This is a genomic window from Coprococcus sp. OM06-34AC, assembly GCF_003462545.1.
GTDB lineage: Bacteria > Bacillota > Clostridia > Lachnospirales > Lachnospiraceae > Coprococcus > Coprococcus aceti.
The window spans coordinates 1-57671 of sequence record NZ_QTZF01000004.1; the positions used below are offsets into that span (position 1 = coordinate 1).

At 43.2% G+C, this 57671-nt stretch carries 45 protein-coding genes, 3 pseudogenes and 1 CRISPR repeat array (1 of these 49 running past the window's edge); of the genes and pseudogenes, 44 read left to right on the forward strand and 4 right to left on the reverse strand.

Annotated elements, in window-relative coordinates; translation table 11 throughout:
• The first annotated feature begins 57 nt into the window (after positions 1–57).
• Both DXB91_RS07760 and DXB91_RS07765 read left to right on the forward strand, forming a co-directional pair.
• Positions 58–564: a hypothetical protein gene (locus DXB91_RS07760; RefSeq protein ID WP_117874300.1), complete on the forward strand. Its 507-nt coding sequence runs from the start codon at positions 58–60 to the stop codon at positions 562–564.
• Between the two features lie 130 nt (positions 565–694).
• Positions 695–2104 carry an ATP-binding protein gene (locus tag DXB91_RS07765; RefSeq protein ID WP_021943450.1) on the forward strand — a complete coding sequence of 470 codons (1410 nt, stop codon included), beginning with the start codon at positions 695–697 and terminating at the stop codon, positions 2102–2104.
• Positions 2105–2236: 132 nt separating this feature from the next.
• Here DXB91_RS07765 and DXB91_RS07770 read toward each other — a convergent pair.
• Positions 2237–2473: pseudogene (locus DXB91_RS07770) on the reverse strand (tyrosine-type recombinase/integrase); the annotation flags it as partial.
• 26 nt (positions 2474–2499) lie between these two features.
• Between DXB91_RS07770 and DXB91_RS07775 the strand changes: the two are divergent.
• From DXB91_RS07775 to DXB91_RS07955, 36 genes and pseudogenes are all read left to right on the forward strand, one after another.
• Positions 2500–2802: pseudogene (locus tag DXB91_RS07775) on the forward strand (nucleotidyl transferase AbiEii/AbiGii toxin family protein); the annotation flags it as partial.
• Positions 2803–3917: 1115 nt separating this feature from the next.
• Positions 3918–4202, forward strand: a complete 285-nt coding sequence (locus tag DXB91_RS07785; RefSeq protein ID WP_117549128.1) for a hypothetical protein — start codon at positions 3918–3920, stop codon at positions 4200–4202.
• A gap of 440 nt (positions 4203–4642) precedes the next feature.
• Positions 4643–4966 carry a hypothetical protein gene (locus tag DXB91_RS07790; protein ID WP_117549127.1) on the forward strand — a complete coding sequence of 108 codons (324 nt, stop codon included), beginning with the start codon at positions 4643–4645 and terminating at the stop codon, positions 4964–4966.
• 130 nt (positions 4967–5096) lie between these two features.
• Complete coding sequence (locus DXB91_RS07795) at positions 5097–5882, forward strand: GH25 family lysozyme (protein ID WP_118017409.1); 786 nt, start codon at positions 5097–5099, stop codon at positions 5880–5882.
• Between the two features lie 177 nt (positions 5883–6059).
• Positions 6060–6758 (forward strand): zinc metallopeptidase, encoded by a 699-nt coding sequence (locus DXB91_RS07800; protein ID WP_015533113.1) that lies wholly within the window; start codon positions 6060–6062, stop codon positions 6756–6758.
• Positions 6759–6946: 188 nt separating this feature from the next.
• Positions 6947–15250, forward strand: coding sequence for a leucine-rich repeat protein (locus tag DXB91_RS07805; RefSeq protein WP_147343977.1), 8304 nt, complete (start codon positions 6947–6949; stop codon positions 15248–15250).
• 156 nt (positions 15251–15406) lie between these two features.
• Positions 15407–17548 carry an ATP-dependent helicase gene (locus DXB91_RS07810; protein WP_199414259.1) on the forward strand — a complete coding sequence of 714 codons (2142 nt, stop codon included), beginning with the start codon at positions 15407–15409 and terminating at the stop codon, positions 17546–17548.
• Positions 17549–17906: 358 nt separating this feature from the next.
• Positions 17907–20048, forward strand: a complete 2142-nt coding sequence (gene cas3 / locus DXB91_RS07815; protein WP_117549460.1) for a CRISPR-associated helicase Cas3' — start codon at positions 17907–17909, stop codon at positions 20046–20048.
• 38 nt (positions 20049–20086) lie between these two features.
• Positions 20087–20749, forward strand: a complete 663-nt coding sequence (gene cas5c, locus DXB91_RS07820; protein ID WP_055144837.1) for a type I-C CRISPR-associated protein Cas5c — start codon at positions 20087–20089, stop codon at positions 20747–20749.
• Positions 20746–22491 (forward strand): type I-C CRISPR-associated protein Cas8c/Csd1, encoded by a 1746-nt coding sequence (gene cas8c, locus DXB91_RS07825; protein WP_118017416.1) that lies wholly within the window; start codon positions 20746–20748, stop codon positions 22489–22491. The genes cas5c and cas8c overlap by 4 nt, the downstream gene beginning before the upstream one ends.
• Positions 22492–23403, forward strand: a complete 912-nt coding sequence (gene cas7c, locus DXB91_RS07830) for a type I-C CRISPR-associated protein Cas7/Csd2 (protein WP_118017418.1) — start codon at positions 22492–22494, stop codon at positions 23401–23403.
• On the forward strand, positions 23403–24068 hold the full coding sequence (cas4, locus tag DXB91_RS07835) for a CRISPR-associated protein Cas4 (protein ID WP_118017420.1): 666 nt from the start codon (positions 23403–23405) through the stop codon (positions 24066–24068). Before cas7c ends, cas4 begins: the two co-directional genes overlap by 1 nt.
• Positions 24065–25096 carry a type I-C CRISPR-associated endonuclease Cas1c gene (cas1c, locus tag DXB91_RS07840; protein ID WP_118017422.1) on the forward strand — a complete coding sequence of 344 codons (1032 nt, stop codon included), beginning with the start codon at positions 24065–24067 and terminating at the stop codon, positions 25094–25096. The genes cas4 and cas1c overlap by 4 nt, the downstream gene beginning before the upstream one ends.
• Positions 25097–25106: 10 nt before the next feature.
• Complete coding sequence (cas2, locus tag DXB91_RS07845; protein ID WP_044998422.1) at positions 25107–25397, forward strand: CRISPR-associated endonuclease Cas2; 291 nt, start codon at positions 25107–25109, stop codon at positions 25395–25397.
• Positions 25398–25572: 175 nt separating this feature from the next.
• Positions 25573–29769: a CRISPR direct-repeat array (repeat unit 32 nt; unit sequence GTCGCTCCGTTCGTCGGAGCGTGGATTGAAAT).
• Positions 29770–29791: 22 nt separating this feature from the next.
• Entirely contained in the window at positions 29792–30052 is a 261-nt protein-coding gene (locus tag DXB91_RS07850; RefSeq protein ID WP_117549118.1) for a hypothetical protein, read from the forward strand.
• Positions 30053–30089: 37 nt separating this feature from the next.
• Entirely contained in the window at positions 30090–30512 is a 423-nt protein-coding gene (locus DXB91_RS07855; RefSeq protein ID WP_117549117.1) for an ADP-ribosylglycohydrolase family protein, read from the forward strand.
• 140 nt (positions 30513–30652) lie between these two features.
• A complete protein-coding gene (locus DXB91_RS07860; protein ID WP_117549116.1) occupies positions 30653–30859 on the forward strand; it encodes a YdbC family protein in 207 nt (68 codons plus the stop codon).
• 26 nt (positions 30860–30885) lie between these two features.
• The gene (locus DXB91_RS07865; RefSeq protein WP_118017424.1) at positions 30886–31335 is read left to right on the forward strand and encodes a YaiI/YqxD family protein; all 450 of its coding nucleotides are present in this window, start codon (positions 30886–30888) and stop codon (positions 31333–31335) included.
• Positions 31336–31400: 65 nt separating this feature from the next.
• Positions 31401–32594, forward strand: a complete 1194-nt coding sequence (locus DXB91_RS07870; protein WP_118017426.1) for a class I SAM-dependent methyltransferase — start codon at positions 31401–31403, stop codon at positions 32592–32594.
• Between the two features lie 20 nt (positions 32595–32614).
• Positions 32615–33025: a peptide deformylase gene (locus DXB91_RS07875; protein ID WP_015534796.1), complete on the forward strand. Its 411-nt coding sequence runs from the start codon at positions 32615–32617 to the stop codon at positions 33023–33025.
• 8 nt (positions 33026–33033) lie between these two features.
• A complete protein-coding gene (locus DXB91_RS07880) occupies positions 33034–33816 on the forward strand; it encodes an AlkZ-related protein (protein WP_118017428.1) in 783 nt (260 codons plus the stop codon).
• A 150-nt stretch (positions 33817–33966) separates the two neighbouring features.
• On the forward strand, positions 33967–35247 hold the full coding sequence (locus DXB91_RS07885; protein ID WP_118017430.1) for an L-aspartate oxidase: 1281 nt from the start codon (positions 33967–33969) through the stop codon (positions 35245–35247).
• A gap of 2 nt (positions 35248–35249) precedes the next feature.
• Complete coding sequence (nadC, locus tag DXB91_RS07890) at positions 35250–36104, forward strand: carboxylating nicotinate-nucleotide diphosphorylase (protein ID WP_004853885.1); 855 nt, start codon at positions 35250–35252, stop codon at positions 36102–36104.
• Between the two features lies 1 nt (position 36105).
• The gene (locus DXB91_RS07895; RefSeq protein ID WP_118017432.1) at positions 36106–36630 is read left to right on the forward strand and encodes a transcription repressor NadR; all 525 of its coding nucleotides are present in this window, start codon (positions 36106–36108) and stop codon (positions 36628–36630) included.
• A 25-nt stretch (positions 36631–36655) separates the two neighbouring features.
• Positions 36656–37570, forward strand: coding sequence for a quinolinate synthase NadA (gene nadA / locus DXB91_RS07900; RefSeq protein ID WP_118017434.1), 915 nt, complete (start codon positions 36656–36658; stop codon positions 37568–37570).
• A gap of 21 nt (positions 37571–37591) precedes the next feature.
• A pseudogene (locus DXB91_RS07905) lies at positions 37592–37801 on the forward strand (beta-galactosidase); the annotation flags it as partial.
• 135 nt (positions 37802–37936) lie between these two features.
• The gene (locus DXB91_RS07910; RefSeq protein ID WP_117549108.1) at positions 37937–38809 is read left to right on the forward strand and encodes an aldose 1-epimerase family protein; all 873 of its coding nucleotides are present in this window, start codon (positions 37937–37939) and stop codon (positions 38807–38809) included.
• A gap of 234 nt (positions 38810–39043) precedes the next feature.
• Complete coding sequence (locus DXB91_RS07915) at positions 39044–39364, forward strand: PadR family transcriptional regulator (RefSeq protein WP_117549107.1); 321 nt, start codon at positions 39044–39046, stop codon at positions 39362–39364.
• A complete protein-coding gene (locus DXB91_RS07920; protein ID WP_118017436.1) occupies positions 39357–39950 on the forward strand; it encodes a DUF1700 domain-containing protein in 594 nt (197 codons plus the stop codon). Before DXB91_RS07915 ends, DXB91_RS07920 begins: the two co-directional genes overlap by 8 nt.
• A 2-nt stretch (positions 39951–39952) precedes the next feature.
• Entirely contained in the window at positions 39953–40897 is a 945-nt protein-coding gene (locus DXB91_RS07925; protein ID WP_118017438.1) for a DUF4097 family beta strand repeat-containing protein, read from the forward strand.
• A 208-nt stretch (positions 40898–41105) separates the two neighbouring features.
• On the forward strand, positions 41106–42284 hold the full coding sequence (locus tag DXB91_RS07930; protein WP_118017440.1) for a PrsW family intramembrane metalloprotease: 1179 nt from the start codon (positions 41106–41108) through the stop codon (positions 42282–42284).
• A 33-nt stretch (positions 42285–42317) separates the two neighbouring features.
• Positions 42318–43607, forward strand: a complete 1290-nt coding sequence (locus DXB91_RS07935) for a dihydroorotase (RefSeq protein WP_118017442.1) — start codon at positions 42318–42320, stop codon at positions 43605–43607.
• A gap of 51 nt (positions 43608–43658) precedes the next feature.
• Positions 43659–43952 carry an acylphosphatase gene (locus tag DXB91_RS07940; protein ID WP_118017444.1) on the forward strand — a complete coding sequence of 98 codons (294 nt, stop codon included), beginning with the start codon at positions 43659–43661 and terminating at the stop codon, positions 43950–43952.
• Positions 43953–43981: 29 nt separating this feature from the next.
• Complete coding sequence (locus DXB91_RS07945) at positions 43982–44914, forward strand: GTP-binding protein (RefSeq protein WP_015534783.1); 933 nt, start codon at positions 43982–43984, stop codon at positions 44912–44914.
• 28 nt (positions 44915–44942) lie between these two features.
• Positions 44943–46763: a hypothetical protein gene (locus DXB91_RS07950; protein WP_118017446.1), complete on the forward strand. Its 1821-nt coding sequence runs from the start codon at positions 44943–44945 to the stop codon at positions 46761–46763.
• A 38-nt stretch (positions 46764–46801) separates the two neighbouring features.
• Positions 46802–48643, forward strand: coding sequence for a DUF4153 domain-containing protein (locus tag DXB91_RS07955; RefSeq protein ID WP_147343978.1), 1842 nt, complete (start codon positions 46802–46804; stop codon positions 48641–48643).
• 90 nt (positions 48644–48733) lie between these two features.
• On the opposite strand, the gene DXB91_RS07960 is transcribed toward DXB91_RS07955, so the two are convergent.
• Together DXB91_RS07960 and DXB91_RS07965 are read right to left on the reverse strand one after the other, a co-directional pair.
• Positions 48734–49351 carry a TerD family protein gene (locus tag DXB91_RS07960; protein WP_117874281.1) on the reverse strand — a complete coding sequence of 206 codons (618 nt, stop codon included), beginning with the start codon at positions 49349–49351 and terminating at the stop codon, positions 48734–48736.
• Positions 49352–49368: 17 nt separating this feature from the next.
• Positions 49369–50814, reverse strand: a complete 1446-nt coding sequence (locus tag DXB91_RS07965; protein WP_118017450.1) for a sodium:proton antiporter — start codon at positions 50812–50814, stop codon at positions 49369–49371.
• Between the two features lie 215 nt (positions 50815–51029).
• On the opposite strand from DXB91_RS07965, the gene DXB91_RS07970 reads away from it, so the two are divergent.
• Together DXB91_RS07970 and DXB91_RS07975 are read left to right on the forward strand one after the other, a co-directional pair.
• Positions 51030–52859: a GGDEF domain-containing phosphodiesterase gene (locus DXB91_RS07970; RefSeq protein ID WP_117874279.1), complete on the forward strand. Its 1830-nt coding sequence runs from the start codon at positions 51030–51032 to the stop codon at positions 52857–52859.
• Between the two features lie 341 nt (positions 52860–53200).
• Positions 53201–53791: an NADH peroxidase gene (locus DXB91_RS07975; protein WP_055224152.1), complete on the forward strand. Its 591-nt coding sequence runs from the start codon at positions 53201–53203 to the stop codon at positions 53789–53791.
• Between the two features lie 127 nt (positions 53792–53918).
• Here DXB91_RS07975 and DXB91_RS07980 read toward each other — a convergent pair whose 3' ends face one another.
• Complete coding sequence (locus tag DXB91_RS07980) at positions 53919–54878, reverse strand: DUF6709 family protein (protein WP_117874278.1); 960 nt, start codon at positions 54876–54878, stop codon at positions 53919–53921.
• A gap of 161 nt (positions 54879–55039) precedes the next feature.
• On the opposite strand from DXB91_RS07980, the gene DXB91_RS07985 reads away from it, so the two are divergent.
• The 4 genes from DXB91_RS07985 to DXB91_RS08000 all read left to right on the forward strand — a co-directional run.
• Entirely contained in the window at positions 55040–55591 is a 552-nt protein-coding gene (locus DXB91_RS07985) for a VanZ family protein (RefSeq protein WP_055273512.1), read from the forward strand.
• Positions 55592–55691: 100 nt separating this feature from the next.
• Positions 55692–56555 (forward strand): chorismate mutase, encoded by an 864-nt coding sequence (locus DXB91_RS07990; RefSeq protein ID WP_117549095.1) that lies wholly within the window; start codon positions 55692–55694, stop codon positions 56553–56555.
• A gap of 30 nt (positions 56556–56585) precedes the next feature.
• Positions 56586–57512, forward strand: a complete 927-nt coding sequence (gene pyrF, locus DXB91_RS07995; RefSeq protein ID WP_015534777.1) for an orotidine-5'-phosphate decarboxylase — start codon at positions 56586–56588, stop codon at positions 57510–57512.
• Between the two features lie 74 nt (positions 57513–57586).
• A protein-coding gene (locus DXB91_RS08000; RefSeq protein ID WP_117874277.1) for a dihydroorotate dehydrogenase electron transfer subunit crosses the window boundary here: on the forward strand, positions 57587–57671 show its beginning. The gene runs 680 nt beyond the window's last position; 85 of the gene's 765 nt are visible here — the first part of the coding sequence; the start codon lies at positions 57587–57589; its stop codon lies off the right edge, out of view.

Here is a 57671-nt window from a genome sequence, read left to right on the forward strand (position 1 = left end):
ATATTAAAATGAAAGGAATGAATGATTATTAGCTTCTAAATAATCATACAAGAGATTATGTTTTTTTGGAAAGACAAAGAAAAAAATAAACCAACTATAATTGAGCATCCTGTATTAGGAACTTTGATTAAAAAAACAGATTGGTACACAAAGAAGAGTTTTATCATTACATTATGGGATAAAACTTTTGACTTGTATCTGTGTATATACTCAAATCAAAAAGATGCTGTAATTTCATTTGAACAAGAAAAAGCAATCAGATATTATCTTGATAATCAGATTCAAATCGAACGAGATATTAAAAAAATGCTGTTGAATTTTTTTCACACTTCAGATTGTTCTTTGATTGAAAAGAGTATACAAATTGAAGGATTGAATTTTACAAGGAATGGAGCTATTAGCATTGGTTTAATAGCTGATTTTTCTGATGAGTTTATTGAAAAACATATTGGAGAAGATGTTATTTTTACAGATTCTTTTGGGATGTCAGTTTATCCGATTAAGGCAGTGCTTCCAAATGAGAAAGTATATTACAACTTCAATAATAAATACGAAGGAGATTAGAATATGCATGGCATTTCTGGCACATATATCTATGAAATGTTATAATAATATTTGGGATTCTGGAGATGTATAAGGTATTGGCAAATGAATAATGAGATGAAACGAGATTTTTGATATTGGAGGTAGTAATATGGCAGAGGAGACACTGTTTTCCGGCGAATCAAAAAATATTGAATATAAGGTTGCAGTACCGGATAAAAGCGAAAAATATATGAAAACTGTTGTAGCTTTTGCCAATGGTAGGGGAGGAAAAATTGTTTTCGGAATAGAGGACAAGACCTTAGAAGTTGTGGGAATGGATGAAGATAGTATCTATAAGACAATGGATGACATTACCAATGCTATTTCAGATTCTTGCGAACCTGTAATCAGGCCGGATGTGGCGATGCAGACAATTAAGGATAAGACAGTGATTGTGATAGAGATATTTCCGGGGGCAGAGCGTCCATACTATATAAAATCACAAGGTGTGTTTGATGGTACTTATGTGCGTGTTGCAGGTACGACTAGGCATGTTGAGGATTACATGTTAAGAGAGTTGATGCTGGAGGGGAAGAACCGTTATTTTGACAGTGAAATATGTCAGAATATGGATATATCAGACAGTGAGATTGAGGAGCTTTGCAAGAGCTTGAAGGAGACAGCTATGCGAAATACATGGCAGGATAGTGAAAAAGCGAAGATTAAGGATGTCACCAGAAATATACTGATTTCATGGGGCGTTCTGAAGGAGGAATGCGGAAAGGTATATCCGACCAATGCATATGCACTTTTGACCGGACGGATGGTGGGGCAGCCGGTTATTCAGTGCGGTGTGTTCAAGGGAACCAATCGGGCGCATTTTGTTGACCGGAGAGAGTTTGAGGGTTCCATTCAGGAACAAATGGATGCTGCATACCAGTATGTTCTTGAAAAAATTAACATGGGAATGACAATAAAGGGAATGTACAGACAAGATGTATATGAACTTCCTACAGACAGCATAAGAGAGTTGATTGCAAATGCAGTGGCTCATCGTAGTTATCTTGAGCCGGGGAATATACAAGTGGCATTGTATGATGACAGGCTAGAGATTACTTCGCCGGGCATGCTGCTGAATAATGTTACGATCGAAAAAATGATAGAAGGTTACTCAAGACCGAGAAATCCTGCAATCGCAAGAGCCTTTGCGTACATGAAAATTATTGAAAAATGGGGAACCGGAATACCGAGGTTATTCGCAGCCTGTGAGGAGTATGGATTACCTAAGCCGGAGCTGATTGATTTTGATGGTGATTTCAGAGTTAATATGTATCGTAAAAGAGATACTAATACAAAAACAGGTGATCAAACATGCCAACAGGTGAATGATGGGGTGAATGATGAGGTGAACAAACTGCTGAATTATTTAAAACTGCATCCTGATTATACGGTTACTCAATTCGCAGAACATTTTGAGGTAAGCAGAAAAACAATAGCAGCGAGATTGAAAAAACTGAAGGATAAAGGATATATTGAAAGAGTTGGATCTTCGAGAAAAGGTTATTGGAAAGTAAATTGATTTTATCAAATGGACAACTCCGAACAACCCCAATTATTCCATTCGGACAAAAAGGTGAACAATTAAGGTGAACGATCAGGGAAAATGATTAAGGTGTATGATAGGGTGAATAATTAAAGCAACCATTGCGGATTACCGCTTGGCTTTTCTTGTGGAGTGAGCATAGACATTCATTGTGGTACTGACATCTGAGTGCCCTAACAGTTCCTGCACATCCTTTGGTGCTGCTCCGTTTGCCAGAAGGTTACTTGTGTAGGTGTGACGCAACTGGTGAAAGTGAAAGCCTTCAAATCCATCCAGCTTCTGTGCAATCTTCCTGCAAACAATTCCTAATGTACTTGGCAGTTCCAGACTTCCATTCGGTCTTAAGACCATATTTGGAGGTGCTACTTTAGATGATAACAACAGCAAGGCAATTAAAAGATCTGATTCGGAATCTGTCAAAGAAAAAATCTGCTGATGCGCAAATTTTGATGCGGAATTATATGATGGAACGATTTTTGAAACGAATTTCTTTATCAGAGTATAAAGACAAATTTATATTAAAAGATGGAATGCTGGTGGCAGCAATGGTTGGTCTGGATGCCAGAGCTACTATGGATTTGGATGCAACCATAAAAGATGCTAACGTTAGTTTAACAGATGTGGAGACAATTATATCAAATATTATAGCAAGAATAGCAGAGATTTATGAAAAAGAAAAAGATATTAATAGAAGTTTGGAGTGGTGTAGGAAGGCATTCAGAAATTCTGTTAATAACAAAGAGTTACAAGAGGAAATTGAGGAAAAGATAGAGAAGCTAAGTAAATTAGCATAATGAAATTGTTGTATAAGTGACTTGCTTGCATTTGGTCATATTAGATGCTATAGTGGGAAAAATTCATCATTGTAGACTGGATAGTATCACATTTATTATAGAAGGAAAATTGTTTAGCCTTGCTGTAGCTATTGAACGAAAAGCCACACCGAAAGCCACACATGCTTGATTTATCTTGAATTTACTAGGTGCATTGATTCTGTAGAGGAAGCAGCTAACGCTGGCAAGTTCTAAATAAAAACCTAGTATTTAAACGGTTTAGAGGGCTTTTAGAGAGATCTAAAGGCTCTCTATTTTTTTGATTTTTAAATTCTTTGAAGGTTGAAATCAATTTTGATGAATACAAATTTGGCATGCTTGTATATTATGATGATGACAGCCATACATATGAAATATTGCTTTTATATTCAGCATTAGTTGGAAAACGGGAGTTGCTAAGGGATTTTACAGCAACTCTTTTGTTTTATTTTGTCAAGACTAGTTTTATATTTATTCGGTATTATAATTGCCTTACATATCAAATGGAAGGGGTGATTAAAATGGATAGAACTATAGTAGTAGAATATTTTGATGGCGAGAAGAAAGTAAAAAAAGTTATAATTTTAAAATAATCTCGCGAAAAATTGCCTTATACGCGCATTTGTGAAAATCTATTGACTTATGGTTGATTTAGGGCTAAAGTGTGGCTACCAATCGGAAGAAAAAACAGTAGGCAGTAATATAGATTGACACATATAATATTTGACAGCACATTTAAAAAGATACTTACGCACTCCAGAAAATATAGCATCGTTGAAAAGCCTTATAAAAACAGATATAATGGGTAGCATAGATAAGAACATTGAACTTGGAAATATAACACTTGAGGATGGACACAGCTTTATGGCAACTCGGAAAGAGGTTGAATTAATATCCCGATTTCAGAGAAAAGGCCTATATCAATGAATTCTGAGAATTATATATAAGACATTTGAAATAAACAAGGAGGGCATGAGATGGGCATTTATTTTAATCCAAGTAATGACAGTTTTACGAAGGACAAGAATAGTGGATTGTATCTTGATAAGACAGGTCTGCTTGAATATCTGAACAGAGTTATATGTACAAATGCTAATTGTACCAGTGTCAGTCATGCCAGACGATTTGGTAAGTCCCATGCGGCATTTGATCTTGCACTTCAGAATTTTATTTTTGACAAACGTCAAAAATATTGTATAATATACTTAACAAGACAGCCGAGCGATAGATACGTCCTATCCGTCCGGCAAAAACCATTTTAAGATGAAACACCTCATAGCTTAGTCGGCTGAGGTGTTTTTCTTATTTTCTATGATTCAGAATTGTCACAATAAGTATCGCAACGGTTAATATAACCATGAATTCCTCATATGTACTCATAAGGCACCACTCCCTTCCAAGACTCGAACGGATATGGTGTAACACCCCTCGGCTGCCCGGTTAAATACATTATTCTATTTTCATACAGAAGTAATTTTGATATATATACATTTTGGAGATCCCCATATAACGTAAAACACCCCGCATTAATGCGAGGTTTAATTTAAAAAGAATTACAAATTGTATGTATAAAATTGTAATTACAGTATAAGTTATATCAAAATTATAGTCAATGTAATGTAAGAACATAATAATATTTTATAACCACATACCACCTTCCGGAATACATTAAACTATATCATGGACAAGGAGGTGAATACGCATGGACAGATTCGCAGTATATCTTGTAGTTGTTGCGGTTCTTTGCACTTTGATATCGGTAATAACGGAATTTACGAAAGAGGTAGGAGTGCTGAAGAAGATCCCCACCTCTTTTCAGGTTTTGATCACCAGTGTCATTGTGTGTGAGGTGGGACTTTTTGTTGGACTATCATTTTATCACATAGCATTTGTGTGGTATTATCCTGTGGCTGCGTTTTTCGGGGCATTTGTCATTGCGATTATATGTACCCGGGGATGGGACTACCTGATATCGATATTCAAGCGGTTTTACAAGGGCGGAGATAAGGAAAGGTGGCATGAATAAGGGTGTTATGACAGTGACACATGTAATACGAGACAGATAAGTATAAGTTCGGAATAATGATCCTAAGATTGTCTCCTGATTCAATGTCTGGAATATTATATACAGACAAAAGAATTCAGGAGACAATTTTATGACTTCTAATAAGGTTCCATTAAAGGGCTACATGGATGGTATAGATATATCAGCGTGGCAGGATACTATAGATATAACCAAGGTGCCTTGTGACTTTGTGATAGTGAAAGCTACGGAGGGCACGGACTACAAGAACAGGTATTTTGCAAAGCACTGTGACCAGGCGATGAAAGCGGGAAAACTCCTGGGGGCATTCCATTATGCAAATGGTGGCGATCCCCACAGTGAGGCTGAGTATTTCATAGCATACAGTAAGAAATATGTGGGCAAGGCGATACTTGTCCTTGACTGGGAGGGGCAGAATAATCCGCAGTTTGGCAGAAGTGACAGGGCATGGTGCAAAGAGTGGTGTGATCATGTGTACAGTAAGACCGGTGTTAAGCCTCTGATCTATATCCAGAAGAGCGCCATGGACAATGTAAAGGGCCTGGGATACAGGCTGTGGGTTGCACAGTATCCTGATTACGAGCGGACGGGATATCAGGAGCATCCATGGAATGAATGTCAATACGAATGTGATATCAGACAGTACACATCCGTTGGAAGACTTCCGGGTTACGATGGCAATCTCGATCTTAACAAGTCATATATAGATAAGACGACATGGAAAAAATATGCCGCAAAAAAGACTGGCAGTTCACAGAAGAAATCGATAGATGTGATAGCCAGAGAGGTCATAGCCGGCGACTGGGGAAATGGCGATGACAGAAAGAACAGGCTGAAGAAGGCAGGGTATGATCATGTCAAGGTGCAGAATAAGGTAAATGAGATGCTTGGCAGATAGCTGCAGGTAAATGACATAAGAAAAATGGCAGGAAAACGAAGTATAAAATTAGTTCCTGCAAAAATGAAATTTATATGAAGTATCATCCACACCTGTTGACGAAACGCAATATATACTATAGGATAGTGGAAAACAAAAGCCCCCGTCAGGGATACATGAAAGGAAAAGGTGATATATATGCCATATTATGGATTTTATTTTGACCCAACATATCTGTTGGTTCTCATAGGCGTGGTGCTCTGCATGATAGCGTCGGCAAGAGTCAAGACCACATACAAGAAGTATGAGAAGGTGGGATCGCGGTCAGGCTACACAGCGGACCAGGTCGCATACATGATACTCAGGAATGCGGGGATAACGGATGTGTCAATACATCACATCTCAGGAGATCTGACTGATAATTACAATCCTAAGGAGCATACGCTCAATCTGTCGGACAGCGTGTATGGTTCCAGATCCATCGCAGCGATAGGCGTGGCAGCCCATGAGTGCGGACATGCCATACAGCATGCAAATGCATATGCACCGCTCACCATAAGGTCAGCAATCATTCCAGCGGCAAATATAGGCTCAGCCATATCATGGCCGCTCATACTTATAGGACTTCTCATTCCGAGGGTTGATTACCTTATAACACTCGGAATCATATTGTTCTCACTGGTTGTTGTCCTACAGTTTGTGACACTTCCGGTGGAGTTCAATGCATCGAGAAGAGCCATGGCGATACTGGAGGGCAGCGGATATCTCTATCCGGATGAACTCAAGGGTGCAAGAAGTGTACTCACAGCGGCAGCTATGACATATGTGGCAGCTATGGTATCAGCATCACTTCAGTTGCTCAGACTTGTATTATTGTTTGGCAACAGGAGAAGATAGCGGAATTATAACAGAAAATATAAAAATGCATAAAAAAGTCTTGTGAATTTGTTGATAGTATTTGCAACTTTGCTATGGTAAAATGGTTAAAGTGGCAAAAATCTACATATTTGCAAGACTTTTTCTGCTATAGTGCACAATTATAGCGGGGATGGTCTGCGAAACAATTAATTAAGGGAGGGTAATTGATGAGAAAGAGAAGGCTACGAGGAGGTATAACGGCCTTGTCGGTGCTTGCTGCTATTGGCATGGCATCGGGAATAACGGCATTTGCGGCGGATGACACACAGTCTGAAGCTGCGAATACGGGAAAGGGGCTGGAGTATGTATATGAGTCGTCAGGCTCTACACCATCAGGTGTCACGCTCAACGGCAATTCGGTAATCATAAAGCAGTCGCCGAATTCCACTGACAGCGAGCAGTTATTAAATATTTACAATGACAAAGACAGGGATGGAATCCTTGATGAGGGCGAGGAAGCTTTCGCATTGGATGGAAGCACGGACATACAATATGGCAATATATATGGAATCTATCATGGTAATGGCAGTTCGCCGATCTCCATAACCATAGACGGTGCTGAACTGCCTGTTGTATATGGAGCATTTGAGAGCACTGTTGAGACTCCGGAGAACATGACTGCGGTAACTATCAGTGTGAAGGGCGACGCGGCAGTTGAAAGTCTGTATGGACTTTTCAGGACATATTGTACTGGTGGTGTACTGATAGACACGGAGAAGTCAGTTAAGATAAAGACGCTCTATGGTCTCAGCACATCGACCATAGATGGAGACATCACGGAGAATATCAATTATAGCTGTGACGGCAACACATTTGTCACACTGGCTACAGATGGATATTACACAGGAAAGGCATACACTATAAATGGCGATGCAGTGTTCAATATGAAAGGAGCCAGCGCCAATTCAGTGTATCTCGTGCAGAATGGAGCTGTGCTCAGTAAGACACTGACGGCCAAGGTGACTGACTCCAAGGTAGACAGCCTGAACGGAGTTTCCCAGGGGGCAAAGGTTGATGGTGACGTGAGCCTTACATTTGACGGAATATCAGCCATAAAGGATGGAAGAAGTGCCAGTTTATATGGTGCGTCAAGTGCGACTATCCTTGGAAATCTGGACCTTAAGCTGAAAAGCCAGTCTGGATCAGAGATGTCTGTGTATGGCACCAATAATACAAATATAAAGGGAAATGTAAATGTCAGCATTGATGGCTCAGGAGCAAAGTTCAACACCATATATGGAATGTATGGCGGTATGCTGGGTGGAAGGGCTGATATAGATATAAAGAACTGCGCTGCCGGTTACACAACATGTGGCATGAATTCGGTTTCGTTCAGTCAGACTCAGCCGGAGGAAGAAGGAACATATACGTATACTGTGAACATGGAGAATATCACTGGTGCCAGCGGCAGGGTATATGGAATTTCAAATTGTTCCGGTATCACTTCTGCCAGCGTTGTAATGAAGGCTGTGGCAACAACAGATACATTAAATGGCATGTATCTGAGCACAGGTGTAAAAGGTGATATAAAGGCAGAGCTTTACAACTGTAATGCAGCCTATGTAAAAGCTCTGGAGCTGTCAAATGTGACGGTAAATGGTTCTGTAGATGCCATAGTTTCGGGCTGCAGCATTACGAGATCTTTGAATGTAGAGCAGGGCGGAAGCATCAGTAAGGATCTTAACATAAGCGTCAGCAACGTTATCAGCAGTTCAGCACGGTTTGTATACGGCGGTAGCTGTCTGGGGAATATGACGGTCAATGTGGATGGCATGAATGATGAATCCATAGTAGACGAAAATGGTGATCCGCTTGTGAACTCGTATGAATACGCGGGCAGCGACATGTTTACCATGATGGGCAACTTTGCACTGGCAGGGGAACTCAAGGCGGATATAGCAAAGATACATTTTGCAAAATGTGGACTCGCCGGAGGTGATTACAGTTGCGGAAATATCGGAACAAAGGTTGACATAACGTTGTCAGACAGCAGTATAAATGGACTGGCGGGAAATAATATTTTCTATCTGGCAAATGAGAGCTATTCCGGTTCAACCGAGAATACAGTTCCTGTTGATATAAAGATCAACAACACAGATTTTACAAATGCAGACGGAATAAGCTTCCAGATGTATATAGGTAATAACAAGGATGCAAAAGTTACATTTGATGACAAGTGCAGTATGCCGGAGAAGTATTATATGGCTCCAAGCATGAATACCACCGGCTCATCTGTCATAACATATGGACAGAATATATATTATGGCGGACAGAATCTTGTGATAGACAAGGATGTAACTGCTGACAATATTTACTTTGGTAACTTCACAGAGAACGGAAGCCAGGGCAATGCCGTGATCGTTATCAACAAGGGGGTAACGGTAACTGCAAATGAGGGTATATATGCAGCAGGCGGTTCAAACATACTCCACAGTGGAATCCTCAAGGGAACATTTAAGGCGACTGATGGGTATCTGCCAAATATATTCTCAAAGGGGGGCGTAATAGAGGACTCGGCTGTAGGGGATGTTGCAAATGTAAATTATTCATTGGATGTTGTGTCCAACGAGAAGGCCGCAACGTACACCATGACAGGCAAGACGTCACAGTATATTGATCCTGATGGTACATATGTCAAGGGCGGCGCAGATGTCAAGATAACACCGACCGTGAACAAGGGATATATTCTTGACAAGGTGACCTTCAGAGGTCAGAGCGACACAGCGGAAAATTCAGCGGTTGAAGCAAATGGCGTGTACACGTTCAGCATGCCGAACGAGCCTTGTACAGTGACGATCGCAACGACAGGAAAGCAGATCGTGGTATCCAAGACAACTGTTGATCCATCGGCACTGCTTGGAAAAGAATACACAGCAACTTCACCTCTCTATGACATGGCAGATCTTGTCATATCAAACGACGCAAGAGAGGGCGAGGTCACATACGAGATCGACGAGACAAATGGACTTCCTGAGGGACTCTCATTGATCGATGGCAAGGTTGTCGGAACGGCAAGCAAGCTTTATGAAGATGGAAAGAATGTCATAGTACATGTGACAGGAAGAAATGGTTCAAAGGCACAGCTCTCACTGAATGTGATCGTCTCAAATGAGGAGAAGAAGCAGGACAACCAGGATGGCCGAATCGTAGTTGACGAGGATGAGAAGACTATATGTCTCAACGGAACATCAGTGGTCATCCAGGCAAAGGACGACACAGAGACAGAGATATACGTGGACGACAATCAGGATGGACAGGCAGATGGCAAGACACCTCTGTACACCGGAGATCTGTCGGAGTACACGATAACAGGTGTCGAGGACAACGCCATAAGACGAAATATCAGGATCACCATGACGGGGGGAAATGTAAAAGCAATATACGGTGCAAAGGACTCAGAGCTTTCATATAAAGGCGGCGATGCGGTGAGTATAAATATCCGTGGTGGTAAGGCAGCAACTATGTATGTTCTGTCGAATTCAACCGTGGATGGAACCATAGCATATGAGATCGCAGAGAACACTGTAGATAAGGGCGGATTTGCAGCGGATACAACATCAAAATATACCGGTGCATTCATGAGAAACAGCAAGGATATCGTAACTATCAGAGGATCCTACGTTGTGAATAAGAAGCTCACGGCAATGGCTCTGATAATCTATGACAGTGCGGCAGTTGATGTAAATGCTCCTGTTGAGGTAACGGATTATGTGTCACTGAACGAGAGATCATCCGCAGTATTTAACGATACGCTGACCGCTGACAGGCTTGGTTATTCAAAGTATGCCAAGGCAGTTGTGAATGGAGATACGAAGCTTGCGGCTCTCAATATGACACAGTATGACACGACACTTACAATAGGCGAGGATGCGCTGTTTGATGTGGGCAAGGTCAACATGACATCAGGCTGGGCAAGAGTATATCAGAAGGGTACGCTCAAGTGTCCTTCAGACCAGTTCAGCAACACAGGTGTGTGGGTGGCAGCAGGAAAATTTGCAGATGATATAGATGCCAGCGGCTGGACAGGAGTGTATTACAGCTATGCAGGCGGCTCAACAAACATGGACAACACATCAGCAAAATTGGCTGCACAGTCATATGTAGTTGAATATGAGAATGTCAAATATGTTGCCTGCAAACAGACGATCACAGTTGGCTATACCGATGTGCCGGGTTACACAGCCTATGTGTCGGCAAATGGCGGCGAGCCGGTACAGGGAAGCAACGGAAGTGCAAAGGTGACAGGCCCGGATTCATCTATGTCTATTGTAGTGGATTATGTGGCAGACCAGATAGACATCAGTAAGGAATACGCAGATCCGATTCTGGCGGCGGAGACCAAGTACACAGCGGATTCACCAGCGTACGATCTCACGATCCTCAAGGTTACAGGAGATACCACAAAGGATTATGGAACTGACATGCAGTACAGACTGAAGAGCGGTTCGACACTTCCATCAGGACTTGTGCTTGAGTCGGGTAAGATAACAGGAACAGCCAAGAATGCAGGTGAAAGCACAGTAGTATTTGTCATAACAGGACGAAATGGAACATCGGTTGATTTCCCAGTGGTATTCAAGGTACTGCCGGCAGGCACGGAGATACCTGATATCAACAAGCTTGGTGTATCTGTGAACACAGAGGATAAGACCATTGATCTCGGTGGAAATTCAGCAGTGATAATAGTTGATCCGTCGGATAGCAGCAAGAGCTCAGTATATCTGGATGCTGATCATAATGGAGTGGCAGACGACAACAGACCACTCAGAATAGACCAAGAGGTTACATATGATCTGTCAGGCTACAGCATATCAGGCTATACGGACACAGCAAATAAATACACCGGTGACATATCGGTGACACTCAGAAGCGGAAATGTCGGCAATATATGTGCTGCGGGTTCAACTGACAGCAAGGCAGACCGAGTGACGATAGATGGAAATGTAACCATGACGATCATGAGCGGTTATGTGTCAGGCACTGTAGCTGCGGCAGGAAACGCTGATGTCAAGACAGTGACCTTCGCGGCAGAGGACGGAAGAGCAGGAAGCGTGGTATACGGTGCGTACAATACAAATGCGGAGAAGGTAGACTTCACATTTGCAAAGTCTGCACAGATGTACACACCGAAATCAACCAAGTCTGAGAATATGTATGTTACATCGGGTGGATCAGTATCCGGTGATGTGGATATAAGAGTTGGTATAACTGATCATTACAATACATTTATATACGGTGCGGATTACATGAACAAGCGCTCCTACTTCAACGGAGTGTCGGGAACAGCCGTATCCGGAAATGTGAACTGTGTGGTTGATGGAAGATGGTGCGCTGAGAAGTGCAACAACTTTGTCCAGCAGTCAGATGTGAAGGGAGATCTGTATGCCGAGATAAAGTCAGGAGAACTCAGAAAAAATGACGTCAACAATGAGCATAGCAAGGCATTGGTATTTAACTATGGTCACAGCATTGGAAATATATACGTCAAGGCAGGAACAGAGGGCGCTGTCACAGGTGACTTTGTACTTGCGGCAGGCGGTAAGGTCGGCAGGGTAGAGTATGTAGACGAGAATGAAAAGTCCACAGCTACTGTAAAGGGCACCGCTGACAATTACCAGGTTGAGAGTCTGGGTTCACTGTATATGTCTCTCGCCGGCAAATTAACTATAGGCGGAGACTACACACTTGACAGAGATGAGGAGGTAAAACAGCTTGAGATCCTCAAGGATTCAAAGCTGACCATCGCCGAGGGCGCAGTTCTTACAAATACATCGACAGCGACAGTTACCGGTGATGTTGAGAACCTTGGCACATGGAATGTGGACGGCGCTCTGACTATGACAGGATCACTGGTCAACAGAGGTGCATGGAATCTGAAAGGAAATGTTCAGGCTTCAGCAACAGTAGATAACTACGGGGATATCACAGCAGCAAATAGTGAGAGGATCACCTTGAATACAAATGCAAAGCTCATCAACAGAGCTGATGCACAGTTTACATTTGGCAACCTCACAAACAGTGCAATGATCGTAAACTATGGTAATATGAAGCAGCTTGCATATACGTCAAGTCTTGGAAGCGGAAGCATACTCACCACAGTAATCCCGGATATGGTGTACGCACTGAAAAATTACAGCGTCATTTTCTACAAGCTTGATGTGGATTATCCTGCATATTGCTTCAAGGATGGCGATGCAAAGATAGAGAAGAGTTCATCGGCAACAAGATGTCAGAAGAAGTCAGGTGTTGACGGTGACGATGCACTCTATATACAGGGTGGCAAGTCGTTCTACATCACAATAGACGGTGAGCCGATAGATGGAATGGCGGTGGATTCAGTTGTATTTGGACCGGATGACACAGCCATGACTACAAGTAACAACCGTCTCTGGAGCGGCGTCATGACATATGAGCCGGCAACAGTTACGGTAAATATGGCAAAGCAGGAGGCCGTAAATATAACTCTCGCAAAGACAGAAGATACAGTTAAGGCGCAGGTTGGAAAGACAACCACAAAGGATGAGCCATTATATGATCTGACAGCCATAGAGATCCAGAATGATGAAGCTGTGGACAACGGATATGTGTCATACTCCCTTGCAAAGGGACAGACACTTCCGGCAGGACTTGTGATATACGATGGAAAGGTATATGGAACGCCGAAGACTGCAAGTGCTGAGGCACAGACAGTCAAGTTCACGGTGAGAGGACAGAATCAGACAGTGGCTGAGTTCACACTGATCATATCCAGCGTGGAGAAGGGAATACCTTCATTTACTGCCGGAAAGGCGGGCGACGCATATGCCGGCAAGACCCTTGCGGATGTGGAGCTTCCAACATCGGCAGCAGGAAAGTACATGTGGGCAGATGGAACACAGCAGGTAGGAAAGGCCGGAACAAGCGAGACCTACGATGCATACTTTGTTCCAGACGACACAGCAAACTATGACTGGAGCAAGATCGATGCAGCAGAGGGAACATATGAGGAACTGGAAGACGGAAGTGTGAGAATTGCAGTGAAGCTTTCAGTGTATGTGAGAAAGCAGGATCCTGTATTTACAGTTCCGGAGAATGTCACAGCTACATACGGAGACACTGTTGGCAAGATACTCCTGCCTGAGACAGCAGGTGGAATGTTCATCTGGGAGAATGCAGATGAATCTGTAGGAGAGGTTGGAACAAAGACTTTCCTTGCAACATTTGTACCTGAAGATGAGGATGTATACGAGAGAGCAGAGCATGTGGAGATAACTGTTCAGATTCTTCCTGCAAATGCAGTATTTACTCAGGCGATAGATTCACTGAGTGCTAAGGAGAATATGACTCTTGCAGACATAGAGCTTCCAGAGCGCGAGGATGGAGTATACACATGGTATACAGACAGAACGACAAAGGTTGAGGATGGCAATACATACAAGCTTTGTTTCAAGCCTGCGGACACAGCAAATTATGACTGGACATCAGTTACAGGATGGAACAGGGCTTACAATGGAGTTGTATTCAATGTAAAGATCACCATCGAGAAAGAGCCGGAGCAGCATGTACACGATTACAGCAATAAGTACAAGAGCGACAGCAGATCTCACTGGTATCAGTGCTCATGTGGAGAGAAGTCAGGCCTGGCAAATCACACATGGGACAAGGGCGCGATAACGACCAAGCCTACAGACACAGCGGCAGGTAAGAAGACATTTACCTGTACCAAGTGTGGATACAAGCGTTATGAGTCAGTAGCTGCCCTTGGAATAGACATAGGAAATTCCAAGAACAATGTGGTCGTAAGCGGTATAGAAAAGAATGGATATACATACACAGGATCATCTATCACTGTTAAATCGCTTGCGCTGAGGAGAGGCAAAACAACACTGAAGAATGGTGTGGATTACACCGTACAGTATAAGAATAATAAGAATATCGGTACAGCGACAGTAAAGATCACAGGTAAGGGTAATTACAGAGGCTCCGTCAGCAAGACATTTGCTATCAAGGCTGGCAAGGGCAAGATATACAAAGTTTCGCAGAAGGGCGTGCCTGGCTATCTGAAATACAAGGTGACAAATGCTGCTTCAAATGGCAAGGGAACAGTGACACTTGTTGGAAGTACAAGCAAGAAGAACGACAAGAAGTTCAAGTCACTCACGGTTGCATCCAGTGTCAAGATCGGTGGAGTGAACTTCAATGTTACGGCTGTAGGAGCGAAAGCATTTACAGGACGCAAATATCTCACCACGGTTGTGATCGGAGGAAACGTTAAGACCATAGGCGGTGCAGCATTCAGCAAGTGTGGAAAGCTTGGAAAAGTTACCATAAAGTCTACAAGGATAACGACTATCGGTAAGAAAGCTTTCCAGGGTGTCAAGAGCAATGTGAAGATATATCTTCCTAAGAAGAAATATGACGCATATGCAAAGAAGCTCAAGGCGAAGGGAATGAACACTCCTAAGAAAGCGGTATACAAAAAGTCAAAATAAATGAAATGCGTTGATGTGTTGGCGGGACAGTCACAGATGATGTGGCTGTCCTGTTTTTTATGTGAAGATCGTTCTGGTGTAAAACCATGAGTGTAGTGACAGGAAAGATATAATCTGCTATACTGAACATATGTTTGTGAATATATGGAGGACTGTATGGATAATTTTATAGATGAACTGAATGAACAGCAAAAGGAGGCAGTGACCACCACAGAAGGGTATGTGCGCATAATTGCGGGAGCGGGAACCGGCAAGACAAAGGCGCTCACATACAGGTATGCGTATCTGGTGGACGAGCTTGGAATATCCACATCGAATATACTGTGTGTCACATTTACAAATAAAGCGGCGAGGGAGATGAGCAAACGTATCAGACAGATGATCGGGGACAGTGATATGGGATACATCTGCACATTTCACGGCTTCTGTGTGAAGCTTCTGAGGGAGGATATCCATGCCATCAATTATCCCCAGAACTTTGTGGTGATGGACAACGAGGACACGGAGGATATACTCAAAACGGTGTACGAGAATGCCCATATACAGTCGAGAACATATACATTTGACATGGCGAGGGATCACATATCGGCTATGAAGAACGAGATGCAGCATATCACATATCTGGCGGACATAAGCAACGACAGACTGCTGGCGGATTATGAGAAGGCTTCAGACATACCTGAAAAAGTATTTCTGGGATACCTGTACGAACAGAAGAAGGTGTATGGACTTGACTATGATGATCTCATAACCATTGCGCTCCACATCCTCAGAACCGATGCGGAGAAATGCCGCAAATGGCAGGAACGCATGATGTATGTCATGGTGGACGAGTTTCAGGATGTCAGCGGCAACCAGTATGCGCTGGCGGAGATACTCAGCGGTTATCACAGGAATCTGTTCATCGTGGGCGATCCGGATCAGACCATATATACGTGGCGCGGGGCAAGGATAGAGTACATATTGGAATTCGACAAGAACCATGAGAACACGCAGACCATATTCCTCAACACGAATTACCGTTCAACTCCTGACATACTGGCGGTGTCCAACTCTCTGATCGAGAAGAACAAGAACAGACTGCCCCACAGGCTTGTGGCTGTGAAGCCGTCAGAGGCGCGCCCTCTGTACGTACATTCCAGGACCACCGGGGATGAAGCCCAGTGGGTGACAAATGAGATAAAAAGACTGGTTGAGGCGGGCACAAAGTACAGTGACATAGCCGTTTTGTACAGATCACATTTCGTATCGAGAAGCATAGAGGAAGCATTTATCAAGACAAAAATTCCATATATCCTCTACAGCGGAACGGAGTTCTACAAACGTAAGGAGATAAAGGATGTGCTGGCATATCTCAGGATGGTGGCATACGCGGATGATCTGTCATTTCGCAGGGTGATAAATGAACCAAAGCGGAACTTTGGCAAAAAGAGAATGTCGATGCTGAAGTCGTACTGTGAGACTCACAGATGCTCACTGTACAGCGGTCTTCAGGATCTTCTGGAGGAGAAGACTGTTAAGTCGACAGGTGCTTCAGCCTTTGTCGATATCATAGAAAATTTCAGGAAGACATACAAGGAGAAAAGTCTGTCTGATCTTGTGACGGAGCTCATGGCAGCCACGGGCTACGAGGCGATGCTCAGACAGGCGGGCGAACAGGAAAGGCTGGACAACCTGGCAGAGCTGAAGCAGTCGATAGACGAATATGAGAAGACCTCCGGTGAGGAGAATACGCTGGAGGAATATCTGCAGAGCATAGCTCTCTACACGAACAATGACAGGGAGAAGGACAAGGATTCTGTGACGATGATGACCATACACACCGCAAAGGGCCTGGAGTTCCCATATGTGTTCGTGTGTGGGATGAATGAGGGGATATTCCCAAGTAAGCACGTGGATACAGAGGAACGCCTGGAGGAAGAAAGACGAATGGCGTATGTGGCATTTACCAGAGCGGAGAAGGCTCTGTATATCAGCGATGCCGAGGGTTTGAACTATGATGAGTCTTTCCGGTATCCATCCAGATTCATCTTCAATATAGACCGTGATGCCATAGACTACGTGAACGAGCTCCCGCAGCGCCTTGTCGACGACACCAAGAGCTACATAGCCGCAAATGAGAGCCGCTATATGCCGCTGGACACCGAGCTAAAGCCCGGAGACAGGGTGAGACACAAGGTGTTCGGCGAGGGCACGATAACCGGTATCAGGGGAGATATAGGGTGCTATGTGGTTAAGTTTGACAAGATGGCAACGGAGAGAAATCTGAAGATAGGGATAGCACTTGAAAGAGTGTGAGGATGGGAGGTATGCATAGAATTGCATATATTTACATACCTGATTTGGTGGAGCAAATACCGGCAATGGGCGATTGATGATCGTTAGTTGCCGGTGTTTTTATGTGGGGAGTGTGTGTTAAAAAGACTGTTTTGTGTGGAGAAAATCGGACATATAATGATGTAAAATTTGAAGAAAAATCGGAGAAATAAAAGAGGAATAACTATGTGGTAAATATGTAATTATTAAAAGGATAACTGTGTAATGATAAATAATAAAACTATACATAGAAAAACGAATGGAGTATAATTATAAACATAATATTTGTAATGCTATTTTGATATGAATTAAAAATGGTGGAAAAATAATGAGCGATAATTTGAAATATATAGCACACAAGGATAATTATAGGGAACAAAGCATAAAGGATCATTTGTATGGAACTGCGGATAAAGCTGCAAAGTTTGCTGGTAAGTTTGGAAAATCAGATTGGGGATATTGTTGCGGATTATTGCATGATATTGGTAAATATTCAGAGCAGTTTCAAAAAAAGATAATTAATGACGCAGATGATAAAGTCGATCATTCCACAGCAGGTGCGAAAATTTGTATGGAATTGGGTGGGTATTATCAGTTGCTAAGTTATTGTATTGCAGGGCATCATGCGGGGTTGCCAGATTATGGAAATACAGTTATCCATTCAAGTTTAAGGTATAGATGTGAGAAGAAAAAGATATATGATTATAGTTCGTATAAATATGAAATAGAAATTCCTGAATTGAAAACAGATCCAATTATATTACAGAACCTTTCAGATGCAGATTTTCCATTAAGTGTTTTTCTCAGAATGATATATTCGTGTTTGGTTGATGCTGATTTCCTGGATACAGAATATTTTATGAAAAACGGGGATGTTAATAGAAACTCAGGGGAAAATGTAGAGATATTACTGAATAAACTGGAGAATCATATTAGTGAGTGGTTGAAAAATGATAATACAAAATCAATAAATGGACGCAGAACAGAAATATTAAAACATTGTTTAAATGAAGGACGGAATAAAAAAGGCTATTTTAGACTAACAGTTCCAACCGGGGGAGGAAAGACTATTGCATCACTTGCATTTGCATTAAAACATGCAGTAGAAAATGATATGGATCGTGTAATATATGTAATTCCATATACCAGTATTATAGAGCAGAATGCGCAAGTGTTTAGGGATATTCTTGGAGAACAGAACGTTTTGGAAAATCATTGTAATGTAGATTATGATGGACGAGAAGATTTTGAGCCGATGCAATTGGCTAGTGAAAACTGGGATAAACCTATTGTAGTTACAACGAATGTTCAGTTTTTTGAGTCGTTATTCTCAAATAAATCTTCAAAATGCAGGAAATTACATAATATAGCAAATAGTGTCATTATATTTGATGAGGCTCAGATGTTGCCTACTGATTACTTGAAGCCTTGTATTTATATGATTAGTGAATTAGTAAATAGATATAGATCAAGTATAGTACTATGCACAGCGACACAGCCAGCGTTAGGTTCATTATTTCCAGAAAACACACAATTTATGGAACTATGTCCAAGGTTGCAGGAACAATTTGAATACTTTAAGAGAGTTAAATACAATAACATCGGAACAATATCGAGAGACAAATTGTCAAGTATGCTAAAAGATGAAGATTGCGCTTTGTGTATCGTAAATACGAAGAGAATGGCTCAAGATATTTATATGGAACTATGTGGAATAGGAGTGTTTCATCTATCAACAAATATGTACCCATTGCATAGAAAAATTGTTTTGAAAAAAATAAGAAAGTGTTTGCAGAATGGAGAAAAATGTGTCGTAGTATCAACAAGTTTAGTCGAGGCAGGGGTGGATTTAGACTTTAAGCATGTGTATCGTCAGATTGCAGGAATAGATTCTATTATACAAGCTGCAGGTAGATGTAATAGAGAGGGAAAAAGAAATCAAGCTGAGAGTATAGTTAATATTTTTGATATTGAGAATTGCAGGATTCCGTTAAATCAAAAACAACAGATTGAGGTTGCTAAGTCTGTATTATGTGATTATGAAATAGTAGATAGTCCAGAGTGTATATCAGAATATTTTAAGAGATTGTACCATTTCAGGGGAGATGGTCTTGATAAGAAGAGAATTTTAGGTGAATTTGTTCATCCTGAGTATAATTATGCAAAGGTTGGAAAAGAGTTTAAAATAATTGAGCAGGATATGGCAACAATTTTTGTCGGTAATACAGATGAGGCAAAAGAGTTGATGGATGAGATAAAGCTAAAAGGCATATCAAAAGAAAGAATGCGAAAAGCAGGACAGTTTTGTGTTCAGGTTTATTGTGGTGAAAAATCAGAATTTCAAAAATTGTATGATGCAGGAATAATACGCCTCGTTTCAGATGATATGCGAGATTTTTATGAATTGACATCAATGGAATATTATTCAGAAGAATATGGTATAGGTTGCTTGGTAGATGAAGGGGAGGCGATTTTTTTATAAATGGAAGGCAAAATAGTTAAAAAAATGGAGGTGAAAACATGGGAAAAGGTGTAAAAGTAAAGGTTTGGGGAGATTATGCATTGTTTTCCAGACCTGAGATGAAAGTTGAGAGGTGTTCATATGATGTGATAACACCATCGGCTGCAAGAGGGATATTGGAAGCAATATATTGGCATCCCGGAATGAAATGGGTAATAGACAAGATATATGTTAAGAATCCAATAAGATTTACGAGCGTAAGACGAAATGAAGTAAAGAGTAAAATATCTGCAAATAATGTATTGCAAGCATACAATGGGGCAGATAAGCCTTTATACATTAGCACAAAGGAGGATATAGTGCAAAGAGCTTCTTTGATCTTAAGAGATGTGTGTTATGTGATAGAGGCACATTTTGAGATTACAGAAAATGCAAATGATTCTGATAATCCGGGTAAATTTAAAGATATTATAATGAGACGATTAAAAAGAGGCGAATGCTATCATATGCCATATTTTGGATGTAGGGAATTTCCAGTCAATTTTAGCATCTGTGATGAGGAGGAAGTACACACCATATATGACGAGGTTCCAGAGAAAGATTTAGGGTTTATGTTATACGATCTTGATTATAGCGATAGAAACAATATACAGCCTATGTTTTATAGGGCTATCATGAAGAGAGGAGTATTAGATTTGAGGGATTGTGAGGTGATCAGATGATATTACAGTCTCTAATGCAATATTACGAGAGTTTGGTAGAAAAAGGAAAAGTTCCACGTATGGGGTGGTGTCATGCAAAAGTATCGTGTGCTATAGAACTGAATGAAGATGGACAAGTAAAAGCTATTATTCCGTTAAAAGTATCCGAAATGTTTGGAAAAAAAGAAGTACTGGTTCCACAACAGATGAATGTTCCGCAGATGGTGGTAAGGTCTTCAGGTATATCGGCGAATTTTTTGTGCGACAATTCAAAATATATGTTGGGAATAGACAGTACAGGTACAAGTCAAAGGATAAAAGAATGTTTTATGGCTGCGAGGGATAAACATTGTAGCATATTGCAGGATTCAAATGGAAGAATGGCAAAAGCAATTATCAGGTATTTTGAACAATGGAATCCTGATAATGCAGATGTTAATCCGGTTATTAAAGCACATTGGGAAGATTTGACCGATGGTGGAAACTTGATATTTTGTATGAAAAATGAGTATGCTCAGGAAGACGAAGAGATAAAAAAGATATGGCATATATATCAAGAGTATAATTCAGGCTTAGTCGATGGTATATGCCTTGTAACTGGGGAAAAGGCAGAAATATCAAGGATTCATAGAGGCATAAAAGGCGTACCAGGAGCACAGTCCAGTGGCGCGGCTTTGGTTTCATTTAATGCTCCAGCTTTTGAATCCTATGGAAAGGAACAGAGTTATAATGCGCCAGTAGGCAAGAAGGCTGAATTTGCATATACAACAGCGCTAAATTATCTTCTTTCTGAAAAAAAATACACTTTTCAATTGGGAGACTCAATGGTTATATACTGGGCTGAATCGGCTCAAACCCAGTATCAGGACATATTTAAAAGCTTTTTTAACTCTAGTATAGATAATCAAAAGGAATTGGAAAAAGTTTTTACAAATTTGAAGAATGGACTAGCAGTGGATATAGATGATGTAAGGATTGATTTAAATCAAAGATTTTATATTTTATGTCTTGCACCTAATGCAGCGAGATTGTCTATTCGTTTTTACTACCAGAATTCATTTGGTAATATATTGGAGAATTTATCAAGGCATTATGAAAGAATGTCAATAGTTAAACCAGAATGGGGAAAAGATTATCTGAGTATTCAAGAGATGTTGATGGAAACAGTCAACAAGAAATCAAAAGATAAAAAACCTGTATCAAATATGGCAACGTTGGTATTAAGGGATATATTGGTGGATGACAGGTATCCAACAAGTCTATATACCGGAGTGTTGACAAGAATACGAGCAGAGCAAGGGGGTATAACTTATGGAAGGGCAGCTATTGTAAAAGCGTATTTAATAAAAAATTATAATATGAAGGAGGGAGAAAAGTACATGGGATTGAATGAAAATTGTAATGAACAGGCATATGTACTTGGAAGGTTGTTCGCGGTACTTGAATTGATTCAAAAGGATGCAAATCCAGGAATTAATTCAACTATCAAAGATCGATATTTTAATTCAGCATGTGCAACACCAGCGTCAGTTTTTCCAATTTTGATTAAGTTAAAAAATAGTCATTTGAAGAAAATTGAAAGAGGTTCAACAGGATTAAAAATTCAGTATGAGAAAACGATAACAGAGTTAATGGGAAAATTAAACATGGCTGAAACTCAGATAGGATTTCCAAGACGATTATCTCTTGAAGAACAGGGAAAATTCATGCTTGGATATTACCATCAGGTTCAGAAAAGGTACGAAAAAAAGGAGGATAAATAAATGGGTGATGTAATAAAAAACAGATATGAATTTGTAGTGTTATTTGATGTTGAGAATGGAAATCCAAATGGAGATCCTGATGCTGGCAATATGCCAAGAATTGATCCTGAGAGTGGATTGGGTTTGGTTACAGATGTTTGTATAAAACGGAAAATACGTAATTATGTTGAAATTGTTAAGGAAGATGAAAAGGGATATGGAATATATATAAAAGAGGATGTGCCATTAAATAAGAGTGACAGAAATGCTTGTAAAAGTTTAGGGGTTGAGGAGACTGAAGACAAAAAACTTACGGAAGAAATAAAGAAATTAAAAAAGTCAGATCCAGATGTTGATAGAAAATTGAGAGATTATATGTGCGAGAATTTTTATGATATTAGGACATTTGGAGCAGTTATGACTACGTTTGTTAAAGCCTCATTGAATTGCGGACAGGTCAGGGGACCGGTACAGTTAGGATTTGCTAGGAGCATAGATCCAATTATCAGTCAGGAAGTTACAATTACCAGAGTTGCAATTACAACTGAAAAGGATGCTGAAAACAAGAGTACAGAGATGGGAAGAAAAAGTATTGTACCATATGGGTTATATCGTTTGGAGGGATATATATCAGCAAATCTTGCAAGAAAGGTAACGGGATTTTCAGAAGAGGATCTTGATTTACTATGGGATGCACTTATCAATATGTTTGAAAATGATCATTCTGCCGCTAGAGGCAAGATGGCTGTGCGTGAGTTGATAGTATTTAAGCACAGTAAAGAACTTGGTGATTGTCCAGCATATAAGTTGTTTGATTCTGTTGAAGTTAAGAAGATGGATGGTATTGAATATCCAAGAAGATATCAGGATTATATTGTAGAGATACATAATGATAATATTCCAGACTCAGTAGAGGTAAAAAGGATGGTTTAATGGAGTACGCAGAAGAAGAGTATTTGATGATATCTGGTATACAGCATTTTAAGTTTTGCAGACGCCAATGGGCACTCATACATATAGAGCAGCAGTGGTCTGAAAATTATCATACTGCAGTAGGTGAGCTTATGCATGAGAAAGCTCATGATCCATATATTACGGAGAAGAGAAAAGATGTACTTATAGTGAGAGCACTTCCAATTGCATCCAGGAAACTGGGTGCAGTAGGGGAGTGTGATATTGTTGAGTTCCATAAGTGTGATGATGGAGTTTCTCTACGTGGGCATCGTGGATTATATAGCATATATCCAATTGAGTATAAAAAAGGAAAGCCCAAGGTGTCGGAGGAGGATAAACTTCAATTAGTAGTACAGACAATGGCCCTAGAGGAGATGTTTTCTACACAAATAGAAGAGGGCGCAATATATTATGGAGAAACAAGAAGAAGAGAAGTTGTGCAGGTTTCTCAGGAGCTAAGAGGTATGGCAACTAAAATGTTTGAAGAGATGCATGATTATTTTAAGAGAGGGTATACTCCCAAGGTAAAACAAAGCAAATCATGTAATTCTTGCTCATTGAAAGACATTTGTTTGCCAAGATTAAATAAAGCTGGATCAGTAAAAAATTATATATCACAGATGTTAGGAGATAATGTTGAATGAAAAAATTATTAAATACACTTTATGTAACATCTGAAAATGGTTATTTGGGGTTAGAAGGAGAAACTGTTGTAGTATATCAAGATAGCCTAGAGATTGGCCGATTGCCTTTGCATAATTTGGATGGGATAGTTGTGTTTGGGTATAAAGGAACAAGTCCGGCACTTATGGGCGCATGTGCAGATCGGAATATTTCATTATGTTATGTAACTCCTCAAGGAAAATTTCTAGCTCGTATAACGGGAAAAGTAAAGGGAAATGTTATTTTGCGGAGACAACAATATGATAGCTCATTAGATGCAGAAAAAAGCCTAGAGATTTCCAAAAGTTGTATATTGGGTAAAGTATATAATGCACGATGGGTTTTGGAGAGGGCTATTAGGGATCATGCGATGCAGATAGATGCGGAACGGGTGAAACGCGCATCATTACATTTAAAAAATTCCTTGGAATTAATAAGAGGTGCTAAGTCAAAGGATGAATTAAGAGGATATGAGGGAGAGGCGGCAAGTATTTATTTTGGGGTGTTCAATGAGCTTATATTGCAACAAAAAAGAGATTTTGTGTTTCAAGTAAGAAATAAACGACCTCCTCAAGATAATATAAATGCTATGCTGTCATTTGTTTATACATTATTGACCAATCAGATTGCGTCGGCCTTGGAAGTTGTAGGGTTAGATCCGTATATAGGGTATTTACATACGGATAGGCCTGGCAGGGCTTCATTGGCGTTAGATTTAATTGAAGAATTTAGAGCGGTTTATGCAGATAGGTTTGTTCTGTCACTTATAAATAAAAGGATAATAACAGGAAAGGATTTTTCTAAAAAAGAAAATGGGGCAGTATTACTAAGTGATAATGCAAGAAAAAAGGTATTGGTGGAGTGGCAAAATAAAAAGAAAGAAGTAATTACACATCCATATTTGAAGGAAAAGGTTGAGTGGGGAATAGTGCCATATGTTCAGACAATGCTTTTGGCAAGATATCTCCGAGGGGATATTGATGGATACCCTGTTTTTTTGTGGAAATGAGGTGATAAGAATGTTATTATTGATAACCTATGATGTTAATACGGAAACATCTGCAGGAAAAAATAGATTGAGAAAGGTTGCAAAACAATGTGAAAATTATGGCCGACGAGTACAGAATTCAGTTTTCGAATGTATAGTGGACCAAGCACAGAGCGTTAAATTGAAAGCCTTGTTGTCTGAAATAATTGATGATACAGTGGACAGTCTCAGGTTTTATTATTTGGGAAGTAAATATCAAACTAAAGTTGATCATATAGGATGTGATAAGGGGATAGATGTTGATCAGCCATTAATTTTTTGATGTTGTGCGTAATGATAGTGAACATAGAATTACAAGGTCATTCGCACCATGAAAAATATACAGCTGAGAAGCGTATCTATCTATATATGCATAAGAAACAGATTTAATTGTAAAAAACAATAATATTATTAAGCGGTTTTGTATAGTTTTTTAAATTTTTTTGTGCAAAATTGCTGTCGCTCCGTTCGTCGGAGCGTGGATTGAAATTCTTAAACCTCCGGGGAGAGGCAAGGCGCAAAAAGTCGCTCCGTTCGTCGGAGCGTGGATTGAAATTTTTAATCTCTTTGCGTCCATTTCTTATACCTCGTCGCTCCGTTCGTCGGAGCGTGGATTGAAATAGTTAATAATGGCGGTTTCATGTATGCCAAGGCGTCGCTCCGTTCGTCGGAGCGTGGATTGAAATTGTTGTGGTTGTGGATTGTACCCCATGAGTGCCGCGTCGCTCCGTTCGTCGGAGCGTGGATTGAAATCTGGGCGTTATCAATGAGATACTTGGCGGGTACTCGTCGCTCCGTTCGTCGGAGCGTGGATTGAAATTCCAACCTCCGACTCAATTATCGGCTGAATCTCAGTCGCTCCGTTCGTCGGAGCGTGGATTGAAATTTACAATGCTGGTAGTTGAGCAAAAGATGGAAACTGTCGCTCCGTTCGTCGGAGCGTGGATTGAAATAATCAGAAGCGGAATAGGAGAGAATATGGAAAAAGTCGCTCCGTTCGTCGGAGCGTGGATTGAAATGCGTTGGAGATTGATGATGAGGAGGTGAAAGAGAGTCGCTCCGTTCGTCGGAGCGTGGATTGAAATTCTTCACAATATACGCTATGTGGGCTTTGTAGTCAACGTCGCTCCGTTCGTCGGAGCGTGGATTGAAATTAGCATTTGATAAGTGGCTAAAGTGTGGAGGTCAGTCGCTCCGTTCGTCGGAGCGTGGATTGAAATAAACTCTGAACAGTGCGTTTTTTTCTTGTACGGCGTCGCTCCGTTCGTCGGAGCGTGGATTGAAATAAAATGGGCGAAAGAAAACAATGAGTACGAAATGTCGCTCCGTTCGTCGGAGCGTGGATTGAAATTTTTAGGATAAAGGAGGTATAAGAAATGGATGCGTCGCTCCGTTCGTCGGAGCGTGGATTGAAATTCCCACAAGCGTATATTGATGCAGTATCAAAAGGTCGCTCCGTTCGTCGGAGCGTGGATTGAAATAACCAGTGTCTTAGCATCGTTATCCCACTTAATCGTCGCTCCGTTCGTCGGAGCGTGGATTGAAATAATGAATAGTGCAAGACGATCAAGTACGGAAAGAGTCGCTCCGTTCGTCGGAGCGTGGATTGAAATATCTATACAGTATGCCGCCAACATTGTGTCCCAATAGTCGCTCCGTTCGTCGGAGCGTGGATTGAAATTGTCTTGATTTCTTGTACTGTCACATCGTGTTGTTGTCGCTCCGTTCGTCGGAGCGTGGATTGAAATTTCTCCAAGATGGTTGGATTGCAGTCAAGCAGGGTCGCTCCGTTCGTCGGAGCGTGGATTGAAATGTGGATCCTGAACGATCACACTGTAAACACAGCCGTCGCTCCGTTCGTCGGAGCGTGGATTGAAATCATTGCAGGTGGATGAAGAAACAGCCGCAAAGGGGTCGCTCCGTTCGTCGGAGCGTGGATTGAAATGAGCCTTGGCGGGGGAGCTTGCGCCACTGTGTAGTCGCTCCGTTCGTCGGAGCGTGGATTGAAATCTTATTCCCCAGATGGCTATTATTAAGCCAATTATCGTCGCTCCGTTCGTCGGAGCGTGGATTGAAATTCGAAGCTTACCGCGTCATACTCACGCACGGAGGTCGCTCCGTTCGTCGGAGCGTGGATTGAAATACGCGGATGAATGCGGCAGTGAGGGCATGTGTCAGTGTCGCTCCGTTCGTCGGAGCGTGGATTGAAATATAGTTATATTTATATAGATATTTATATATTTTGTCGCTCCGTTCGTCGGAGCGTGGATTGAAATATTATGTTAAGTATTTAACACCTGTCATAGAAAAGTCGCTCCGTTCGTCGGAGCGTGGATTGAAATCAACGTAATCCTTCTGGCATCCGCAATTCAAAGTTGTCGCTCCGTTCGTCGGAGCGTGGATTGAAATACAAAACCTATTCCAAGTAATATTCCACCAACAAGTCGCTCCGTTCGTCGGAGCGTGGATTGAAATTATAAGGACAGAAGAGACTATACATACCATAAAAGTCGCTCCGTTCGTCGGAGCGTGGATTGAAATACGCTTATTGATACAAGGAGGACAAGATGGATAGTCGCTCCGTTCGTCGGAGCGTGGATTGAAATATTGATGCGCAGGAGATGACAGTTGTCAATTCTGTCGCTCCGTTCGTCGGAGCGTGGATTGAAATTACAAGGACAGAAGAGATTATACATACCATAAGAGGTCGCTCCGTTCGTCGGAGCGTGGATTGAAATCAGATACCGAGATATTACGATGGCATAGACCTTTGTCGCTCCGTTCGTCGGAGCGTGGATTGAAATAGTTAATATCCGATATACAGTTCTTACAATGTTGTCGCTCCGTTCGTCGGAGCGTGGATTGAAATCTAGTGGGAGTTATACGGTAGGTGGTAATACTCCTGTCGCTCCGTTCGTCGGAGCGTGGATTGAAATATATGGCAGGATAAAACATATACATGGTTTTGCAGTCGCTCCGTTCGTCGGAGCGTGGATTGAAATGTACGTTATTTTGTCTCCCTGTTCGGCAGTTTCAGTCGCTCCGTTCGTCGGAGCGTGGATTGAAATTGCTATAGCTGTCGACTTGATAAGGGAGCTTATGTCGCTCCGTTCGTCGGAGCGTGGATTGAAATACAAGTGCCATTGTCAGCCTACGACGTTAGCGCGTCGCTCCGTTCGTCGGAGCGTGGATTGAAATGATGAAGTAGGTGCGATTTGGAACAGCCGAAACTATGTCGCTCCGTTCGTCGGAGCGTGGATTGAAATGATATTAACGTAATGCTTGTAAGTATCGTAATTCATCGTCGCTCCGTTCGTCGGAGCGTGGATTGAAATTTCCGCTCATTCACTATCACTCCTACTTAAACGGTCGCTCCGTTCGTCGGAGCGTGGATTGAAATCGCTAAGAACTTATCCCAATCTTTTATTGATTTAGTCGCTCCGTTCGTCGGAGCGTGGATTGAAATACTGTATGCTTCAAGAAGCTTGATAGTGAGGGTAACGTCGCTCCGTTCGTCGGAGCGTGGATTGAAATAATGCCTATGCCTAACTTGTTATTTGCATCTGCTGTCGCTCCGTTCGTCGGAGCGTGGATTGAAATCTGGATGAAGCACTTAAGGATGGCAACATGGATGACGTCGCTCCGTTCGTCGGAGCGTGGATTGAAATGTCCAGAATAAAGACTATCAGGCTTATGATACCGTCGCTCCGTTCGTCGGAGCGTGGATTGAAATGTCAAGATACTGGTATTTATCAGCTACATTCCTGGTCGCTCCGTTCGTCGGAGCGTGGATTGAAATTGTCTTGTGGACGACATAAGAGGCGAATATGAGAGTCGCTCCGTTCGTCGGAGCGTGGATTGAAATTGTATGCCGTGCCTAGCGGTGTAGGTGCGCCCCGTCGCTCCGTTCGTCGGAGCGTGGATTGAAATGCCCATGCGTCCACATCAGTCAGCGGAATATCCGTCGCTCCGTTCGTCGGAGCGTGGATTGAAATAACAGATATCACAGGCGAGAACTTCCTCGATGTGGTCGCTCCGTTCGTCGGAGCGTGGATTGAAATTATGTTCGTATGCGACAACATGGAACATGATATGGTCGCTCCGTTCGTCGGAGCGTGGATTGAAATATGTATAAATAGCCTTTCTGTTGCTTTTGTTTGGTCGCTCCGTTCGTCGGAGCGTGGATTGAAATCTCAGCCTTTGAAACGAAGAATACCTCCTTGTCCGTCGCTCCGTTCGTCGGAGCGTGGATTGAAATTTATCATGATAATCTCCTTTGATAATTTAAAATCGTCGCTCCGTTCGTCGGAGCGTGGATTGAAATCCAGCTATATGCATTTGAGTTGATAATATCAACGAGTCGCTCCGTTCGTCGGAGCGTGGATTGAAATCACAGGACTGCTTGTGTGCCTGTCTCAAACTCTGGTCGCTCCGTTCGTCGGAGCGTGGATTGAAATCGTTCAACAACACCAAGGCAGGCACAAAGGAAGGTCGCTCCGTTCGTCGGAGCGTGGATTGAAATAAAGGTACGTGTTCATTTTGACATAGTAGATAAAGTCGCTCCGTTCGTCGGAGCGTGGATTGAAATACAAGTAGTCGGATATAAAAACCTTGAAGAAATTAGTCGATCCGTTCGTCGGAGCATGGATTGAAATCCAAATATTCGGGAGGTAGATTATGGCAGCACGCCTTGCCATTCGGGAAAAGCAGTTAGAGACTTGGATTGCAAATATTAAGGACTGCAGGAACAGCGGTATGAAAACAAAGGGCTGGCTTGCTGAAAATAACATATCAAAAGATCAGTATTACTACTGGTTCAAGCAGCAGAGACTGGCAGTGTGCATGCAGTCCTCTGGTTTTCAACCAGAATTGCCTGTTAAATCGGAGAAAACACAGATAGTCAAATTGGAATGCACTGATTATCAGTTTACAATGTAAATTTATAGAATGATGATATATTAAGGGAGAAAGAGATATGAATGATAAGACAAATGCTTTAAAATCCGCCATCTACGGCCTCGCCGTAGGTGATGCGTTGGGCGTTCCATATGAATTTAAATTCAGGGGCGCATTTGAATGTACAGATATGATAGGCTACGGTACGCACAATCAGCCGGAGGGAACCTGGTCGGATGATACCAATATGGCGCTTGCCACTTGCGCCAGTATCAAAGCGTGTGGCAGAGTTGATGTGGATGACATCAGAGACAGATTCCGCAGATGGCTAAAAGAAGGAGTATATACACCGTTTGGAGAAGTATTTGACTGCGGCAATACGTGCGCTGCCGCGATCAGATCTGGAAGAGGTTGTGATGACGAAGGCATACCGGCTGAGTGGCTGTCGAAGATGAAGTCAATGGACATGATAGAACGAGAATTGTTTTCTCTGTCCAAATAATTACAATCCCGCCCCCCTGATGATATAGTATCATTGAAAAGCCTCATAAAAACAGATATAATGATAGACAACGGCCCATCACATCAAACAAAGAGTTGTGACGGGCTTTATCTTTAAAGGATAAAGGAGATACATAAAAAATGGCAGATTTTAAATACGAAATAGTGGAGCACATAGGAGTGATCTCGGAAAGTGCAAAGGGATGGACTAAGGAACTTAATAAGATATCGTGGAACGGTGGCACACCGAAGTATGATATCAGAGAGTGGGCACCGGAGCATGAGAAGATGGGTAAGGGTGTGACACTTACAGAAGAGGAGGCGTCTAAATTAAAGGCGTTGCTGTAGAGACAGCACGAGAAAGGACTAGGTCAATGAAGATATTTGTTGATGCTGACGCGTGTCCGGTGGTTGATATAGTTGAAGACATAGCAACAAAATACAACATCCCCGTAACGCTTCTCTGCGATACAAACCATGTCCTCACATCTGATTACAGTGAGGTTATCGTGGTTGGGGCCGGGGCGGATGCTGTGGATTACAAGCTGATAAGCATTTGTCACAGGGGCGACATAGTGGTTACGCAGGATTATGGTGTGGCGGCGATGGCGCTTGGCAAAGGTGCGTATGCAATTCATCAGTCGGGCAAATGGTATACGGATGAGAATATCGATCAGATGCTTATGGAGAGACACCTGAACAAGAAGGCGCGGAGGGCGTCAAGCCGGAATCATATCAAAGGGCCGAGGAAGAGGACAGAAGAGGATGACCAGAGATTTGCGGAGTCATTTGAGAAGCTGCTGCGGAAGGCAAATAATCTGTAGATACATATGAAGGTGGAGGGGATTCGAACTCTCACCACACATGAACCGGAAGAGGTCAGATTTTAATGGATGATAAAAATACAAACAGAACAATAGAATACTACAACAAATATGCTGATAGATATTCCGAGGTAACCAGAAATGCTGATATGTCGGACATTTACAAGCGATTTGAGGAACATCTCAAGCCGGGCAGCAGGATTCTTGATCTTGGCTGCGGCAGTGGCCGTGACAGCAAATATTTTCTGGACAAGGGATATGATGTCGTATCTCTGGATGCGTCTGAGGCTATGTGCAGGAAAACTCAGGAGCTGACGGGAAAAGAGGCTGTACATATGCGCATTGAGAACATGAATTACGAGAATGAATTTGATGCTGTGTGGGCATGTGCCTCGATGCTCCATGTTGACAAGGGTGATATGATCAAGATCTTTGCGAAGGTTATGAAAGCACTTAAGATTGATGGTGTATTTTATGCTTCGTGGAAGTATGGAAAAGGTGAGCAGACGCGGGATGATGGAAGAACATTTGCCAATTATACCGAGACAAAGGTTTGTGATATGGTGTATTCGGTTTCAGGCGCGGTTCTTGAGGATGTATGGACGAGTCAGGATGTGAGAACTGACAGGATAGGTCAGGGACATTTGTGGGTAAATGTTCTGGTGAAGAAGACCAGAGTTGTCATAACTGAGAAGGAATTTCTGAACATTTTCTGGAAGCAATACCAGATCATTGAGAAGGATGTCAGGATCAGTTCGGAGTATGTGGACATTCACAAGAGCAACTTCCCGACATTTTCAAGCAGATACATAAATATGTTTCTGAACATCTGCAGCAATATTGATTCTCTGATTGAGATATATTGCAAGATGGTAGAGGAGGACGATTACAGGAAGAAGTACAATATACATGACAGGCTTACTCCTGTGCTTAGGAAATTCCCGGCTATTAGGCTTGACGCAGTGAGGACGATAGACACATTTGAAGATATCGAGTTGAAGCCGTTCAGCGCATTTGTGGATGGCAGGATCGCGGATTGGTGGAATGACTATAACCTGGTAAAACATGTCAGAAGCGAGAAGAATGAGAAGACGGGAAAGTACAATTTCCAGAGCGCAAATCAGAAGAATGTGCTGACTGCCCTGGCTGCGTATTTTATCGTGTGCAACCGCATATACGAGGAGATATGCGAGATCTCGGCGACGCCGAAGAAGCTGCTCAAGTCGAAATTATTCCTGTACGTGAAGAATGGTGAGTAGATAAGGAAAGGTAATAGACCATGGTAAAACAGATAGTAAGAGATCAGATGTTTCTCAGCCAGAAGTCATCTCCGATGACGACTATGGATGCGGGGATCATAGCAGATATGCAGGACACATTAGCGGCAAATCAGGCGAGGTGCGTCGGCATGGCGGGCAACATGATCGGATATAAGAAGAGGATAATCATCGTCAGTATGGGATTTGCCAATGTTGTCATGCTGAATCCGGTACTCCTGTCAAAGTCGGGGGCTTACGAGACAGAGGAGGGATGTCTGTCTCTGGACGGCACGAGAAAGGTGACAAGGTATAGAGACATAGAAGTAGAGTTTCAGGATGCATCATTTGCAAAAAAGCGTATGAAGTTCAACGGATATATAGCCCAGATAGTGCTCCATGAGATGGATCACCTTGAGGGGCGAATAATTTAGGAGAGTTTATGGAATCAAAAGACGGAACATGGATCATGTATGGAGTTTCGGAGGATGATCCGGAGTGCCTGCACACGGTGGACGAACTTATCGAATATATAGAGGAAGTGGGATTCCTGCCTCTTTTCCGCAATGAGATACCTGGATTTTCGGTGGAAGAGCGAACCACGGAGAAGTATTGGTGGAGTGAAGACCCGCAGAGGGATCCTTGGGTGTGGCGTGAGATCATAGCCAGAAGAGGCGATATCGCATACGGCAAATTTTTCCACAATAAGGCGGGATTTATCTCAAAGAAATGGTTCCCGTATTTTGCAAATTATAGAAGAGCTGGATATGATTTCGATGCCAGATGGGATGATGAGCTTGCATCATTCAGGCAGAAGAAGATCATGGACCTGTTTATGGATGACCGGATAGACGAGGAGAGCGATGAGGAATTTGCGGCAGAAAAGCTGGATAGTATGTACAATACAGAACTTTTTTCATTCGATATAAAGAAGCTTGCCGGATTTGGCAAGGGCGGAGAGAAAGGCTTTGAGGGTACGATGACACAGCTCCAGATGCAGACCTATCTGTGTGCATGTGACTTCAGAAAACGGTTGAACAAGAAGGGCGCGGAATACGGCTGGAATGTGGCTGTGTATTCCATGCCGGAGAAGCTGTGGGGATATGACCACGTGACGTCTGCATATGGTGAGAGCCCGGAGGAGTCATGGGAGAGGATAGTGAAGCATATGGATGATATCTACCCGATTGCCACAGAGAAACAGATAAAGAAAGTCTTAAAGTAGAGACGGTATACAGAAAACTCTAATTCAAAACTTTACATCAAAAGTTTACACATAACATTACATATATCTTTACATATGTGTTTACATATGTTATGTTTATATGCAAGTCAGGTTATAAAGAATAATATGATGCATACTTGAAGAGGAGAAATGATGAACACTGTATATGATGTTATTATTGTGGGAACTGGCGCTGCAGGCTTGTTCTGTGCGTTGAATTTTCCAGAGACAAAAAAGGTCTGTATTATCACAAAAAGGCGGGCTGATGAGTCCGATTCTTTTTTGGCCCAGGGTGGCATATGTATGCTGCGGGGTGAGGAAGACTACGAAGATTATTTTGAAGACACCATGAGAGCCGGCCATTATGAGAACAATAAAAAGACAGTCGATCTGATGATCAGATCATCGAATCTTGTTATCAGAGAATTGATAAGGCTTGGAGTTAGATTTGAGATAGATGAGAGCGGAAAGCTTGCCTTCACCAAGGAGGGAGCTCACAGCCAGCCAAGAATATTGTTCCACGAGGACATTACCGGCAAAGAGATTACATCCACTTTGCTGGAGTGTGCAAAGAAAAAATCCAATATCGAGATATATGAGTATACGACTATGCTCGACATCGTCTGCAATGACAATGCCTGTGGTGGCGTGGTTATAGCTGATGAGGCCAAGAACATAAGCATACTTAGATCCAACAATGTTGTATTGGCGTGTGGTGGAATCGGAGGTATATATAAGAACTCAACGAATTTTGCCCATATAACAGGTGATGCCATAGCAATTGCCTTAAAAAATGGTGTAGAGGTAGAGAATCTGAATTATGTACAGATCCACCCGACGACACTGTTTAGCCGGAATAAGGGAAGAAGATTTTTGATATCTGAATCTGTGAGAGGCGAAGGCGCATGGCTTCTTAACAAGGCGGGCGAAAGGTTTACAGATGAACTGCAGCCTCGTGATGTAGTTAGCCATGCAATATGGAAACAGATGGAGATAGATGGAACGGAGCATGTGTGGGAAGATCTGAGACCGCTTGGAAGAGATGTGATCTTGCAGCATTTTCCACATATATACAAGCAGTGTAAGGATGAGGGATATGATGTGCTTGTTGAACCGATACCGGTTGTGCCGGCTCAGCATTACCACATGGGCGGAGTGAAGGCAGATCTTGCCGGAAGGACATCCATGGAAGGCTTGTACGCGGTAGGAGAAGCCGGATGTAATGGAGTGCATGGCAGAAACAGACTGGCAAGCAATTCGTTACTTGAGTCGCTTGTTTTTGCACAGAGAGCGGCAGATGATATCATGTTCAGCAGAGAACACAGAGGCTGTGGAGAAGACAACATAGATCTGTCTGAATATGAAGATATAGATGGTTTGTTTAGAGAATATAAGAATATAGTTTTGACAGAAACGGAAAGAAGAGGCTGAGAATGAATCAGATAACAATGAAATTGAATGCGGACAAGCTTATAATGATGGCTTTACAGGAGGATATCACAAGTGAGGATGTATCCACAAATGCGGTGATGCCAAAGGCACAGAAAGGAAAAGTAGACCTGATATGCAAGCAGGATGGAATCATTGCAGGACTTGATGTATATGCAAGAGTATTTACACTCTTAGATGACAGCACTGAGGTTGAGTTCTTCTGCAAAGATGGCGATGAGGTGAAGGCTGGCCAGCTTATGGGAATTGTGACTGGTGATATCAGGGTTCTTCTCTCTGGCGAGAGGGTTGCGCTTAATTATCTCCAGCGTATGAGTGGTATAGCTACATATACTCATGAGGTTGCAGAACTTCTTAAAGGAAGCAAGACTACTCTGCTGGATACCAGAAAGACCACACCTAATTGCCGTATATTTGAGAAGTATGCAGTCAGAGTCGGCGGAGGCAGCAATCACAGATACAATTTGTCGGATGGAGTATTGCTTAAGGATAATCATATAGGCGCTGCGGGAAGTATAACCAATGCAGTGAGAATGGCAAAGGAGTATGCACCATTTGTCCGCAAGATAGAGGTTGAAGTTGAGACACTGGATCAGGTAAAAGAGGCTGTTGAAGCGGGAGCCGATATCATTATGCTTGACAATATGACAACGGATCAGATGAGAGCTGCGATTGATTTGATCGATGGACGTGCGGAGACAGAATGTTCAGGCAATGTTACAAAAGAGAACATAGAGAGACTGATATCATTGGGAGTGGATTATATATCAAGCGGTGCGCTTACACACAGCTCACCTATAATGGATATATCGATGAAAAATCTTCATGCGGAGGAATAAAGTGAAGGCAAAAGAGAGAAGGGAAAGGATACTTGACATTGTGAAGAATTCAGATGTTCCTGTTCCGGCAAATAAGCTTGCGTCAGAATTTGAAGTCAGCAGACAGATAATAGTGCAGGATATTGCAGTGATCAGGGCGGCTGATGATGGCATAATTGCAACTAACAGGGGTTATATATACAAGAATGAATCAAAATGTCAGAGAGAGTTTAAAGTAAAACACGGTTATGACAGGACTGAGGAAGAACTCACGATCATAGTTGATTATGGCGGTGTTGTAAAGAATGTAAGTATAAGTCATACGGTGTACAATCGTGTTACTGCAAAGATGAATATTGCTTCCAGATACGACGTGGCAAAATTTATGAAAAAATTGGAAAACAGCCAGTCGTCCCTGCTTGGAAATGCTACGAACGGATATCACTACCATCTGATAGAGGCTCCTAGTGAAGAGATCCTGGACACTATAGAGCAGAAACTCGAGGAGACAGGCTTTCTTGTTCCATGGCAGGAGTGGGAGAAATAATACAGAATGATTTGGAGAGAATAAAATGACGATAAAAGAGATACAGGAAGAGATAATCAGACTGAAGAAAGAGAAGGATTTCTGCATACTGGCACATGCTTATCAGGGACATGAGATTCTTGAAGTTGCAGATTATATGGGAGATTCATATGGACTTAGCGTGGAGGCGAGCAAGGATTCCCGCAAAAATATAATAATGTGTGGTGTGCGTTTTATGGCAGAGACATGTAAGATATTGTCCCCTGATAAGAATGTGTATCTGCCTAACCCTGAAGCCGGATGTCCGATGGCTGAGCAGATGAATCTTGAAATGCTGGATGAGATGAAGAAGAAGTATCCGGGATATGCGGTTGTCGCCTATATAAATACGACATCTGAATTGAAAACTGCCTGTGATGTATGTGTGACATCCTCATCAGCAGTGCAGATCTGCAGCAAGCTTGATAACGACAAGATTCTTTTTATTCCAGATCCGAATCTTGGAAACTATGTTCAAAAGCAGATGCCGGAAAAGGAATTTGCATTTTTTAACGGCGGATGTCCTAGACATCTTGCGGTTACCCTAGATGATGCTTTGAAGGCAAAAGAGTTACATCCACATGCGGAACTTCTTGTCCATCCTGAGTGCAGGCCGGATGTAGTTGCAGAGGCTGATTATGTAGGTTCAACCACAGGAATTATGGCATATGCCAGAAAGTCAGAGAAAAAAGAATTTATCATCGGTACAGAGCACAGTATTGTGGAGCATCTTCAGTATGAGTGCCCTGACAAAATGTTCTATCCAATTTCTTCAAAGCTGATGTGCCATAATATGAAACTTACTACCCTGGTTGACATATTGAATGTATTAAAGGGCACAGGTGGCGAAGAGATAGTCCTTTCTGATGAGGTGATGGAGGGAGCTTCCCGCTGCATCAACAGAATGATCGCGCTTGGATAACGAGGTGAGGATTATTATCCAGAGCAGTGGGACATATCCATGATCGATGAGGATATGGACAATATCGTAGAGCTTGGATGCAATGTCATCCGTATAGCGGAGTTTGCATGGCATATCATGGAAAAAACGTAGGGGCAGTATGACTTTTCGTTCTTCGATCATGTCATCAGCAAGGCAAAGGAGAAGGGGCTTCATGTGATACTTGGAACTCCGACAGCGACTATTGCTTAATTATATAAAATACGGTTGCTTATTAGTTCATTAAGCGACCGTATTTTTTTGTACCTGTGTTATAATGTTATAAAAGTGTATAATATTATTTGCAAATTATGATCAGCCAGACTGGCTGGAGTATAGGAGGACATGATGGGTATTGTTGAATTAAAAAATGATAAGATCGCTATAAAGGTGAATACTCACGGCGCTGAGCTTGTGAGCCTGAAGAGTATCGAGACAGACAGAGAATACATGTGGTGCGGTGATGCTGAGTATTGGGGAAGAGTTTCTCCTGTGCTGTTTCCATTTGTGGGAAAGCTTGAAGGACAGCGTTACAGACATAACGGGGTGGTTTATGAGAATATACCTCAGCACGGATTTGCAAGGGACAGCGAGTTTGTAGTGGCTGGCCAGACTGGTGATACACTGCTGTTTGTGCTTGAGAAGAATGATACATGGCAGAAGAGCTATCCGTTTGATTTCAGTCTTTGTATAGGATACAGACTTGAAGGTTCATCTGTACATGTTATGTGGACCGTTGTGAATGAGGGAACTGACACGATTCATTTTTCTATCGGTGCTCATCCTGCATTTGCATGTGAGGGAGGCATCGGCGGTTATTCTCTGGATATGCACACAGGTAAGAACGAGATTGAATGTGGTCTTTTGACAGCAAATGGAGTTCTTGGAGATAGAACAGTTACGCACAGACTGACAGATGGAGTCTTAAAGCTGCGTGATGAGATGTTTGATGAGGATGCCCTGATCATGGATGGTAAGGGTATAAATACGATTACATTAAGGAACTCATCTGATGCGCCGGTTTTGCAGTTGAGATTTGATGTGCCGCAGATAGGCATATGGTCTCCTGCAAAGAAACATGCGCCATTTGTCTGCATAGAGCCTTGGTTTGGCAGGTGTGACCGCGAGGGATATGACGGAGATCTGGCGGACCGTGAGTATTCAAACAGTCTTGAGGCTGGCCATTCGTTCAGCAAGGAGTATGTCATTGACATACTATAATGGAAAACATATCATGTGTCAGATTAAGATATAGCAGAATATAATTTGTAAGCAGGGCGGGACATCCCATTGGTGGGATGTCCCGCCCTGTTTGTTATGTTTCATATACATTAATGTAGAATCTATGTAAAAGGTGCCTGACCCCATTGTTGTTCCTTTTTGTAGAGTGCTGAAAATACTACTTGACATATGATACTATGTGACGTATAGTATACTGCGTAAGGAGGTATAGCGATGGATATACAATTGAAGAGAGGGATGCTCGACGTGTGTGTGCTTGCGGCCATCAAGGACGAGGATTCCTATGGATATCAGATCATCAAAGATATGAAGCCGTATGTGACGATATCAGAGTCCACACTCTATCCTATCCTCAGAAGACTTGAGGCGGGAGCACTGCTCACGGTTCATTCCGTGGAGCATAACGGAAGACTCAGAAAGTATTATCATATTACGGATGCCGGAAGAGCCAGGATAGAAGAGTTCAAGGAAGAGTGGAAAGAACTGGAATCCATATACAGATTTATTGTGAAGGAGGAAGTCAGAGATGAATAAACAGGAATATCTGGAGGCAATAAGAAGCAGGATCAGTGCGATGCCGGCCGATGATGTGAACAGGTTTATGGATTATTACAGTGAGATGATAGATGACCGTGTGGAAGACGGCCTTTCCGAGGAGGAGGCTGTGGCGGATATGGGATCTCCGGAGGCTGCTGTGGAGCAGATACTTGAGGAGATGCCGCTCACGAAGCTTGTGAAGGAGAAGATCAAGCCAAAGCACGAGCTCAAGGCATGGGAGGTCATACTCATAGTACTTGGTTCTCCGGTGTGGATACCACTTCTCATTACAGCGGCGGTATTGTTGCTCACACTGTGGATAGTTGCATTTGCACTTCTTATATCATTCTATGCGGTAGTGCTCAGCTTTGTGGTTGCGGGAATAGGCGGATTGATATGTACCATACCTCTGTTCGTGGCCCACAGCCCTTATACAGCAGTTCTCATGCTCGGAGCAGCACTCATAGGAGTTGGTATAGCGATATTGTTTGTTGTATCGGTTAAGCCTGTTACGGTTGGCATATTTAAGGTCTGCAAGGCCAGTGTGAATGGTATAAAGAGAATGTTTGTAAAGGAGAAATAGTCATGAGTAGAACAAAGAAAGCTGTTATTGTTGCATCGGTCATGATCGTGGCAGGCATTATCACTGTGATCTCAGCACTTGCTGTAAATGGATTCAGATGGCCAAATGTGACTGTGAATCTGGCACACATGACATCGGAGCCGGTTAATTACGTAAAGAAGACTGTTGATATAAAAGATAAATTCACTGCAATTGATGTAAAAAGCGCATCAGATGTGGATGTTGCCGTGAAGAAGGCGAGTGGAGATACAAGTTATGTGGAGTATTATGACTGCGAGAATCTGACACATCATGTAGATATATCAGATGGCGTGCTCAGGATAACCGCAGATGACAGTAGAAACGCGGCATTTAACATTTCCATTGGTATGTACTCTGGAGCATGGCCGTCCGTGACGGTGTATCTGGCCGGCACGGAGTACGATGATTTGAAGATCGTGACCAGCAGCGGTGACGTGGATATGGAATATTATCTGGCAATAGGCAATATCGATATAGAGGCCGCCAGCGGCGATGTGATCGTAAAGGGGGTAAATGCAGATGCTCTGACAGTGGCGACCAGCAGTGGTGACATTAAGCTTGACAGTGTATCGTCAAAGGATACAAGAATATCAGCAAACAGTGGTGACGTCAGTCTTGGTGATGTGGTGATGGATAATATTGATCTGAAGACCGCCAGTGGCAATATCACATCTGGCAGTATAAAGACAAAACGTATAAACGGTCGTGCGTCAAGTGGTGACGTAATGATTAGAGACTGTGATGCTTCTGAGATCAATGTCGTGACAACCAGTGGTGATGTATCGATCGGTATTGGCTCAGAAATGAAGTATGAATACAATACAAAGACATCCAGCGGTGATGTAAATGTACCGGACTCGGTTGAGGGAGCAGATGGAAAGTGCAATATTGAGACTAGTAGCGGAGATATTGATGTCACACAGTAAGTCGTAACTGAATACATTTGAAAATTGGTTCAAGGCAGGTCTTCTGAAATGGAATGACCTGCCTTGAGTTGTATTTAGGCTAAATTAAAGTTAATTAATGAAATAAAATGTCGGTAAAGGCCTCTGCTTATTGTGGATTCACGCTAAAAATGGTATCTTTAATATGTATATATATCTATACGGAAGAAAATATCAGGGAGAGTAAAGGATGAGTGCATTTGCATTGAGACTTGCAGTATTACCTTCGGTGTTACTGCTGTTATTTGTAGTCAGAAGAAATAAGAATAGCAGGGATCCAATGAGTCTGCTAGTATGGCTTGCGGTTCTGGGAGCTGTCAGCACGATACCGGCAGTAGTCGTGGAGCTGGTTGGGGGCGTATTGTTATACTATATGGGATTGGAATCCGGAACGGCGGTTTATGAGCTGGTCAACTGCTTCTTTATAGTGGCGATGATCGAGGAACTGGGCAAATTCCTTGGAATGTTAATACTTACATGGAAAAATAAGAACTTTGACCACAGCTATGACGGCGTTATATATGGCGTGTGCTCGTCGCTCGGATTTGCAACACTGGAGAATATCCTGTATGTATTCCAGGGTGGAATAGGACTCGGAATCCTGAGGGCTGTGACAGCAATCCCACTTCACTGCTCATGCGGCGTTATCATGGGATATTTCTACTCAAAGGCGAGAGAGAATGCGAACAAGGGCGAGGGTGCCGCAGGCAATATGCTGATAGCGTATTTTAGCACCATGGGAATACACGGACTGTATGATTTTGTGTTGTCGATTGATGACACCAGCGTGATCCTGTGCATACTGGTTCTGATCCTGTCTGTGGTTTTGATGTTCCTGCTCATATCCCATGCGGCAAAGAACGATCATATCATAGCGGTAAATCCTATATGGGTGAATCCGTATAACTTCAGATATATACCTATGTGTGGATATAATCAGCCAAATATGTACGGACAGAACATGCAGTACAATCAGCCAAATGTATATGGCAAGTGGCAGAATACCTTCCAGCCAAATGCATACGGCCAGACGAATCAGTACAATAATCAGCAGAGTGGCTATGGCCGGCAGCCTCGGTATGGTCAGCAGAGTGGCTATGGCCGGCAGCCTCGGTATGGTCAGCAGAGTGGCTATGGCCAGCAGCCGGGGCAGTACAATCAGCCAGGCAGCTATACTCAACAGCCAGGACAGTACAATCAGCCGTCAAGTGGCTACAGTCAGCCACAGCGGTACGATCAGCAGAATGGCTACAGCCAGCAGACCCAGTATGGCTGGCAGTCACAGCAGAATAATCAGTATAGCGGCTACGGTCAGCAGCCACATTACGGTCAGTCATCACAGTATGATCCGCAGAACACATACAGATAGTAATAAAATATTTATATAGAGGAGAACAGGCAAATGTTATTGATAAAGAATGGAAGAGTCGTTGATCCGGTCACCCATACAGACGAGGTCATGGATGTGCTCATCGACGGCAATCACATAGTTAAGACAGGATACGATCTGGAGGCAGAGGGTGCGGAGGTCATCGATGCAGATGGACTTGTAGTTGCACCGGGATTGGTAGACACACATGTACACTTCCGCGATCCGGGATTTACGTACAAGGAAGACATCGAGACAGGTGCCGCCGCCGCTGCAAGAGGAGGCTTCACGATGGTGGTATGTATGGCGAATACAAAGCCGGCGGTGGATAACCTTGAGACTCTCAAGTATATACAGGATAAAGGTGCAAAGACCGGAATACATGTAGTTCAGACAGCCACAGTCACAAAGGGCCTTGCTGGCAAGGAACTCGTGGACATGGACAGTCTTGCGGCTGCAGGTGCAGCAGGATTTACCGATGACGGAATCCCAATCATGGATGAGAAGCTTCTTCTTGAGGCTATGGAGAAGGCAAGGGATCTTGATCTTCCGGTGAGTCTTCATGAAGAGGATCCGCTGTTCATTGTACAGCCGGGAGTTAATCAGGGAAAAGTATCAGAAAAGCTTGGATACGGCGGTGCATCCCGCACAGCGGAGGATATTATGGTTGCAAGGGACTGCGTCCTTGCACTTCACACAGGTGCATCAGTGTGCATACAGCATATAAGCTCAGGCAATTCCGTGGATATAGTGAGAACTGCAAAGAAGCTTGGAGCGGACGTACATGCGGAGGCAACTCCACATCATTTCACCCTTATAGAGGATGCTGTGTTGAAGTACGGAACCATGGCGCGTATGAATCCTCCACTCAGAACCGAGAAAGACAGAAGACAGATTATAGAGGGAATACAGAATGGCACAATAGATATGATAGTGACGGATCACGCCCCGCACAGCAGTGAGGAGAAGGCGAGACCGCTTGACAAGGCGCCAAGTGGAATAACAGGGCTTGAGACATCTCTTGCCCTTGGAATATATTCCCTTGTACAGCCTGGATATATCTCACTCATGAAGCTCATGGAACTAATGAGCAGGAATCCTGCAGAATTTTACCGCATGGAACCGGGCAAGATAGCAGAGGGAGCTCCTGCGGATATAGTCATATTTGGCGAGAATGAGCAGTGGACAGTGAACAGCTTTGCGTCAAAGGCATCCAACAGTCCATTTGCCGGATGGACTCTCCCAGGAAGGGTTCACTATACAATCTGTGGCGGAAATATCGTGTATGACGCAGAAAAGTACGATGCTGAACATGATGTGTAAGATGCGGGCAGCAGGATATAAAATGTAAGATATGAGAAGATCATAACAGAGATGGGACATATAGATATGGACAAGATAAGACGACATTATACATTCAGAGGAAGAGTGCAGGGAGTTGGCTTCAGATACAGGGCGAGCTATGCTGCATCCATGTACGGAGTCACCGGCTGGGTGTGCAACAGATATGATGATTCTGTTGAGATGGAGGCTGAGGGGCTGCCTGAGGCTATAGACAAGGTGATAGCAGTTCTCAGAAATGACAGATATATATTTATAGAGGATATGGATGTCAGGGAGATACCTCTGGAGAATGACAGCGGATTTCATGTGAGATCAAGCTGGTAACGCGCGTAGATAATAAGGAGAGTGGACATATGGTAAAGATAGATTTGATAACGGGCTTTCTGGGCTCAGGCAAGACGACATTTATTAAGAAGTATGTGAGCTACCTTGTTGGCAAAGGATATAATGTCGGAATCCTTGAAAATGATTATGGTGCAGTCAACGTGGACATGATGCTTCTTCAGGATGTGATGGGCGAGAACTGTCATGCTGAGATGGTGGCAGGTGGCTGCGGCGAGGACTGTCACAAGAGAAGGTTCAAGACAAAGCTCATAGCGATGGGGATGAGCGGCTATGACAGAGTCATTGTTGAGCCGTCCGGAATATTTGATGTGGATGAATTCTTTGACGTCCTCCACGAGGAGCCACTTGACAGATGGTATGAGGTGGGAAGCATCATTTCCATAGTCGATGCCGGACTTGACCGGGATATGAGCAGACAGTCCAGATATGTGCTTGCGTCTGAGGTTGCGAACTGTGGAACTCTGGTGATGAGCAAGGTTCAGGATGCATCGGAGGATGAGAAGAGGAGCACAATAGAATATATCAATGAAGTGCTCACCGAATTCCAGTGTAAGCGTCAGTTTGGCGATGATGTTCTGGAGAAGAACTGGGATGATTTCACGGACGATGACTTTGAAGGTTTTATGTCAACCGGATACAAATTAAACGACTATGTAAAATTATGGTTCAAACAAAGTGATGTGTTTAACTCGGTATATATCATGAATAAGGTCATGCCTCAGGAGCGGCTTGAGACGATAGTCAGGGATATATTTGCGGATAAGGAATGCGGAGATGTCTTTAGAATCAAGGGTTTTCTCCCTGTAAATGACACCGGATGGATAGAGCTCAACGCCACGGTAAAAAAGACCGAGGTGAGACCTATAGAGAACGGGCAGGAGATCATAATTGTGATCGGTTCGAATTTGGTGGAGGACAAAATAAAACGGTACTTTGAGTAAAGAGGCTGATGGACAGGAGCGGATTTTCATGACAGACAGGGCTAAGAAATTGAACAGAGAAGAGAAGCTTCAACTTCAGGCTGAAAAGCTGAAAGAACAGGCACAGATAGATCTTGAGGGGTACGTTATGTGTCGTTCTGCACTCAGGGCGACCAGAACGGATCTTCATGAGGAGTCGGAACGGTATGACAGACTTAGGGAAGAATATGAAGAGCTGAAGAACAGACGCGCACCGTACAAGGTGCTGTTCTATAAACGCAGAAGGATCAGAAAGTGTAAAAAGCACATAAAGGAGCTGGGAAGGGCAAAGAAACGTCTGCGCAAACAGATGAAGGAACATCGTGAGGGTGTCAGACGAAGAACTGTTACCAACACATTTGCATTTGTTGCAGCGCTTGCGATGTTCGCCATGATGGCGTGGAGGATATGGCAGCTCGCACAGGGTGTGTACTATATGGCATTTTACAGAAATGGTGAGGCCCTTGAGATAACGGCTGTTGCTGTGCTCAGGCAGCTCCTGCTTGTGGCGTGCATCGTATATGGCCTTGTGGTTGTATGGCAGTCACTGCAGGTGTGGGGCATGAAGCGGGAAGGCTGGAATGGTGTAATAAGAATTAAGGTGAAACAGAAGGCCTACTGGATTATGATGATAGGCGTACCGCTTCAGATAGTCAGCCATGGAGATATGCTGACGAATGCCATGATGCTTATAACGATTATCAGTCAGATGGTCATGGCGGCACTTTTGTCGACGGTCCAGTCGAGAAGGATACTTGTGAAGATATTTGCATGGTGCTATGTCGGGGGAATCTGTGTGATATGGCTGTATGGCGGAGTGTACTGCAGAAACTTCGAGATATCGGGAAATGATTCCGGAACCAGCACCTATGCGGTTGACAACAAGTCGAATTTCTCGCAGATATGGGAGATGTCGACTGAACCGGAATTCTATCATATGGGTATGTATGCCCAGAACAGGGATACAGATTATGGCATGATGATCATTCCGGGACTTGCGTATGCTGATACGATAGGCAGTGAGTCGAGGGAGATAGAGAACTGCACGTCCATGACGCCACAGGGGCTGGCAGTTACGAAGGAGTATACATTTGTCAGTGCTTACTGCAAGACGAAGAAACACAAATCTGTGATATTTGTTCTTGATACACAGACCGGGGAATATATTAAAACACTGGTTCTCAAGGACACGACACATGCCGGAGGACTTGCGTATGATACGAAGAATAATGTGCTGTGGGTTTCCTCGTATATGATCGATGAGGATGAGGACAGGAGCAGGAAGGCATCCATATCATGTCTTACGCTGGACTCCATAGAGAAATATGATGTGGCTCAGGGAAAGCCGATAAAATACAGGAACACATGTAGCGTCATGTTCCCTGCAACGTCATTTATCACGATATATGACGGACATATATATGCGGGCTACTGGCGAAAGGATAAGAACAGCTACAGCATGGCAGCCAGCTACGAGATCGTAAATGGCGGCACCGCCATATCCTCGGAGGAGGACGAGGCTTTCTATATACCAGGAAGGGTGCAGGGGCTTCAGGTGTACAAAAATGAGATAATATTCTCTATATCATATGGTATAGATGAATCCAGGATAGAGGTATACGATACAGATATAGGTAAGCTGTCCAGTGTGAATTACGGCACAGAGACACCGAGACAGGTGGTTAAGCTCCCGCAGAAGCTGGAGCAGATATATTCGTATAATGGCAAATTATACTGCCTGTTCGAGTCTGCAAGTTTTGCCTACAGGCTGACAGCACCGGTGTGTATGGACAGGATCGTGGGGCTTGATGAGATGGCACTTGTAGAGTAGCTCAAAGTGGTTCAAGGTGAAAAAATGGAGGGTTTGGGATGAACGAACAGAATATTAACAATGGAATGAATGGAGGCCCGGGGATGCCCCCGCCGCCACCGCAAGGGTATATGAACATGAATGGAGGCCCGGGGATGCCCCCGCCACCACCGCAAGGGTATATGAACATGAATGGAGGCCCGGGGATGCCCCCGCCACCACCGCAAGGGTATATGAACATGAATGGAGGCCCGGGGATGCCCCCGCCACCACCGCAAGGGTATATGAACATGAATGGAGGCCCGGGGATGCCCCCGCCGCCACCTCAGGGTTATATGAACATGAATGCCAGACCGCCGCAGAGGAGAAATCCTGCGGTGTCTCCGAACAGATTCAGGATGTTTGGTATTCCGGTACTGGTATATGCGATCATATGTGCGGCATGTCTGTACAGCAACTGGTCGAGTATATTGTCGGCTGTGCTTTCGATAGTATCAATAGTGTTTATCAGTACATGCATGGTACGATATGAGAAGAACATCGGTGCAGACCGTGAGGCCATGACCACTGGAGCTGCGTTGTCGAAACAGAGTATACTGATCCCATATTATATTCTTGTGTTCATGATGTCGGTTGCCCTGAGTCTCACAGACGAGGGATATATCATATTTGGATGTAATGTGGGAATAATCGCTACAGAGATGTATGCGGTTATGACATACTTCAATGACACTGAAAAGCAGGGGATATTCAAGGGAATATTCTCATTTTTCGAGATGTTCTTTGGTTCGATAGGGTATGTAAACATGCCATTTGCCGACAGAAAGGCGGAGCGTGAGATAACCGGCAAAAAGAGAAATTCCAAGCTGATGTACATACTTCTTGGATGTGTGATAGCACTTCCGATACTGGTGATCGTGCTCAATCTGCTGTCTTCGGCAGATCCTGTGTTTGCAAAGGTCATAAAGGACATATTTGGCAAACTGTTCTTCTCGTGGGATATAGTGAAGATAGTTCTGTTTGCCGCTGTGATATTCCTGTTTGTATATGGATTTATTGTCAAGGCGGGCCGCAGAGATCTTGGTGCAAATGCTCCGAAGGAGGGGCAGTACAATGCAGTGACAGGTATAACTATAACGATAGTGCTCACAGCGTTCTATCTGATATTTGCCGTTGTTCAGATAGTGTATCTGTTCATGAACAGCGCAGGACTTCCGGACGATATGACATACGCAGAGTATGCAAGACAGGGCTTCTTCCAGCTGCTCTTTGTAGCGGTTGTAAATGTGTGTATGGTGCTGATATTTAGTGCTATATTCAGAAAGAGTCTGGTGCTCAACGTGTCACTGCTCATGATGTGCATATGTACATATATAATGATTGCCTCATCAGCTGTGAGGCTGTCCATGTACATTGCGGAATATGATCTGACATACCTCAGAATAAATACCATATGGGCGCTGATAGTCACGTCTATAGTGATGCTCGGTGTTATCATAAGCCTGTTCTGGAGAAATATGCCGCTGTTCAGATACATATTTATGACGGTTCTTGTGATGTTCACGCTGTATGCATTTATCAGACCTGGCGCAGTGATAACGAGGTACAATATCAGTCAGGCACACGATGGCAAGAAAGTGGATCTTGAGTATGTGATGGATATAGGTAATGACGGAGTTCCATATCTGATCGATTATTTCAGGACCAAAGACATTACGCCCGAAATGGTCATGGAGGAAGTGATGTCGAAATATAGCGAGGATACCTACTACTGGAGAGACGACACGGTGGGAGAGAGGCTTGAGAAGATGCTTGAGGAGAATGACGACAAGGGCTATATCAGAAGCTTTAACTTCTCCAGATACAGAGCTTCAAAAGCTATAGAGAATTATATAAAGTAGCGCAATATAGAATTATAGATCACAATGAAGAAAGCCCCCTGCTTTCGGTTATTTACACCGGAGGCAGGGGGCTTTTAGCTGCATTAAATATTAGTCGTCTTCTTCAGGAACGTAATGTCTTGATGTGTAATACTCAAATATATCCTCGGACTTGTCGTATGGCAGGAACTGGGATCTCTCCCTTACAACCCACTCATCTCCATTGTGGAGAATCTCGCCGAATACATAGCAGTTATTGTGCTTTGCATCCTCACATGCCTTGAAGATGGCATCCTCACGAACATAGACCTTCTCGGTGTGCTTGCATTTGATCAGTGCAAATACGTTGTCCACCTCGGCCAGGCACTGCTTGTGAAGGTTACCGTTGTAGATGTAGAGGAAGAGGATGATCCTTCCAACATTCTCACCTCTGTCGAGGTAGATGCGCATCTCCTCGTCGATACCTTCCTTCTGTCCTGTTCTGTCATCGCCCTTCAGGACTACAGAATCGCTTCTGCTGTACTTGTGACCCCAGAATACCAGTTCGGGATCAGAGCCGTCATTGTGCTCAACGATCGCTGCAAGGTTGAGGTCATATGTGTCCTCGGATGTAGCGCTCATGATATTGTCTATGGCAATCTTAATCTTTTTCTTGAGGTCGACCTTCTTGGCATCCCAGCCAATGCCGACCGTAAGTTTATTATCACCTTTTACAACATATTCGTTCATACAAAAACCCCCTTAGATTACAAGAAGAATAATAATGTGTCTATGAAGAATGTTGGTACAAGAATAGCAACTGACCATACGAGGTAGCCTACAAATGAAGGCATCTTGATACCATTTTCTTCGGCTATTGAACGTACCATAAAGTTAGGTGCGTTTCCTATATAAGTGTTGGCTCCCATGAATACGGCACCGCAGGAGATAGCCATCAGCATGACCTGAGGAACTACACCCATAGCAGTGCTTATACCCTCTGTAAATCCACTTGAAGCAGCGGTGGTGAAGAATACAAGGTAGGTAGGTGTATTGTCAAGGAAACTTGATAAAAGTCCTGTCATCCAGAAGAACTGTGCCGGATGTGTAAGTCCGAGCTCAGAACCACGTGCCTTGAGGATCAGGAGTGCTGGGATCATAGTGATGAAGATACCTATGAACAGTATGGCAACCTCCTGTATAGCATCCCATGTAAAGTTGTTGGCCTTACGGACTTTCTTGCTCGTTGTCTTGAATGAGAGGAAAGCCGCTGCTAGCATGATCACAATCTCGATGATAGCAGCCCATGAGAGTGTTACGCCCTCACAGAAATTGATACCCTTTGCAAATGCAGGGAACTTCATAGGAAGAACACCGCTGAGGATAACTGCGCCTACGATCATTACAAGAAATATAATGTTGTGAGCGCCCTTAAGTCTGATTGGCTTTTTGGTATCCGTATCGAATACCGGCTTCTGTCTGCCGTCTGCGATATCCTTCTTGTACGCTCTTGTGTCGAGAAAGAAGAATACAGTCAGCAGGATGATGAGATTAACAACCATGACCTTTGCAAGTCTGAGACTCCAGAAGAAGTCAACACCATTCATGAATCCCATCAGAAGTGGAGGATCACCGACAGGGGTGAGACAGCCACCAATATTTGAAACGAGGAAGATGAAGAATACAATGATCTGAACCTTTCTTCGTCTCCATTTATTTGCCTTTATGATAGGTCTGATCATCAGCATACTTGCACCGGTAGTACCGATCCAGCTTGACAGCAGAGTACCTATCAGTAGAAGCAGAACATTGAGCTTAGGTGTTCCCACCAGGTCGCCTTCAAGAGATATATTGCCTGCCACACAGAACAGGGCAAAAAGCAATACAATGAAGGTGAGATAGTCACCGATCATTACCTCGAGCAATTGTTCGCCCATCGTACCAAAGCCATGGAATATGGCAAATGGAATTAAAAATAAAAGAGACCAGCCTGCAACAGCCCACTGTTTGTGTTTTTCCCACCACTCACCGGCGATAAGGGGCATAACAGCTATGCACAGAAGCATACACACAAATGGTATACACCATGTAAGTGGAAGCGTAGCACCGAGTGTTTCAGTACCGGATTCGCTGTCTGCCGCCAGGGCACTTGCCTGTGACAGTCCAAGAACTGAGATGACTGTACCGAGACCTAGAAATAACCTGTTTTTCATCGTTTTTGCCTCCTATTAATTATAATTGAAAAACCTTATCTATGCTAACAAAAATATGGTAAAAATTCAACGAAAAAAAATCGAAACTTAACCATTTATTTTCCAGAACAAAAAAATAATAAGTATAGCCCAAAAGATGGATATGTGATAGAATGAAAAAGATTGAAAATTGCAATACTATGGCCTTAGGGCAGAACAGAGGTAATTGATATATTATGGAACATCAATGGTCAAAGGCATACAAACCAAAGAGAAAACTTTACGTGCTGAGGTCCAGAGAGTCAGAGGGATTTGACGATTTTTGTCAGGAGAATGGCTATGACTGGTACAAGTGCTTTAGCAACATATACAGGCCGCTGGCAAACAGGGCTTTGTTTTATATGCCTGAGAAGATGATGGACGCCGGATATTCGCGTCTGTGTGGAGGAGTGGAGATAGGATACAGTGATATGGAGATGGTTCCTCAGAACTGTGTGAGCATCACGGTTCCGGGATTCGACGTTGTGGATATAAAGGGATTTGATATATCTCTGATAGAGGATATACCGAGACTCATGACCATGGCGTATTCATATGCCAAGTTGTATATAGAGACGGAGAAGCTGCACATTGTTTCTAACCACAAGCTTCCATATATATGTTACATGGAGAGCGCAGACAGTCTGTGCGTGGAGATTCCGGTATGGTCCAAGAAGACCAAGACGGAGGAGATGCTGACTCTTGACAACATGAGTAAGAGAGATCTCTATGAGATAGCATACAGGGAGCCTGCCACCGGACATTACAACTGGACATGGCTCAAGGAGAAGCTTGAGCAGTGTGAATATATAGGGCTGGATCAGTTTATATTTGCCAGATTCGACATAAAGGGCTTCAGGCTCATCAACAACGTTATGGGCCGTGAGGTGGCGAAGGATCTGTTCAGATATATATGTGACGCTATGACCAAGCAGGACTGGATATTGTACTCTGCAAAGTGTGAGAGTGACGATTTTGCCATGATTATAAAGTATATGCCGGAGGATGAGATAATGAACCGGCTATATACATTCTTTGAGGAGATAGGACAGCTTCCGTCGAACAGGAAGTATAAGATATTCTATAGCTGTGGTATCGTATTCTATGATGAATTCGAGAAACTCAACATGTCAATGCGCGTTGAGGACATGGCGCAGATGGCACACCTCCAGTGTATCAAGACCAATGTAAATGAGATAAAGATATACACATCGGAGATGAAGAAGGAATACATCATGGCACAGCAGTACAAGCTGGAGCTTCCGGATGCCATAGAGAATGAGGATCTCATGGTATATCTTCAGCCGAAGTACAATCCACAGAACGACACCCTGACCGGTGCTGAGGCTCTGATAAGATGGTTCTACAAGGGCGGAGATATTCTCTCGCCGAAGTATTTCGTGCCGCAGTTTGAGACTGACGGAACTATAGACATCATAGACAGATATGTGCTGAGACAGGTGTGCAAGAAGTTCAAGGAGTGGAAGGAGCTTGGCTACCCGCTCTACCCGATATCCTGTAACCTCTCGAGACACCAGATATCGAGACCGGATCTTATATATATACTGTGTGATATAGTCGATGAATACGGAGTGGATCACTCGCTTATAGACTTTGAGATAACTGAGAGTGCAGATTTCGCTGACGTGCAGTATTTGATAAAGGTGCTCAAGGATCTGAAGGCTGAGGGCTTCAAGATATCCATGGACGATTTTGGAACAGGATACTCCAGTATGGCACTTCTTAAGGATATGCCGCTGGATATAATCAAGATAGACAAGAGCTTTATTGACGGAATAGCCACCGGCGAGCCGAACAACAAGGACATGCTCATGACACAGGATATCCTTGCCATGTCAAGGCATCTGGGAATCAGAAGTCTTGCGGAGGGTGTTGAGACATTTGAGCAGAAGGAATACCTGAGAGAGTGGGGATGCCACTACATTCAGGGTTATTACTACAGCAAGCCTATACCTATCACGGGATATGAATATCTTCTCAAGAAGATAATGCTGGGACAGAGCTAGCCGGATAATGATGCTATATAGCGACATATAGAGAATATACAGAAGAGTATAAGAGGATTGATATATGAATGTATCGATCCTCTTTTTCTATTTATATTGAACCTTAACAGGATGTAATCCAATAATGTAATGTATATAATTTACAAGTCTTGTATATATAATCAACAACCTAATAAAAAAATAATTAAGAATCATTCCCAATAGGGGTTGACTTTGATCAAAAAATAGGTATAATAAGACATAGTTGATAAATAAACATCAACAAAGAAGACAGAATATATTTTAACGATCAATGATTGATATTGATTAGATTATTTAAAAGAGAAAAGGAGAATTAAGTTATGGCAAAGTTTGTATGTACAGTATGCGGTTATATCTATGAGGGAGAGCAGGCACCAGCAGAGTGTCCTATCTGTCACGCAGGAGCAGATAAGTTCAAGAAGGTAGAGGGAGAGCTCACACTTGCAGCAGAGCATGAGTTTGGTGTATATGCTGAGACAGTTAAGAACAATCCAGAGATCAGCGATGAGGACAAGAAGTATATCTACGAGCAGCTCAAGGCTAACTTCGAGGGAGAGTGCTCAGAGGTTGGAATGTATCTCTGCATGGCTCGTGTAGCACATCGCGAGGGCTATCCTGAGATCGGTCTCTACTGGGAGAAGGCAGCGTACGAGGAGGCTGAGCATGCAGCTAAGTTCGCAGAGATGCTTGGATCAGACCTTGAGCAGAACATGACAGCTTCAACAGAGAAGAATCTTGCATGGAGAGTTGACTGCGAGTTCGGTGCAACAGCAGGAAAGGTAGATCTTGCAAAGTGCGCTAAGAAGAACAATCTGGATGCGATCCATGATTCAGTTCATGAGATGGCAAGAGACGAGGCAAGACACGGCAAGGCTCTCAAGGGACTTCTTGACAGATACTTCGGTAAGTAAGAAGAAGGTAAAGATTATTCATAAGGATAGTCAGTCTTACACATAAATCTAAAAAAGGTATATGCGGAAAGCAGTCAGGCTGCGATCCGTATATACCTTTTTTAGATTTATGTGTGCTATTTAATTGTTACTCATCTTTCTTGAGACTGAAGGAAGAGGAAGATGTAGTTGAGCTTGTTGTTGTATAAGGATTAGATGCGTGGGCATCCTGCTCTGAAGCTGCCGGCTGCTGTGAGTAGAACGGATCACTGTAAGACGTCTGCGGTGCCTGTGTCTGTTCTGCAGTGCCGTAGCTGCCACTGTTTGTAGTGCCGTACTGCTGTGTATAGCTGCCGTTATTTGGGCTGCCTGTGCTGCCCGGAGTGTACACGCCGTTGAAATCGCCTGTACCGTCATAGTAACCTGTGCCTGCTGGCTGTGCAGATGCGCTGATGGTGTTCTTGCTTCTTGTTGCCTTCAGGATCATGATCACTGCTGCCAGTAGGAATACAGCTCCGAGGACAAGCTTGAATATGTAATCTGAAGAGTCAACCATCTCTATATAGTAAGGAAAAGCTTCTGCCTTTGCGGTCGCATAGTCCTCACTTGTAGGAGTGTATCCATAATATTGTGCGTATGCGTCGACATACTTGGTGATGTAGTCGTCAAGGAAGCCCTGCACCTTGTCGCTGTTCTTGCGGATGACTCCTGTTATGTAGACTGGTTCTGCATCGTCAGCAGATGAGATCGCGTCAAATTTGGCGTCATCACTCTTGGAGATCGATATTCCGATCCACTTGGATGTGTCTCTTTTTGAGCCGTCTTCATTCTTGTCGCAGATATCAACGAGATAGTAGTATCCGTCGGTCTTGGTGACCACGTGATTGTACGTTGTAGTCTTCTCAATGTAAGCTCCGTATCCGTAGGTGAGTGTTCCCTCCACATACACTCCTGGTTTAACTTCCGATTCGTCACATGTAGTAACGTTTAGAAGCTTTCCGTGTAAACCGATAAATGTTCGTATACCCAGGAATAAAAGAACTATTCCGAATATACCGAAAACAACTGCTGATACGATGGGATTCCCCTTTTTCCTTGTTCTTGCCATAATGTTACCTCACTTTTTTTATTTGTTATGAATTATACATAACCACTTCAATACCTCACTTTTCTACAGTACAGGTAAAAAACAAATATTTCAAGTAAAAAAGGCAAAATCAAAAAAAATTAGACATTTTTTATGGTATACTCATTCATGGTGGTGATTTTATGGCAAAGAAAACAAAAAAGAATGAGAAAAAGTACATATATATAATTCCGGCAGTGCTGTGGATGATATTCATATTTTACATGTCGTCCAGAACAGGAGATGACTCGTCGGCGGTGAGCAACCCCATGACAGACTTTATAGTGGGGTTGTTCCAGAAGGTGAGAAATGATTCCGCGCCCGTGGTTGACAGGATGACGGGAGTGGTGGAGATCATGGTCAGAAAGGGTGCACACATGACGGAATATGGAATCCTTCTGGCTCTGCTGGCCCTGGCGGTCAGAAAGGCCGGCGGAAGGATGACTTCGGCTGGCGTGTATATATGGTCAGTTGTGATAACATTTGTCTATGCGTGCTCCGATGAGATTCATCAGCTCTTTGTCGCTGACAGGGCAGGCAGGGGCACGGATGTGCTTATAGATATGTGCGGCGCACTGGCAGCTCTTCTTATTATATGGGGATCAAAGAGCACAAGGGGAAGGATAATAATGGGCTTTGTGATAGGGATAGTGCTGGTGGCAGCGGTTATGTTCCTTTTCCTGTGGCCTTTTTAGAGCGCATTTAGTATTGGCAGCCTTGAATTAGAGTGGGGCAGATGGTATATTAAAAAAGACTATGAGCATCACATTACCGATGCTGACTGGAGGATGCAGAATGACATTAGCAGATGTTAGAAAGAACATAGACCGGGTCGACAAGGAGATCAAGCAGCTCTTCAAGGAGAGAATGGTTCTTGCGGACAATGTTGCTCAGGTCAAGGCAGAGACCGAGGATGACATATATAAGCCAGACCGCGAGGAGGCCATCATATCCAATCTCACAGGGGATGTGGATGATAACATCAAGATGGAGTACACGGCGCTTATCAAGAGAATCATGGAGATAAGCAGAAAGTACCAGTATGGAAGGACTCTGGAGCTCAGGAACTGCCTGGATGTGGAGTATGATGTGAAGGAGCCTGACATAGATGCGGTGGCGATGATAAAGCCGGAGCTGTACATTTGTCAGGGATGCTCGAGGGACAAGGTCATTGCGGTGGACTCATACGATGAGGTGTATGAGCTCATAAAGACTGGCAAGGTAGACGCCGGAATGGGAATACTTGAGGACATAAGCTACGGAGTTTCGGATGCGCTTCACGAGGTGCTCACCAACAACAAGCTGTATATATACAGATGTAACATTGTAAATGAGAATGGACACAACAAGAAGGTTGTCACATTTGCAGACCACCTCATAGTGGAGGAGAACCACAACAGGCTGAAGGTGATGTTCGTATGTAAGAATAAGAGCGGAAGTCTCAGCAGCGTACTGTCCATGATCTCTGATTACGGGGTGAACCTCACAGAGATACACTCGGCGCCAAACAGGCAGGAGCATTGGAATTACAGATTCTATGTGGAGCTGTCTGCCAATTTACTGAAGAAGGATATACAGGCTTTAGTGTTCCAGCTCATGAACGAGACGGAGGAGTTTACGATCATCGGGAGCTATGCCTGTGACGAGGAACAGTTTTAGAGAAAAAATAATTTTTAAGGAGAAAATATCATGATAGACAAGTTAGTAAAGAATATCCAGAAGACAAATGCACCTATAGTAGTTGGACTTGATCCAATGCTCAACTATGTACCGGAGCATATCCAGAAAGCTGCATTTGCAGAGTATGGCGAGACACTTGAGGGCGCTGGTGAGGCTATATGGCAGTTCAACAAGGGAATAGTTGACGCTACATATGATCTTATACCTGCAGTTAAGCCACAGATAGCCATGTATGAGCAGTTCGGAATCGAGGGACTCAAGGCATTCAAGAAGACAGTTGACTATTGCAAGGAGAAGGGACTTGTCGTTATCGGAGATATAAAAAGAGGCGATATAGGTTCAACATCAACAGCATATGCGGTTGGTCATATCGGAAAGGTACAGGTGGGAAGCAAGACATATGCTGGATTTGATGAGGATTTCATCACAGTAAACCCGTATCTTGGAACAGACGGAATCAAGCCATTTGTGGATGTGTGCAAGGAGGAGAACAAGGGTATATTCGTTCTCGTCAAGACATCCAATCCATCATCAGGTGAGTTCCAGGACAGACTTGTGGATGGACGTCCACTCTATGAGATAGTCGGAGATATGGTTGACAAATGGGGCAGCGATGTTGTAGGTGAATCAGGATATTCAGCGGTTGGAGCTGTTGTCGGTGCCACATACCCTGAGATGGGCAAGGTGCTGAGAAAGGTTATGCCAAAGTCATTTATCCTTGTTCCGGGTTACGGAGCACAGGGGGGTAAGGCTGCAGACCTTGTACACTACTTCAATGAGGACAGACTCGGTGCGATCGTCAACTCATCAAGAGGAATCATAGCTGCTTACAAGCAGGACAAGTATGCACAGTTTGGTGCTGAGAACTATGCAGATGCCTCAAGACAGGCAGTAGTTGACATGATCGAGGATATCAACGGCGCACTTGATGCGTAATTAAGCCGGAATGTGTGCGGCGAGCCGGGCTTGTCCGCCGTACACTGATAATAGAATGATGATGGAGGAAGACTATGGGCAAACTTAAGATGACAGCAAAGGTGGTCAGCCAGGAGACTCTTGCCACTGATGTATACAGTCTGGTGCTTGAAGCTCCAG

Excerpts from the sequence above, each read along its gene's own strand:
- DXB91_RS07860 (WP_117549116.1), top strand. The coding sequence starts at position 30,653 with ATGGCAGATTTTAAATACGAAATAGTGGAGCACATAGGAGTGATCTCG.
- DXB91_RS07965 (WP_118017450.1), bottom strand. The coding sequence starts at position 50,814 with ATGAAAAACAGGTTATTTCTAGGTCTCGGTACAGTCATCTCAGTTCTT.
- pyrF (WP_015534777.1), top strand. The coding sequence starts at position 56,586 with ATGATAGACAAGTTAGTAAAGAATATCCAGAAGACAAATGCACCTATA.
- cas4 (WP_118017420.1), top strand. The coding sequence starts at position 23,403 with ATGGAGTACGCAGAAGAAGAGTATTTGATGATATCTGGTATACAGCAT.
- DXB91_RS07875 (WP_015534796.1), top strand. The coding sequence starts at position 32,615 with ATGGTAAAACAGATAGTAAGAGATCAGATGTTTCTCAGCCAGAAGTCA.
- cas2 (WP_044998422.1), top strand. The coding sequence starts at position 25,107 with ATGTTATTATTGATAACCTATGATGTTAATACGGAAACATCTGCAGGA.
- DXB91_RS07870 (WP_118017426.1), top strand. The coding sequence starts at position 31,401 with ATGGATGATAAAAATACAAACAGAACAATAGAATACTACAACAAATAT.
- nadC (WP_004853885.1), top strand. The coding sequence starts at position 35,250 with ATGAATCAGATAACAATGAAATTGAATGCGGACAAGCTTATAATGATG.
- DXB91_RS07970 (WP_117874279.1), top strand. The coding sequence starts at position 51,030 with ATGGAACATCAATGGTCAAAGGCATACAAACCAAAGAGAAAACTTTAC.
- DXB91_RS07765 (WP_021943450.1), top strand. The coding sequence starts at position 695 with ATGGCAGAGGAGACACTGTTTTCCGGCGAATCAAAAAATATTGAATAT.
- DXB91_RS07930 (WP_118017440.1), top strand. The coding sequence starts at position 41,106 with ATGAGTGCATTTGCATTGAGACTTGCAGTATTACCTTCGGTGTTACTG.
- DXB91_RS07945 (WP_015534783.1), top strand. The coding sequence starts at position 43,982 with ATGGTAAAGATAGATTTGATAACGGGCTTTCTGGGCTCAGGCAAGACG.
- DXB91_RS07805 (WP_147343977.1), top strand. The coding sequence starts at position 6,947 with ATGAGAAAGAGAAGGCTACGAGGAGGTATAACGGCCTTGTCGGTGCTT.
- DXB91_RS07925 (WP_118017438.1), top strand. The coding sequence starts at position 39,953 with ATGAGTAGAACAAAGAAAGCTGTTATTGTTGCATCGGTCATGATCGTG.
- DXB91_RS07855 (WP_117549117.1), top strand. The coding sequence starts at position 30,090 with ATGAATGATAAGACAAATGCTTTAAAATCCGCCATCTACGGCCTCGCC.
- cas7c (WP_118017418.1), top strand. The coding sequence starts at position 22,492 with ATGGGTGATGTAATAAAAAACAGATATGAATTTGTAGTGTTATTTGAT.
- cas8c (WP_118017416.1), top strand. The coding sequence starts at position 20,746 with ATGATATTACAGTCTCTAATGCAATATTACGAGAGTTTGGTAGAAAAA.
- DXB91_RS07800 (WP_015533113.1), top strand. The coding sequence starts at position 6,060 with ATGCCATATTATGGATTTTATTTTGACCCAACATATCTGTTGGTTCTC.
- cas1c (WP_118017422.1), top strand. The coding sequence starts at position 24,065 with ATGAAAAAATTATTAAATACACTTTATGTAACATCTGAAAATGGTTAT.
- DXB91_RS07935 (WP_118017442.1), top strand. The coding sequence starts at position 42,318 with ATGTTATTGATAAAGAATGGAAGAGTCGTTGATCCGGTCACCCATACA.
- DXB91_RS07785 (WP_117549128.1), top strand. The coding sequence starts at position 3,918 with ATGGGCATTTATTTTAATCCAAGTAATGACAGTTTTACGAAGGACAAG.
- DXB91_RS07920 (WP_118017436.1), top strand. The coding sequence starts at position 39,357 with ATGAATAAACAGGAATATCTGGAGGCAATAAGAAGCAGGATCAGTGCG.
- DXB91_RS07885 (WP_118017430.1), top strand. The coding sequence starts at position 33,967 with ATGATGAACACTGTATATGATGTTATTATTGTGGGAACTGGCGCTGCA.
- DXB91_RS07790 (WP_117549127.1), top strand. The coding sequence starts at position 4,643 with ATGGACAGATTCGCAGTATATCTTGTAGTTGTTGCGGTTCTTTGCACT.
- DXB91_RS07795 (WP_118017409.1), top strand. The coding sequence starts at position 5,097 with ATGACTTCTAATAAGGTTCCATTAAAGGGCTACATGGATGGTATAGAT.
- cas5c (WP_055144837.1), top strand. The coding sequence starts at position 20,087 with ATGGGAAAAGGTGTAAAAGTAAAGGTTTGGGGAGATTATGCATTGTTT.
- nadA (WP_118017434.1), top strand. The coding sequence starts at position 36,656 with ATGACGATAAAAGAGATACAGGAAGAGATAATCAGACTGAAGAAAGAG.
- DXB91_RS07810 (WP_199414259.1), top strand. The coding sequence starts at position 15,407 with ATGGATAATTTTATAGATGAACTGAATGAACAGCAAAAGGAGGCAGTG.
- DXB91_RS07950 (WP_118017446.1), top strand. The coding sequence starts at position 44,943 with ATGACAGACAGGGCTAAGAAATTGAACAGAGAAGAGAAGCTTCAACTT.
- DXB91_RS07850 (WP_117549118.1), top strand. The coding sequence starts at position 29,792 with ATGGCAGCACGCCTTGCCATTCGGGAAAAGCAGTTAGAGACTTGGATT.
- DXB91_RS07990 (WP_117549095.1), top strand. The coding sequence starts at position 55,692 with ATGACATTAGCAGATGTTAGAAAGAACATAGACCGGGTCGACAAGGAG.
- DXB91_RS07760 (WP_117874300.1), top strand. The coding sequence starts at position 58 with ATGTTTTTTTGGAAAGACAAAGAAAAAAATAAACCAACTATAATTGAG.
- DXB91_RS07910 (WP_117549108.1), top strand. The coding sequence starts at position 37,937 with ATGGGTATTGTTGAATTAAAAAATGATAAGATCGCTATAAAGGTGAAT.
- DXB91_RS07940 (WP_118017444.1), top strand. The coding sequence starts at position 43,659 with ATGGGACATATAGATATGGACAAGATAAGACGACATTATACATTCAGA.
- DXB91_RS07975 (WP_055224152.1), top strand. The coding sequence starts at position 53,201 with ATGGCAAAGTTTGTATGTACAGTATGCGGTTATATCTATGAGGGAGAG.
- DXB91_RS07960 (WP_117874281.1), bottom strand. The coding sequence starts at position 49,351 with ATGAACGAATATGTTGTAAAAGGTGATAATAAACTTACGGTCGGCATT.
- DXB91_RS07955 (WP_147343978.1), top strand. The coding sequence starts at position 46,802 with ATGAACGAACAGAATATTAACAATGGAATGAATGGAGGCCCGGGGATG.
- DXB91_RS07915 (WP_117549107.1), top strand. The coding sequence starts at position 39,044 with ATGGATATACAATTGAAGAGAGGGATGCTCGACGTGTGTGTGCTTGCG.
- DXB91_RS07980 (WP_117874278.1), bottom strand. The coding sequence starts at position 54,878 with ATGGCAAGAACAAGGAAAAAGGGGAATCCCATCGTATCAGCAGTTGTT.
- DXB91_RS07880 (WP_118017428.1), top strand. The coding sequence starts at position 33,034 with ATGGAATCAAAAGACGGAACATGGATCATGTATGGAGTTTCGGAGGAT.
- DXB91_RS07985 (WP_055273512.1), top strand. The coding sequence starts at position 55,040 with ATGGCAAAGAAAACAAAAAAGAATGAGAAAAAGTACATATATATAATT.
- DXB91_RS07865 (WP_118017424.1), top strand. The coding sequence starts at position 30,886 with ATGAAGATATTTGTTGATGCTGACGCGTGTCCGGTGGTTGATATAGTT.